Genomic DNA, 57,671 nt, shown 5'->3' on the forward strand with positions numbered 1-57,671 from the left:
GGCTCCGGCTCTTCGACCCCGCCGTCGCGCAACGCCTCAAGCGCACCCCGGACGGCCTCGTGTGCGCGGTGGCCCAGCAGCGCGGCACCGGTGAGGTGCTCATGGTGGCGTGGATGGACGACGAGGCACTGCACCGCACCCTCACCACCCGCCGCGCCACCTACTACTCGCGCAGCCGCCAGCAGCTGTGGGTGAAGGGCGAGACGTCCGGCCACACCCAGTACGTGCACGAGGTGCGGCTCGACTGCGACGGCGACACGCTGCTGCTGACCGTCGACCAGCAGGGCGCGGCCTGCCACACGGGCGACCGCACCTGCTTCGACGCCACGGTGCTGCTCGCCGACGCGTGACGGCCTAGTCCAGGTCGCCCGTCAGGTAGCGCTGCATGTTCGGGGCGATGGCCTTGACCACGGTCTCCAGGTCGGTCGAGGCCAGCGGCTCGAAGTGCACGACGTACCGGACCATGCCGAGGCCGACCATCTGCGTCGCGCACAGGGTGGCCCGCAGTTCGCGCTGCTCGGCGCCGATCTCGGTCAGCAGGTTCTTGAAGATCGCGTTGATGAAGAACGACCGCAGCGCGTTCGCGACCTCCTCGTGCGAGGTGACGCTGCGGATCAGCGCGGCGAACGTGCCGCCGCCGGTCGCGTCCCAGACGGTCACGAACGTGCGGATGATGCGTTCGCCCGCCTCCTCGACCGGGCCGTCGACCAGGCGCTTGAGGATCTCGGACGGGTCGAACGGGAGCTGCAGCACGGCCTGGCCGAACAGGCCCTCCTTGCCGCCGAACCAGTGGTTGACCATCGCGGCGTCCACGCCCGCCTTGGCGGCGATCGCGCGTACGGTGGCACCGTCGTAGCCCTTTTCCACGAAGACCTCGCGGGCCGCAGCGACGAGCGCGGCCCTGGTGTCCTCGCCCGCGGCTCGGCGACCGCGGCGCTTCTGGTTCACTTGCTCCACACGGGCCATAGTTCAACAGATGTTGAATTTATGCAACAATTGGTGCCATGGTGAGCGTCATCGGGGCTGTGGCCGCCGCTGGTCTGGGGGCCGTGAGCCCAACGCGTGAGGAGTTCCGCGAGCTGGCGGTCAACCGCCGGGTCATCCCGGTGGTGCGCAAGCTGCTCGCGGACGCGGAGACGCCGGTCGGCCTGTACCGCAAGCTCGGTGCCAACCAGCCGGGCACGTTCCTCTTCGAGTCGGCGGAGAACGGGCGCTCGTGGTCGCGGTGGTCGTTCATCGGCGTGCGGTCGAGCGCGGCGCTGACCGCGAACGGCGGCGAGGCGTACTGGACCGGCACGCGGCCCGTCGGCCTGCCAGACGGTGGCGACCCGCTGCAGGTGCTGCGCGAGACCGTCGAGGTGCTGCGCACCGACCCGTTGCCCGGCATGCCCCCGCTGACCGGTGGCATGGTCGGCTACATCGGCTACGACGCGGTGCGGCGGCTGGAGCGGCTGCCCGTCATCGCCGAGGACGACCTGAAGATCCCCGAGCTCGTGATGCTGCTCGCGACCGACCTGGCCGCGCTCGACCACCACGAGGGCACGGTCACGCTCATCGCGAACGCGATCAACTGGGACGACTCGCCCGAGCGCGTCGACGCCGCGTACGACGACGCGGTGCGCCGCCTCGACGAGATGACCACGTCGCTGCACACGCCCGCGCCGCCGACGGCCGCCGTGTTCTCCCGCCCCAGGCCCGAGTTCCGGCGCAAGCGGTCGCAGGCGGAGCACTTCGCGGCCGTCGAGAAGGCCAAGGAGGCCATCCGGGCCGGCGAGGCGTTCCAGGTCGTCGTGTCGCAGCGGTTCGAGATCGAGACGGACGCCGACGCGCTCGACATCTACCGGGTGCTGCGCGCGACGAACCCCAGCCCGTACATGTACCTGCTGCGCCTCGACGGGTTCGACATCGTCGGGTCCAGCCCCGAGTCGCTCGTGACGGTGCGCGACGGCAAGGCGACCACGCACCCCATCGCGGGCACCCGCTGGCGCAGCGAGGACCCCGAAGAGGACGCGCTGCTGGAGAAGGACCTCCTCGCGGACCACAAGGAACGCGCCGAGCACCTCATGCTCGTCGACCTCGGCCGCAACGACCTCGGGCGCGTCTGCAAGCCGGGTTCGGTGCACGTCGTCGACTTCTTCAAGGTCGAGCGGTACAGCCACGTCATGCACATCGTGTCGACCGTGACCGGTGAGCTGGCCGAGGGCAAGACGGCCTACGACGCCGTCGCCGCGTGCTTCCCGGCCGGCACGCTCTCGGGGGCGCCCAAGCCGCGCGCGATGGAGCTCATCGAGGAGCTGGAGCCCACCCGTCGCGGCCTCTACGGCGGCGTCGTCGGCTACTTCGACTTCGCCGGGGACGCCGACACCGCCATCGCCATCCGCACCGCTCTGGTGCGCGAGGGCGTGGCGTACGTGCAGGCCGGTGGCGGCATCGTGGCCGACTCGGACCCGCTGGCCGAGGACAACGAGTGCCTGAACAAGGCGGGCGCGGTGCTGGCGGCGATCGCCACCGCCCAGACGATGGCGCCGGCTGTTGAAAGCTAGCCGTCCACTGTGGATCGCCGCGCTCCTGCTGGTGGGCGCGGCGGGTGCCTTCTGGGGTGCGGACTCCGTGCCCGTGGCGCTGCTGTGCCTCGCGTCGGTCGCGGCGGTCCTCGCCCTGAGCGGGGTGGCGCGCAGGGTGCTCGGCGCGTTGTTGATCGTCGTGGGCATCGCGGCGGCGTTCTCCGGCCACTGGCTCGCGATCGCCGGAGGTGTCCTCGTGGCGGCTTCCGGCGCGCTCCAGGTGACCCTGGGCGGCCGGATGCCGAAGATCGGGATGGGCGGTCAGAAGCCCCGCTCGGCCGATCCCGAGACCGACCTGTGGCGCGCCCTGGAGCGCGGGGACGACCCGACCGACGACACGAAGCCCGGCGATCGTTCCTCGAACGAGTGAAGATCATTCAACCGCGTTCCCGCATGTGACACGCGCACAACCTTGGTTAGCTGCGGGGACAGGTGAACCCCGGTGGCTGGGGCGTTACTCCGCCGGGGTTAGCATCCCCGTAGCGGGAAGGGGAGCAAGACTGTGACGGTTCTCGAATCGATCCTCGAAGGTGTGCGTGAGGATCTCGCCGCTCGCGAGGCCCAGTTGCCCTTCGACGTCGTCAAGGAGCGCGCGGCCAGAACCGCCCCTCCGCTCGACGTGCTGTCGGTGCTGCGCGGGCCGAACGTGGGTGTCATCGCCGAGGTCAAGCGCCGCAGCCCCTCCAAGGGCGCGCTGGCGGAGATCCCGGAGCCGGCCGAGCTCGCGTCCGCGTACGAGGCGGGTGGCGCGTCGGTGATCAGCGTGCTGACCGAGCAGCGTCGTTTCGGCGGGTCGCTGGCTGACTTCGACGCGGTGCGCCGGGCGGTGAAGATCCCGCTGCTGCGCAAGGACTTCATCGTGTCGCCGTACCAGGTGCACGAGGCGCGCATGCACGGCGCCGACGTGGTGCTGCTGATCGTCGCCGCGCTGGAGCAGAACGCGCTCGTGTCGCTGCTCGACCGCGTCGAGTCGCTCGGCATGACGGCGCTCGTCGAGGTGCACACGGCCGAGGAGGCCGACCGCGCGCTGGAGGCGGGTTCGTCGGTCATCGGCGTAAACGCGCGCAACCTTCACACGTTGGAGGTCGACAAAGACGTTTTCGGCAGGATCGCTCCGGGACTACCCTTCGAGACGATCAAGATCGCCGAGTCGGGCGTGACCGGGCCCGGTGACCTGATGTCGTACGCCGGCGCGGGTGCTGACGCGGTGCTCGTCGGCGAAAGCCTGGTGACCAGCGGAGACCCCAAGGCCGCCGTGAACAAGCTCGTGACCGCGGGCTCACACCCCGCGTGCCCCCGGCCCAGCCGGTAGGCACGTTCGAAAACAGCTTTAGAGGAGCTACCCGATGGGCCAGTTCACGCCCACACCGCACGATCCCGACGCACGTGGCCACTTCGGCCCGTGGGGCGGCCGGTTCGTCCCGGAGGCCCTGATCGCCGCGGTGGACGAGCTGGCCGCGGAGTACGACAAGGCGCGGCTCGACCCGGAGTTCGTGAACGAGTTCCAGCGGCTGCTGAAGGACTTCGCGGGCCGCCCGTCCCTGCTGACCGAGGCCCCGAAGTTCGCGGAGCACGCCGGCACGCGGGTGTGGCTGAAGCGCGAGGACCTCAACCACACGGGCTCGCACAAGATCAACAACGTGCTCGGGCAGGCGTTGCTGACCAAGCGCATGGGCAAGCAGCGCGTGATCGCCGAGACCGGCGCCGGCCAGCACGGCGTGGCGACGGCGACGGCGTGCGCGCTCCTCGGCCTCGACTGCGTCGTCTACATGGGCGAGGTCGACACCGAGCGCCAGGCGCTCAACGTCGCCCGCATGCGCCTGCTGGGCGCCGAGGTCATCCCGGTGAAGTCCGGGTCGCGCACCCTGAAGGACGCGATCAACGAGGCGTTGCGCGACTGGGTCACCAACGTCGACGAGACGCACTACCTGCTCGGCACGGCCGCGGGCCCGCACCCGTTCCCGCTGCTGGTCCGCGACTTCCACCGCGTGATCGGCATCGAGGCGCGCGAGCAGATCCTCGAGAAGGCCGGCCGGCTGCCCGACGCTGTCGTCGCCTGCGTCGGCGGCGGCTCGAACGCCATCGGCATCTTCCACGGCTTCATCGACGACGAGGACGTCCGCCTGGTCGGCGTCGAACCCGGTGGGTCCGGCCTCGACAGCGGCAGCCACGGCGCCACGCTGACGGCAGGCACGCCCGGCTCGCTGCACGGCGCGATGTCGTACGTCATGCAGGACGAGGACGGCCAGATCACCGAGGCGCACTCGATCTCCGCCGGCCTCGACTACCCCGGCGTGGGTCCCGAGCACTCGCACCTGAAGGACATCGGCCGCGCCGAGTACTTCCCGGTCACCGACGCCGAGGCCATGGAGGCGTTCGCCCTGCTCTCGCGCACCGAGGGCATCATCCCGGCGATCGAGTCCTCGCACGCGCTCGCGGGCGCGTTGAAGCTCGGACCGTCGCTCGGGCCGGACGGACTTCTCGTCGTGAACCTCTCCGGGCGTGGCGACAAGGACATGGACACGGCCGTGAAGTACTTCGGCCTCGCTGACGGGGGACAGGCCTGATGTCGTTGTCTGACGTTTTCGCCACCGCGAAGGCCGAGTCGCGCGCCGCGCTGATCGGCTACCTGCCCGCGGGCTTCCCGACGGTCGATGGTTCCAAGGACTACCTCCGTTCGATGGTCGAGTCCGGGTGTGACCTGGTCGAGGTCGGCCTGCCGTTCTCCGACCCGGTGATGGACGGCCCGACGATCCAGGCCGCCGCCGAGCAGGCGCTGGCCGCGGGCTTCCGCGTGCGCGACCTGTTCGACGTGGTCTCCGCCGTCTCCGAGGCCGGCGGTCGTGCGGTCGTGATGACGTACTGGAACCCGGTCCTGCGCTACGGCGTGGACGCGTTCGCGCGTGACCTCGCCGCCGCCGGTGGGCTCGGCATCATCACGCCCGACCTCGTCCCGGACGAGGCCGAGGACTGGATGGCCGCGTCCGCCGCGCACGGGCTCGACCGGACGTTCCTGGTGGCGCCGTCGTCGACCGAGGAGCGCATCGCGATGACCGCGCGTGCCTCGTCCGGCTTCCTCTACGCCACCGCGGTCATGGGCGTCACGGGCGCCCGTGACGTCGTGTCGTCCGCCGCGCCCGAGCTCGTCGCACGGGTGCGGGAGCACACCACGCTGCCCATCGGCGTCGGGCTGGGTGTGCGGTCCGGCGCGCAGGCCGCCGAGATCGCCGGGTTCGCTGACGGCGTCATCGTGGGGTCCGCGTTCGTGTCGGCCGTGGCCGAGGGCGACGCCGCGGTGCGTGCGTTGGCCGCGGACCTCGCTCAGGGCGTGCGGTCGGCTGCCGCGACCGTCTGAACCTCCTTCCTCGTGGAACCGCTCGGCCCTCGTGGCCGGGCGGTTCTGCTTTGTGGTGCGGGAGTCGAGCCGCCTCTGCAGCGACGGCTTCGGGTGCGGGGTCTTGCCTGCTTTCGGAGTCCTTGCGGTTCCTCCAACAGCATGACACAGATTCGAACACCTGATCGAGTGAACCTCGGTCGGATGGGTCCAAAACCCCACTTCACCGTCGGCCCGAGCTGCGATCGTGGCCCTATGCACAAGCCAGCTATCCGTCGGGCGTGCCACACTGGTACTCGCCGGGCGGTTTTCGGAGGTGATGCCCCGTGGCAGCTCCAGCAGAGACTGCGCCAGACCAGTACCTGTTGCCGAGGCACGTGGGCCCTTGGTCGCTCGACGACGTCCTGTCGTTGCCCGAGGACAACAGTCAGCGCATCGAACTCGTCGACGGGATGCTTCTCGTGAGCCCGCTCGGGTCCGTTCGACACCAGGAAGTGGTGTTCGACACAGCGGCCTCCTTACGCGGGGCCTGCCCGGTTCACTTGAAGACGACGATCGAGCTGAACGTCCTGCTGTCCAACGGCCGGCTGGTGATCCCGGACTTCACCGTCGTGAAGCCGCGGGAAGCGGGCGTCATGTTCCCGGTGTCGGACGTCGTGCTGGTCGGTGAGGTGTTCTCGCCGAGCACGAGGCTGAACGACGAGGGCCTGAAGCGCAGCCTGTACGCCGACGCGCGCATTCCCTACTACCTGATGGTCGACCCGAGTCGGGTGGTCGTCGAGGCCACGCTGCTCGAACTGCAGGGCGACCAGTACGTCGAGATCGCGACCAGCGACGCCGGTGTGCTGGAGACCGAGCGGCCGTTCCCGGTCACCATCAAGTTCTAGCCGTAGAGCCACTCCAGCCGTTCGTGCAGGTCGGCGACGGTCCACGAGGCGAACATCGCGTCACGGGCCAGCGCCGCCTCCCCGGCGGGGTGGTAGATCTCCCGGCCCATCCATCGTGACGCGTGGTGGACGCGTGCGGCCCGCTCCGAGCGGAGCGCTGCGTACCGCGCAAAAGAGCCCAGCACGTCACGAGGGTCGAACACGGAGGAAAGGCACACCGCATCCTCCAACGCCTGGCAGGCACCCTGCGCGGCGTACTGCAACACGGGATGTGCGGCGTCCCCGAGCAGCACGACGCGTTGATCCTGCCAGTTCGTGATCGGCGCACGGTCGCACAACACCCACGCCCGCCACTCGTCGGCGAGCTCCATGACCCGAGCCGCGTCATCGCACAACGGCGCGAAGTGCCGCATCACGTCAGCGTGCCCGACGGGCTTGCCGTTCACGGGCTCACTGGCCCCGTTGTCCGCCGTGGCAACAAGATTCACGTACCGCCCGCCGGCGATCACGTACCAGACGACGTGATAGCGCGGTCCCGCCCACAGCGTGACCACGTTCTCCTTCAACGAGTGCGGCACATTCCGAGCAGGAATGACCGCACGAAAGGTGGTGTGCCCGGAAACCTGCGGGTCCCCGTCCCCGACAAGCTGCCGCCGCACGGCAGACCGCAACCCGTCGGCCCCGATCAACGCCTGGCCGTGCACGAGTTCGCCCGACCGCAGCACAGCCGCGACCCCGTCAGCGTCCTGCGCGTAGGCCGCAACGCCGCTGTCGACCCGAAGGTCGATCCGCTCGTCGCTCCGGCAGGCGTCGAGCAACGGCGCGAGCACGTCGTCGCGGTGCACCACGGCATAGGTCCCGAACCGGGCCCGAAAGCCGTCGTCGACGGGCAGCCCGGCAACCTGCCACCCGGTGACCCCGCACCGCAACCGCAACTCGTCGACGTGTACGGCGCGCGACCGCACCACGGCCCCGACGCCGAGGGCGTCGAGCATCCGGAAGCCGTTGGGGCCGACCTGGATGCCCGCGCCGATCTCCTCGAACGCGGGCGCGGCCTCCAGCACGGTTACCCGCCGCCCGGTCCGGGCGAGACCGAGAGCCGCCGCCAGTCCGCCGATACCGCCGCCGACCACCAGGACCGTCATGTCCGACCTTTCGCGCGCCCGCCGAGACCGCGTCCGAGTATCTCGGGTCGGCGACCACGCACCGCCGAAGGTCGCGGGCCGGTGGGTGGAGGGCTGCGCGGAGTGGCAAGCGGCGGCGGGATGGGTGGTGGAGAGCGGCTGGGCGTGGCCGGGGGTGGGACGACGTGGTGGCGAGGCGGGGCTGCGGGGGAGCGATGGGGCCAGATGGCGTGTCGGAGGGGCTGAGGAGAGAGCTGCGAGGGGCTGGATGGAGAGGGGGCTGAGGAGGGCGGCGAGCGGTGGGATGGCGTGACGGGACGGTTGAGGGAGGGGGAGGGACCTGGGCGGAGGACTGGAGTGGAGGGCCAGGGGTGAGAGTGGCGTGGTGAGAGGGGCTGGGTGAGGGGCTGACTGGGAGGGGCTGACTGGGAGGGGCTGCGTGGAGGGTCGCGATGGGGGCGTGAGGGAGGGGTTATGAGGGCTGCGCCGGGTTAGGAGGGCCCCGGGTTAGGAGGGCGCGTCGGGGCCGGAGGGCAGAGTGGAAGTCTGAGTGGGAGAGGTGGGACCTCGTTGGTCGCCGGGTGGCGGCGCTGGGCGGCGACACCCGATGCGGCGGCGTTGTGCGGTGAGGCCCGTGCCGCTGACCTGTTCCGCGAGGCCTGTGCGGCTTCGCCCGGCGGGCGGGTTCGGGCTGGTGAGGGGTGCGGTGGTCGTCCTGCGGGCGGATCACCGGTGGTGGCGTTGCCCGGTGGGGAAGCCGGGGTGGGCTGCGGGGGTGGGCACGTTGGGTGATCTTTGGGTTAGCCGCGGGTGATCGGTTGGGTTCTGGGTCGGTAACGATCGCGCGTCCCAACGAGGCGCTCACAGCGCGGACGGTACGGTGGTCGCCGTGTTGGACGCCCTTCTGGCCACGATCCCGAGTCCCGACCGCGGTGTTTGGTACCTCGGTCCGCTCCCTCTCCGGGCCTACGCGCTGTGCATCATCGCCGGCATCATCGTCGCCATCTGGTGGGGTGAGCGTCGCTGGGTCGAACGTGGCGGCATCAAGGGCGAGGTCACTGACATCGCTGTTTGGGCCGTGCCGTTCGGGCTGGTCGGCGGGCGGCTCTACCACGTCATCACGGACAACCAGAAGTACTTCGGGCCCGGTAAGAACCCGTTGGCCGCTCTGGAGATCTGGAACGGCGGTCTCGGGATCTGGGGGGCCATCGCCCTCGGTGCCGTGGGTGCCTGGATCGGGTGCCGGCGCAAGGGGATCCCGTTGCCGGCGATGGCGGACGCCTTGGCGCCCGGCATTGTGGTGGCGCAGGCGATAGGGCGCCTCGGCAACTACTTCAACCAGGAACTCTACGGTGGCGACACGACGTTGCCGTGGGGGCTGGAGATCTACCGGCGGGTGACGCCGGAGGGTCGTGAGGACGCGCTGGCGGGTGTGGCGATCGACCACACGCCGATTCAGATCGTGCACCCGACGTTCCTGTACGAGCTCATCTGGAACCTCGGTGTCGCGCTGCTGATCGTGTGGGCCGACCGGAGGTTCCGGCTCGGGCACGGGCGGGTGTTCTGGCTCTACGTGGCCGGGTACACGGCCGGGCGGTTCTGGATCGAGCTCATGCGCACGGACGAGGCGACGCTCATCCTGGGCACTCGGGTGAACGTGTTCGTGTCGGCGCTCGTGTTCTTCGCGGCGGTGGCGATGTTCATCATCGCCAAGTCGCGGGGTGAGCGTGAGGACGTCGCGGCGTTGCGAGGCACCGCGGAACCGGACGCCGAGCAGGACAAGACCGAAGACGCCCCAGCGGAGACCGAAGAAGCCGAGAGCGTCGTCGCGGCCGGTGAGGGCGACGGCGAGAAGAAGAACTCCCCGGAGTCCGTCAAACCGGAGTGATTTGTGCGCGTGCTCGTCGTCGAGGATGACGACCGGGTGGCCAGGGGCCTGCTGACCGCACTGCGGCACGCGGGTTACGAGGTGCATCGGGTGGCCACGGCCGCCGACGCGCTGCGTGCCGCGCCCGCCGACGTGGTGTTGCTGGACCTCGGGCTGCCCGATGGTGACGGCCTGGACGTGCTGCGCGAGCTGCGGCACCGTCCGGGCACCGCCGTCATCACGGTCACGGCGCGCGGCGAGGAACGGGAACGCGTGCTCGGCCTGCGGGCCGGCGCGGACGACTACGTGGTGAAGCCGTTCGGCACGTCGGAGCTGCTGGCCAGGATCGAGGCCGTGCTCCGCAGGACCCGCGCGCACCGGGCGGGACCGGAGAGCGAGGCGCCGGTCGAGGTCGGGGCGTTGCAGATCATCACGTCCACGCGCACGGCCACGCTCGACGGCGAACCGCTCTCGCTCACCCGCAAGGAGTTCGACCTGCTGGCTCTGCTCGCGAGCCGCAAGGGCGAGGTCGTGAGCCGCGACTTCATCGTCGACCAGGTGTGGCAGGCGCACTGGGAGGCGCCGTCCCGGACGTTGGACACGCACATCGCGGCCCTGCGCGGGAAGCTCGGGAACAGCGTGAAGATCGAGACGGTCCGGGGTGTCGGGTACCGCCTCGCCACGTGACGAGTGTCCGAGAGACATCCACAGGCGGTTGCGGAACAATCACGGCTGATGCTCCGCCGACTGCTCGTCATCACCGTTCCGCTGCTCGTCGCCCTGGTCGCGGCGCTCGGCATCCCTTTGGCGTCCGCGGTCGTGCAGCGCGAGACCCAGACGACGTACCTCGACCGCCTCGGTGACGCGAGCCGGTTCGCGAGCCTCGGCGAGAGCGCGTTGCAGTCGGACCGGCTGGAGGCGCTGAGCCAGGAGATCCAGCGCTACGACAACCTCTACGACATCCCCGTCGCGCTCGTCAGCGCGGACAAGCGGATCCTGCTCGCGTCCCGGCTGGGCTTCGACCCGAGCAACGACCCGGACGTCGTCAAGTCCCTCAACACCGCGCTGAACGGCGGCGTCAGGCCCGAACCCGAGTACACGGGCTGGCCGTGGCGCACGGGCCCGATGGTCGTGGTCGAGCCGGTCGGACGGGACAGCGAGGTCGTCGCCGCGGTCGTCACCATCTCCCAGACCCGAGGCCTGCGGGCGGAGGTGCTCAGGCAGTGGGGGCTCATGGCGCTGGCCGGCCTCGCGCCGATGCTCGCCGTGGTCGCCGCCGCCTGGCCCATGTCGCGCTGGGTGCTCAGGCCCGTCGGCCGGCTAGACGAGGCCACCGCCGCCGTCGCGCAGGGCAACCTCGACGTGCGCGCGGACGAGGTCGGCGGGCCGCAGGAGCTCCGCAGGCTCGCCAGGAGCTTCAACACCATGGTCGACGTCGTCGGCAAGGCCCTGAACAGGCAGAAGGCCTTCGTCGCCGACGCCTCCCACCAGCTGCGCAACCCGCTCGCCAGCCTTCGGCTCGCCGTCGACAACCTGGAACCGCACGTCCAGACCGACGAAGCGAGGGAAGCTCACCAGATCGCGGTCGAGGAGGCCGAGGAGATGGGCCGCGTGCTCGACACGCTGCTCGCCGCGACCAGGCTCGACAGCGCCCGCCAGACCGAACCCGTCGAGATCGACCAGCTCCTCACGACGCACCGCCCGGCGTGGCAGGCCCTCGCGAGCAAGACCGGCGTCACCCTCACCATCGACGTGCCGCACGGCCTCACCATGCAGGAACCGCCCGGCGGCCTCGGCAGCGTGCTCGACGAGCTCGTCAGCAACGCCATCCGCCTCGCCAACGCGACCGAGGTCAGGGTCACCGGCACGCAGGGCGAGCTGCACGTCGTCGACAACGGCGACGGCCTCACCCACGAGGAACGCGAGCTCGCGCTGCAACGGTTCTGGCGCGCCATCAAGCACCAGAACATCGCGGGCACCGGCATGGGCCTCGCGATCTGCGCCGAGCTCATCGAGTCGGCCGGCGGCACGCTCACCCTGCACGACGCCGATCCCGGCCTGGACGTGAAGGTCGCCCTCAGCGCTTCACGGAACGGAACCAGCGCATAGCGCCGTCGTGCAGCGGCACGAGCCCGGTCGCGATGCCGGTGCGGACGTTGATCCGCGACGCCTCGGGGTGCCCCTCGACGATCCGCGCGGTCTCGGTGAACACCGTCCGCGTCACGACCTCGACGACGTCCGCGCTCAACGACTCGCGTGCCAGCAGCAGGTTCGGCACCGCGAACGTCTGGTTCGCCGCCACGCCCTGGTAGGTCGTGCTGGGGATCGTTGCCGGGATGTACGGGCCCTTGTACCTCTCGGCGAGCTTGACCGCCTCCTCGGGGATGTTGATCAGCCGCACGTTGCCCTGCAGGTCCGTTATCGCGGGCGTCGGGATGCCGGTCAGCGCCAGCATCGCGTCCAGGGCCCCGGAAGCGACCCGCCGGGACGCCTCCGCGTGCGCCATCCGTTCGTCCATTGCGGACAGCCCGAAGAACCCCAGCATCCGCTCGGCGGTGAACTCGGTGCCGGACCCCGTGGGCCCCAACGAGATCCGCTTGCCCGCGAGGTCGCTGAAAGTGTGTATCGAAGAGGCAGCCGGCACGGCGATCTGCATGAAGCTGTCGTAGAGCCGCCCGACCGCGCGAACGCTCTGCGGGTCGTCGATGGGGTCCAAAGAGGACAGCGCCAGCTGAGCTTCACCTGATCGCAACAACTGCAGGTTCTCCACCGATGCGGCGGTGGGGATCGCGGTGACCTTGGTGCCGGGCAGTTGCTCGGCCAGCGCCGCGGCCAGCGCCCCTCCGACCTCGCGGAACACCGCGCCGTCAGGCCCGGTGGCGAGCACCAGTTCAGCGGGCGCCTCGACCCTGCGCGGGGTGCATCCCGCGAGGGCCAGCCCGGCCCCTAGCAGAAGCGTGCGACGGCTGAACGACACCGATGAAGCCTAGCTGTTACGTCAGGGCTGTCTGAAGTTTCCTCACGTCGGCTTGTCGGTGCTGGTGGCGCGGCTCACTCTCTTCGCAACACGTAGTTCAAGGAGGAACAGTGGCCACCACGACCACAGGGCGCAAACCGATCTACAAGCACCTCTACTTCTGGGTGCTGGTCTCCATCGTTCTGGGCGCTGCCGTCGGCTTCCTGTTCCCCAAACAGGCGTCCGAGATGAAGTGGCTCGCCGACCTGTTCGTGAACCTCGTGAAGGTCGTCATCGCGCCGACCATCTTCGCGACGATCATCGTCGGCATCGCGGGCCTCGGAAACCTCGCCAAGGCCGGTGGCCTCGCCCTCCGCACCATCCTCTACTTCACCGCGATGACCACGGTGGCGCTCGCCATCGGCCTCATCGTCGTGAACATCGTGCAGCCGGGTCACCACGGCGGCGAGATCACGCTGAACGCGAGCCAGGCCGACGCGACGCTGAAGTCCGCCTCGACCGCGGAGACCGGTGTCACCGGCTTCATCCTCAGCCTGGTGCCGAAGTCGTTCGTCAGCGCCTTCACCGACGGTCAGCTGATCCAGGTGCTCGTGGTCGCCATCCTCGTGGCCGTCGCGGTCGCCGGCATGGGTGAGCGCGGCGCCAAGGTCGTCTCCGCCATGGAGACGCTGTCGAAGGTCATGTTCGGCATCATCAAGATCGTCATGTACGTCGCCCCGATCGGCGCCTTCGGCGGCATCGCCTACACCGTCGGCAAGTTCGGCGGCAGCGTCCTCGGCAAGCTGCTCTGGCTGATGGGCTCGTTCTACGCGACCTGCCTGCTGTTCGTGATCGTGGTGCTCGGCCTCGTCGCGAAGTTCGCGGGCTTCAGCCTCTTCAAGTTCCTGCGCTACATCAAGGACGAGATCCTGATCGTCCTCGGCACGTCGTCCTCCGAGTCGGTGCTGCCGCGCATGATGGTCAAGCTGGAGGCGGCGGGCGCTCAGAAGTCGGTCGTCGGCCTCACCATCCCGACCGGCTACTCGTTCAACCTCGACGGCACCTGCATCTACCTGACCATGGGCGCGATCTTCATCGCCCAGGCCACGGGTCACGACGTGTCGATCGGTGTCCAGATCGGTCTGCTGCTCTTCATGCTGATCGCGTCGAAGGGCGCTGCCGGTGTCACCGGCGCCGGCCTCGTCACCCTCGCCGCCTCGCTGCAGGCGTTCGAGGCCCACTCGGCCATCCCCGCGGTCGGCATCGCGCTGATCGTCGGCATCGACCGCTTCATGTCGGAGGCCCGCGCCATCACCAACGTGATCGGCAACGGTGTCGGCTCGCTCGTGGTCGCCGCCTGGCAGAAGGGCCTCGACAAGGAGCGCCTGACGCACGTCCTCAACAACCCGGACACCGTCGACGTCGACGACCTGCTCGCGAAGCAGACCGGCGAGAACGACGACAAGAAGGAGCCCGTCGCGGCTCACTAGGACGTCCGTGGCTGGAGGCGACTCTTCCCGCCTCCAGCCACGCGACCAGCGACCTCCCTGTATGCCGAGGTCCCGCTCTCCCCGCATGCGGCGCGGGGTGAACGGGACCTCGGTCTTCTGTTTGGCGTGGAACGGTCCCGGGTGAACGCGCGTGAGCGTCCGCTAACTGGGACGGCAGGCGGCTGATCAGCCAGGACGGCGCTTTACCCGGCCCATCCACTGATAAATCGGGAGTGTCGCGCAACTCTCACTCGACCGGCACGAGTTGAACAGTCGGTTACGCTAACTCGGCTGTAACGAACGCCGACGTTGGCCGCAATGTCGTTCCCCAGCGGGGAATCGTTACACATCCATGACCTAGATCACCCATTGGCGGGTGTCCCTGGGTTTCGCGGCTGTTAAAGTCGCGTCAACACGCGGGCCATCGTCGTCCCGTGCTCCCACCTGTTGGTTCGAGGTCTGAGCACGAGGACTTTAGTTCTTTACGCGAGGACGACGAAGGAGGTCTGCGCAGTGATCTTCTCCGCCATCCCCGGCCCCCAGGGTCTGTACGACCCGTCTGAGGAGCGCGACGCCTGTGGTGTCGCCATGGTGGCCGACATCCAGGGCAGGCGTTCCCACGGCATCGTGAGCGATGCGCTGACCGCGCTCGCGAACCTGGAGCACCGGGGTGCCGCCGGTGCCGAACCCACGTCGGGTGACGGTGCGGGCATTCTTCTGCAGCTGCCGGACGAGTTCCTGCGGGCCGTGGTCGAGTTCGACCTGCCCGAACGCGGGCAGTACGCGGCGGGAATCGCGTTTCTGCCGTTTGAGACCGAAGAACGCGCCGCCGCGATGCAGGAGATCGAACGCATCGCCGAGCAGGAGAGCCTCGAGGTCCTCGGCTGGCGCGACGTCCCGACCGACCCGGAGAAGGCCAACGTCGGCCCGACCGCGATGTCGGTGGCGCCGCACTTCGCGCAGCTCTTCGTGAAGGGCACGCGCGACGAGGCCGGCATCGCGCTGGACCGCCTCGCCTTCGCCCTGCGCAAGCGGGTCGAGCACGAGGGCAGCGTCTACTTCCCTTCCCTGTCGGCACGAACGATCGTCTACAAGGGAATGCTGACGACCGAGCAGCTGCCGGAGTTCTTCCCGGACCTGCACGACGAGCGCCTCTACACGGCGATCGCGCTGGTGCACAGCCGCTTCTCCACGAACACCTTCCCGTCGTGGCCGCTCGCGCACCCGTTCCGGTTCGTCGCGCACAACGGTGAGATCAACACCGTCCGCGGCAACCGCAACCGCATGCGCGCCCGCGAGGCGTTGCTGGACAGCGAACTGATCGCCGGCGACCTCGCCAGGCTGTTCCCGATCTGCAACCCGGACGGCTCCGACAGTGCCAGCTTCGACGAGGTGCTGGAGCTGCTGCACCTCGGCGGCCGCAGCCTGCCGCACGCGGTGCTGATGATGATCCCCGAGGCGTGGGAGAACCACGCCACGATGGACCCGAAGCGCCGTGCGTTCTACCAGTTCCACGCGTCGCTGATGGAGCCGTGGGACGGCCCGGCCTGCGTCACGTTCACCGACGGCGAGCTCGTCGGCGCGGTCCTCGACCGCAACGGCCTGCGTCCCGCCCGCTGGTGGCAGACCGCCGACGGCCGGGTCGTGCTGGCATCCGAGACGGGTGTGCTCGACGTGCCGTCCGACCAGGTCGTCGCGAAGGGACGGCTGCAGCCCGGCCGCATGTTCCTCGTGGACACCACGCAGGGCCGCATCATCGACGACGAGGAGTTCAAGTCGAACCTCGCGTCGGAGCAGCCCTACGACGAGTGGCTGCACGCCGGCCTGCTCGACCTCGCGGACCTGCAGGACCGCGAGCACGTCGTGCAGAGCCACGAGTCCGTCGTGCGCCGCCAGCTCACCTTCGGCTACACCGAGGAGGAGCTGCGGATCCTGCTCACGCCCATGTCGATCATGGGCATGGAGCCGCTGGCGTCGATGGGCACCGACACGCCGGTCGCGGCGCTGAGCCAGCGCTCCCGGTTGCTCTACGACTACTTCGTGCAGAACTTCGCGCAGGTCACGAACCCGCCGCTGGACGCGATCCGCGAGGAGATCGTCACGTCGGTCAAGCGCGTGATGGGCCCCGAGCAGAACCTGCTCGACCCCGGCCCCGTCTCGTGCCGCCACGTCACGCTCGACTACCCGGTGATCGACAACGACGAGCTCGCGAAGCTCATCCACATCAACGACGACGGCGACCTGCCGGGCTTCGCCTGCACCGTCCTGTCCGGACTGTACGAAGTGGACGGTGGCGGCGAGGCGCTGAACGCCGCGATCGAGCGCGTGCGCCGCGAGGCGTCGGAGGCCATCGCGAACGGCGCCAGGACGCTGGTGCTCAGCGACCGCGACTCGGACCACCGCATGGCGCCGATCCCGTCGCTGCTGCTGGTCTCCTCGGTGCACCACCACCTGGTGCGCACCAAGGAACGCCTGCGCGTCGCGCTCGTCGTCGAGTCCGGTGACTGCCGCGAGGTCCACCACGTCGCCGCCCTGCTGAGCTACGGCGCCGCCGCGGTCAACCCGTACCTCGCGTTCGAGACGATCGAGGACCTGATCAGCCAGGGCGCCATCACCGGCGTCCCGGCGCACAAGGCGATCCGCAACTACGTCAAGGCGCTCGTCAAGGGTGTCCTGAAGATCATGTCGAAGATGGGCATCTCGACGGTCGGCGCCTACACCGCGGCGCAGATCTTCGAGGCCGTCGGCCTGTCGAACGACCTGCTCGACGAGTACTTCACCGGCACGCAGTCGAAGCTCGGTGGCGCCGGTCTGGAGGTGCTCGCCGAGGAGGTGGCGCTGCGCCACCGCCGTGCGCACCCGGACAACCCGACCGCGCGCGAGCACCGCCGCCTCGAGGTCGGTGGCGAGTACTCGTACCGCCGCGAGGGCGAGCTGCACCTGTTCACGCCGGAGACGGTGTTCCTGCTGCAGCACGCGACGAAGACGCGCAAGGAGGACGTCTTCCGCCAGTACACGGCGGAGGTCGAGCGCATCTCCCGGCAGGGCGGCACGTTGCGCGGGCTGTTCAAGTTCCGCAACGAGGGCCGCACGCCGATCCCGATCGACGAGGTCGAGCCGGTGAGCTCGATCGTCAAGCGCTTCAACACCGGCGCCATGTCGTACGGCTCGATCTCGGCGGAGGCGCACGAGACCCTCGCCATCGCGATGAACCGCCTCGGCGGCCGGTCGAACTCCGGTGAGGGCGGCGAGGACCGCGAGCGCCTGTACGACCCGGAACGGCGTTCGGCGGTCAAGCAGGTCGCGAGTGGACGGTTCGGCGTCACGAGCGAGTACCTCGTGAACTCCACGGACATCCAGATCAAGATGGCGCAGGGCGCGAAGCCCGGTGAGGGCGGCCAGCTGCCCGGCTTCAAGGTCTACCCGTGGGTCGCGCGCACCCGGCACTCCACGCCGGGTGTCGGTCTGATCTCGCCGCCGCCGCACCACGACATCTACTCGATCGAGGATCTGGCGCAACTCATCCACGATCTCAAAAACGCGAACGAGCAGGCCCGGGTTCATGTGAAGTTGGTCAGCTCCATCGGCGTCGGCACGGTCGCCGCCGGTGTGGCCAAGGCCCACGCGGACGTCGTGCTGATCTCCGGCTACGACGGCGGCACCGGCGCCTCGCCGATGAACTCGCTCAAGCACGCGGGAACGCCGTGGGAGATCGGTCTCGCCGAGACCCAGCAGACGTTGCTGCTCAACGGGTTGCGCGACCGCATCACCGTCCAGGTCGACGGCGCGATGCGCACCGGCCGTGACGTCGTCGTCGCCGCGCTGCTCGGCGCCGAGGAGTTCGGTTTCGCGACCGCGCCGCTGATCGTCGCGGGCTGCGTCATGATGCGCGTCTGCCACCTGGACACGTGCCCGGTCGGCGTCGCCACGCAGAACCCGGACCTGCGCGCCCGCTACACCGGCCAGGCCGAGCACGTCGTGAACTTCTTCGAGTTCATCGCGCAGGAGGCCCGCGAGATCCTGGCGGAGCTCGGTTTCCGCACGATCGACGAGGCCGTCGGGCACGCGGAGCTGCTCGACAAGGACGAGGCGATCGAGCACTGGAAGACCGAGGGCCTGAACCTCGAGCCGGTCTTCGAGGTGCCGGAGACCCCGTACCCGACGGCGAAGCGCAAGGTCCGCGACCAGGACCACGGCCTCGACAAGGCACTGGACCGCACGCTGATCCAGCTCGCCGAGGCGGCGCTGGAGGACGCGCACCAGGTGAACCTGGAACTGCCCGTCCGCAACGTCAACCGCACGGTCGGCACGCTGCTCGGCGCCGAGGTCACCCGCCGCTTCGGCGGCGAGGGCCTGGAGGACGACACGATCCGGGTCAAGCTGACCGGCTCGGCCGGGCAGTCGCTCGGCGCGTTCCTGCCGCGCGGCATCACGCTGGAAATGGTCGGCGACGCGAACGACTACGTCGGCAAGGGCCTGTCCGGCGGGCGGATCATCGTCCGGCCGCACGACGACGCGCCGTTCCGCGCCGAGCAGCAGGTGATCGCGGGCAACGTGATCGGCTACGGCGCCACGTCCGGTGAGGTCTTCCTGCGCGGACGGGTCGGCGAACGCTTCTGCGTGCGCAACTCCGGCGCGCTGCTCGTGGCGGAGGGCGTGGGCGACCACGCGTTCGAGTACATGACCGGTGGCCGGGCCGTGGTGCTCGGGCCGACCGGGCGCAACGTCGCGGCCGGCATGTCCGGCGGTATCGCGTACGTGCTGGACCTGGATCCCCTGTCGGTGAACCAGGAGATGGTGAATCTGCAGCGCCTCAGCGCCGAGGACCTGCGTTGGCTCAAGGTCGCGGTCACCAAGCACCACGAGGCGACGGGGTCCGCCGTCGCCGCGTCGCTGCTCGGGGACTGGACCCGCAGGGCCGGTGCGTTCACGAAGGTCATGCCCGGCGACTACCAGCGCGTTCTCGAGGCCATGCGCCTCGCCCGCGCCGAGGGCCGGGACGTTGACGCGGCTGTCATGGAGGCGTCTCGTGGCTGATCCACAGGGTTTCATGAAGTTCTCCCGCTCCGACGCGCCGAAGCGTCCGAAGCCGGAGAGGTTGCAGGACTGGAACGAGGTCTACCTCCAGGAAGCCCCGGAGGAGCGCAACGCCGCCGTGCGCACGCAGGCGACGCGGTGCATGGACTGCGGCATTCCCTTCTGCCACAGCGGAACGGCGGGCTGTCCGCTCGGGAACCTGATCCCGGAGTGGAACGACCTGGTGCGCCGCGGCGACTGGGAGCTCGCCTCGGACCGCCTGCACGCCACCAACAACTTCCCGGAGTTCACCGGCAGGTTGTGCCCGGCGCCGTGCGAGGCCGCCTGCGTGCTGGCGATCTCGAACGACGCCGGTGGCGCCGTCGCGATCAAGCGCGTCGAGGAGACGATCGCGGACATGTCGTGGGAGAACGGCTACGTGCAGCCGTCCCAGGCGGCCGTGTCGTCCGGCAAGCGCGTCGCGATCGTCGGCTCCGGTCCTGCCGGACTGGCCGCGGCGCAGCAGCTGACCCGCGCGGGCCACGAAGTCGTCGTCTACGAACGCGATGACCGCCTCGGCGGGCTGCTGCGGTACGGCATCCCCGAGTTCAAGATGGAGAAGAAGGTCCTCGACCGCAGGCTCTCGCAGCTGCGCAAGGAGGGCACGAAGTTCGTCACCGGCTGCGAGGTCGGCGTCGACGTCACGGTCGAGCAGCTGCGGGCCGAGTTCGACTCGGTCGTGCTCGCCGTCGGCGCGCTGCGCGGCCGTGACGACAAGTCGACGCCCGGCCGCGAGCTCGAGGGCGTGCACCTCGCGATGGACCACCTGGTCCCCGCGAACCGCGCCGTCGAGGGCGACGGGCCGTCCGCGTTCTCGGCCGAGGGCAAGCACGTCATCGTCATCGGCGGTGGCGACACGGGCGCCGACTGCTACGGCACCGCGACCCGCGAGGGCGCGCTGTCCGTGACGCAGCTCGACCAGTACCCGATGCCGCCGTCGGTCCGCGACGACGACCGCTCGCCGTGGCCGGTGTGGCCGCACATCCTGCGCACGTACCCCGCGCACGAGGAGGCGGGCGAACGCCGCTTCACCGTGGCGGTCAAGCGTTTCGTGGGCGACGACGAGGGGCACGTGCGGTTCATCGAGCTGCAGCAGGTGCGGGTCGAGAAGGACTCGTCCGGCCGCCGTTCGGTCGTGCCGGTGTCCGACGAGATCGAGGTCCTGCCCGCGGACATGGTGCTGCTGGCGATCGGCTTCGAGGGCGTCGAGCACATGCGGCTGCTGGACGACCTCGGCATCTCGCTGACGCAGCGCGGCACGATCTCGTGCGGCTCCGACTGGCAGACGAGCGCGCCCGGCGTGTTCGTCTGCGGGGACGCCCACCGCGGCGCCTCCCTGGTGGTGTGGGCGATCGCCGAGGGGCGGTCCGTGGCCAACGCCGTGGACAACTTCCTCACGGGTTCCTCGAACCTGCCGTCGCCGGTCATCCCGAACCAGCTTCCGCTCGCTGTGGTCTGACAACGGCGTCCGACCAGCGGAGAGCAGCATGACGCCCCGCGCGACAAAGGAGTCGCGCGGGGCGTTCGCCTTTTCCCAAGAGCCTGTTGGTAGATGGTCATGCCGCGGTTGAGCTGGGTTGTCTGGGCTGGCCCCCAGCGTGCTGGTGGTGGGTCGCCGGAGAGTTCTCGGGTCAGACGGCGGGTCAGCCAGCCGAACGTCCTCTCGACGACCCATCTGCGGGGCAGTACCACGAAGCCCTTGATGTCGTCGGTGCATTTGACAACGGTGAGTGTCAGGCACAGCACGGCTTTGGCCCGCGTGACGAGGCGTCCTGCGTAGCCGCCGTCGGCTGCCACGGTGTCGGCACCGCGCACGGTCTGGGCGTCGATGACCGCTGCGGCAGGCCCCCCGTTCGCTCCACCGTTCGAAGAACGCATACACCGCTTCTCAGGGCGGGAGGTCGGCCGGCAACGCCCGCCACTCGATGCCATAGCGGGTTAGACAGCCGATCGCGTCCACCATCGCGTGCGGGTCGTGCTTCATTGGCGCTCCGGCAGGGCTCTTGCGCAACTCGGCCATGACCGCCCGCGCTTGCGGCTCCGACACCTGCCACTGCTCATCGGTCAGATCAGACGGATACCGACGTGTTCGGTCACAACATGCGCAACCAGACACGCCACAACTCGCCTTCGCGGCCTCGACACGGTAGACAGACGTCCTGGGGCTTTTGGTGATCAAGTTGGTGGTGCATCTCGACTACCAGAAGCCCGACCTTCATGCCCTCACGCTCACGACCGACCCGCACCATTCGCCAACAGACTCCTGGGGAGGAAGTCGTGCGAGTTCTTTTCTCGTCATCGCCGGGGCTTGGCCACCTGTTTCCGATGATCCCGCTCGCCTGGGCGCTGCGGGCCGGGGGTCACGAGGTGCTGGTCGCCAGCACCGGTGACGTCGTCGAGCGCGCCGCGCAAGCCGGGCTGCCCGCGGTGGAGGCCGCGCCGGGGCTGGACATGATGACGTTCTTCGGGACCACTGTGCGGGAGAACGAGCGGTTCGGGGACTTCGCCGCGATCCACGAGCTGTTCGTGGAGGACCCGCGGCGGGCGACGGAGCTCGTCGCGCGGGTGTTCGCCGCGCTCGGCGACCGGCTCACCGAGGGGATGCTCGCCGCCGCCCAGGGGTGGCGGCCGGACCTGGTGGTCTTCGAGCAGATGGACTCCGCGGGCCCGTTCATCGCCGCGAAGCTCGGAATTCCCGCCGTGCAGCACAACTTCGGTTCGGCGCGCGGGACCGACGAGCTCGCGCTGTACGCCAAGTACACCGACGCCTACGACCGGCATGGCGTGACGCGGCCGACCGAGGCCGACGCGATCATCGACATCGCCACCGAGGGGCTCGGCACCCCGCAGATCGGGTGGCCGATGCGCTACGTCGCGTACAACGCGGGCGGGGTGCTGCCGGGGTGGCTGCTCGCCGAGCGGGAACGGCCGAGGGTGTGCGTCACCCTCGGCACCGCGGTCGGCCTGATGTCCGTCGGCGCGCTGGGCCAGATCGTCGAGGCGGCCAAGGAGATCGACGCGGAATTCATCTTCGCGCTCGGCGACTCCGACGTCGCGGAACTGGGCGAACTGCCGGAGAACGTGCGCCTCGTCGAGTGGATCCCGTTGAACGCCCTGTTGGAGCACTGCGACGCGATCGTGCACCACGGCGGCTCCGGCAGCACCTTCACCTCGCTGGCCGCCGGAGTGCCGCAGTTGTTGCTTCCGCACGCCGCCGACCAGTTCGACAACGCGGCACTCGTCCGCGACGCTGGTATCGGCCTGTGGCTCGAAGACACCGCCGTGGACGCTTCGCATCTCACGAAGCTGTTGGAGGACAAGGAGATCAGGGCGGCGTGCGAGCGACTCCGCGCGGAGAACGCCGCACGCCCCCTGCCATCGGAGCTGGTGTCGAAGCTCGTCGCGCTGGTGAGCTGATCCGGCTTGGTGATCCGGGGTGAACACCGAGGGGCGGCGACGGGGGTCTGAGCGGGGGCGGTGGACATTGCCCCGACACGGCACGGACCGAGGAAGACCCAACATGGGTGGTGTGATCATCAGCGAGTCGGAGGAAGGCGCCCCGATCGAGGACCTGCCCTGGGTCATCGTGTTCCAGTCCCTTGACGATTCGTGGGACTCCTTCACCTGCGGGCCATGCGAGCGGGACCCCGCTACTGTCCACTGAGGACGAACAGTGCGCCACCGACCGCCAGCAGCGTTCCGGTCACCGCGACCGCGCACAGCCACGGCCGGTCGCCACGCCGGTAGATCTCGTTGTGCCTGCGGGCGTGCCGACGGTCGGACTCGAAGTCCAGCCGCCGCCGGGGCATCCGCCCGTCGGCGTCCGGCACCTGCGCTGGCGAGGTGACCTGGGGGAACACCGGGACCGCCTGCGGCGACACGTGCGGCTGACCGCGCTCGTCCCACGCCAGTCCCACTCCGAAGCGCTGATTCGGGTAGCGCAGCTCGGTTGGCAGCTTGTCCGCGGGCCGTACCATCGGCCGGTCCTTGGCCTTGAGCTGGTTCGTGCCCCTGGTCAGCTCGCCGAGCAGCACCATTCCGCCGCGTCGATGGAGGCGCCGACCTCGCGCAACCATTCGCCAACACGCTCTAAGGTGTCCGGCGTGGCATGGGCGATCCGGGGAGAGTTCGACAACCGCGGCTGGGACGACGTCGCGCGCTGGTTCGGCGAGCTCGGGCAACACCCGGATTTCGCGTCGCACCAGCACATGCGGGACATCGTCGCCAGCGTGCTCCACCACCGGATGACCCACCGGCCACGACCGCGTGGAGTGCCCGAGGCCGTTCCCGCGTTCTGGGCGATGGCCGGGGACGAGGTCGGCATCACCCCGTAGCGCAGGTGTCGCGATAGGACAGTTCAGGAAGGTGTTGCCGCCACTCCCGTGCGGTGAGCCCGCCTTCCGCCACCTCGCACGCGAGCGCGAGCGGGTCGCCTGCCCGCAGCTGCCCGGCGGCCGCCAGCCGGGCGTTCAGCTCGGAGCGCGTGTCCGCGTTGGGGGAGAACGAATGCGCGGCCAGGCTGAGGCGCAGCGCCAGCCGCGGTGAGTGGTCGCGCGCGACCTGGGCCTGCGCGATCAGCGAGCGTGCGATCGCCCTGTCCCGTTCCCCGCTGGCCACGCTCCACTGGGCCGCCGCGAGACCGGCGGCGCCGACCGCCGTCACGAGGAAGACCGCGAGCCAGCTGATGGTCTGCCTGCGGTCGCGGCGGCGTTGACGGCGCAACACGTCGATCCTGCCGCGGCTCACGTCGAGGAACCGGCGGGCGGCCGGCGAGAGGTCGTCGGCGGCCACCAGCGGCTCCACGGCCGCGAACGTGTCCTCGTTGAGCAGCAGGTGGTCGGCGCGGCCACCCTCGATCCACTGCGAGGCGTCGAGCTCGACGGACTGGGCGGCGCGCAGGCCGATCTGGCGTTCGTCGATCGCGGTGCGCAGCGGGCGCCACTCGGTGAACAACGCCTCGTGCGCCACGCCGATCCAGCGGCCCTGGTGGTCGCCGCTCGCGGTGAGCAGGCGGTGCCGGACGAACACCTCCAGCGCGTCCTGCGTCCGCGAGTCCAGCTGGGCGAGGCTCACGCGCTTGCGGGTCGGCCTGCCGGTCTGGTCGAGCGTGGCGAGGGACGCGAGCCGGGCGAGGAGCTGTTCTCGGCTCGCCCGCGTCTCCGCGACGGCGAAGTCGAGCACCTCGTCGGCGTGCCTCGCCAGCGCGCCGTGGACGCCGCCGAGGTGCTCGTACCGCTCGCTCGACAACGTGCCGCCGCGGGGCACGCCCATCGCCAGGTGCTGCAACGTGAACGCCAGCAACGGCAGCGCCTCGCCGCTCGCCGTGTCCTCGACCAGCCTCGCCACCAGTTCCGGGTGCACCTTGAGCCCGGCCACCCTGGCGGGCCCGGTGATCACGACGTTCAGCACCTCGCGCGCGAGCGGCGCGAGGACGTAGCTGCCGAGGTGCACGCCGCCGAGTTCGGGCAACGTCCGCAGCTGGTCCAGGAACTCCGACCGCAGCGTGGCGACGACCCGCACGTTGCCCGCGATCGCGTCCCTGAGCAGGGTCGCGACCTGCTCGCGGTCCTTCTCGGCGGCACGGGTGAAGAGCTCCTCCGCCTGGTCGACTGTGATCAGCAGCCTGCGGTCGTCGTCCACGAGCTCACGGGCCACGCCGTGCAGCCCGTCGAGCACCAGGCGGTCCTTGGTCTCCTGCGCGGACCAGCGCAGGCCTGCCCGTGCCGCGGTCTTGCGCACCGCGCGGGCGAGGGCGTCGAGCGGGTCGTTACCCGGCAGCCACGGCGGTACGACGAGCCAGCGCGGGTCGTCCGCGAGCTGCGCCAGCAGACCGGCCCTGACGAGCGACGACTTGCCGCAGCCGGACGGACCGACGACGGCGAGCAGGCCGGGCGCGCGGCGGACCTTGCGGGCCAGCGCGCGCGTCTCGGTGTCGCGGCCGAAGAAGACGGCGCTCAACGCGGTGCTGAACGCGTCCAGGCCGGGGAACGGCTCCTGGTCCTTCGCGAGCTTGCGGCCGCCAGCGTCGAAGTGCCGCAACGCCTTGCGCAGGTGCTCGCGCGCGGTGGCGTGCGGGATGTGGTTGAGGTGGTTGATCAACGGGTGGATGACGCCGCCGAGCTGCACGGGCAGCAGCAGGCACCCCAGCGCGTCCGCGATGGCGACCTCGGCGGTGCACCAGCTCGACCTGACCGACGGTTCGCTGACGACGCAGACGACGGCGTCCGCCCGGCGCAGCTCGTGGTGCAGGCGTTCTCGCCACGCCTCTCCTACCTGGATTCCGTCATCGGGGTGAACTTCCAGGAACGTCTCGTGGTCGGGGTCGAGCCAGTCGCGGATCTGTGTCGCGATCGCCACATTCTGTGTTGCGTGGCTGATGAAAACCCTCGCCACGACCGCCTCCTTTGGCATTCGGTCACCGATTGTGCAGAGCCGGAAGGGATCGGTGGCCCGTTGTCCACTAATTGGCACATCTACAACGCGGTGATGCCACTCTGCGTGTACGTACGTTTCCGTGAAAACGGAAACACTTTCGGGTGAAACTTCTGTGTGATCCGGGCGAAGTCGGTCTCGTATATCGCGCGGGTTGTCCACTTCGGGCGAAACTGATAGTCGTAGATCAACTCAGTCGGGGGGTGTCGGCATGCGCAGTGTTCTTCTCGCTGTCATCGTCGCGCTCTGCGCTGTGCTCACCCCGGCCGTGTCGACCGCGTCGATCGGCGCGCCACCACCGAAGTCGAAGACCTCCGCCCCCAAGGAAGAGGCGCCCCGCGAGGAGCGCGACCCGAGCCGGCTGCGCCTGTTGGTCAGCTCGGTGGACCGTTCGTCCAACGTGGCCGCGCCGTCGTTCTTCACCGTGTTCACGCCCCGTGCCGTGCCCGGTGTTCTCGTGCTCGTGTCCAACGCCGAGCCAATAGCGGTCTGGCGCACACCTCCTGCGTTGCAGGTGTTCCGCAACTGATCGGACCACTCTCCCCGATCAAACCGAACACTTAATCCAATCGCAGTGAGGGATTTCCATGGACTTCCATCGCTTTGTTCAGCATGCCCGCGCACACGCCGCTTCGCGTTCCAGTGCGCTCGGCCGCAAGCTCGCCGCAGGTCAGCAACCCACGACGATGTTCATCACGTGCGCGGATTCGCGGATCGTGACGGCCGCCATCACCGGCGCCGAGCCCGGTTCGTTGTTCGAGATGCGCACCGCGGGCAACGTCATCCCGCCCTATTCGCTCACCGCGCCGTCCAGCGAGATGGCCACGATCGAGTTCGCCGTGCTCCAGCTCGGCGTGAGCGAGATCGTCGTCTGCGGCCACTCGCACTGCGGTGCGGTCGGCGCGCTGAACGGCGGCGGCATCGACCACCTGCCCGCGATGCGCGGCTGGCTGCGTCCCGGACAGCCGCGGCAGGCGTCCGGCCCGGCGATGCGTCCCGAGGGCCAGGACCACGTCCGCGCCCAGCTGGAGGTGCTGCTGGCGTACCCGTTCGTGGCGGAGAAGGTCGCCGCCGGGTCGTTGCGCGTCCACGGCTGGTTCTACGACATCGAGACCGGCGAGGTCTCCGCGTGCGCCGAGCACGCCTTCCTTCCGCTGTAGGGGTCTCGACGTGATGAAGAAGTACTGGACCGACCTCGGTGCGTCGGTCGTCGTGTTCCTCGTGGCGCTGCCGCTGTGCGTGGGCGTGGCGGTGGCGTCCGGGGTGCCGGCCGAGCTCGGCATCGTGACCGGCGTGGTCGGCGGCATCGTCGTCGGCCTGCTGCCGGGCAGCTCGATGCAGGTGAGCGGGCCGGCCGCCGGGCTGACGGTGCTGGTGGCGGATGCCGTCAGCCGGCACGGGATCGCGGCGCTGGGCGTGATCGTCCTCGGCGCCGGGCTCCTGCAGGTGGCGCTGGGCTTAGCGAGGTGCGGGCGGTGGTTCCGCGCGATCTCGCCGTCCGTCGTGCAGGGCATGCTGGCGGGCATCGGCCTCGTGCTGATCTTCGGTCAGCTGAAGCACCTCACGGTCTCGCCCGTCGCGCTGGCGCTGGGCCTGCTCACCGTGCTGATCATGCTGCTGTGGCAGCGCACCCCGATGAAGGTGGTGCCGGGCATCCTCGTCGGCGTGGTGGTCTGCACCGCGATCGCGGCGGTGTTCGCGTCACCCGTGGACCGCATCACCGTGGGAACGCTCTCCGCGGACGTGCACCTGCCCGACTTCTCGTTGCTGAGCACGGGGGTCATCGGCACGGCGGTGGTGTTCGCCCTCGTCGCCTCGGCCGAGTCGATGTTCAGCGCGGCCGCCGTCGACCGCATGCACGACGGCCCGCGCACGCGGTACAACAAGGAACTGGTCGCGCAGGGCGTCGGCAACACGATCTGCGGTCTGCTGGGCGCGTTGCCCATGACGGCCGTGATCGTGCGCAGCGCGGCCAACGTCAACGCGGGCGCCCGGACGAAGGCGTCCCGGGTGCTGCACGGCGTGTGGCTGCTGCTGTTCGTGGTGCTGCTGCCGGGGCTGCTCACGCTGATCCCGGTGGCCGTGCTGGCGGCGGTCCTGGTGCACGCGGGCTGGAAACTGCTCGGTCTGCGCGAGGTCGTCTCGTTGTGGCGCACGGACAAGGCGGAGAGCTTCATCTTCGTCCTGACCGCGGGTCTCATCGTGGGGACCGACCTGCTGACCGGCACCGTGGCCGGCCTGCTCGCCGCGGTCATCAAGACCGCCTGGGACGTCTCCAGGCTGCAGGTGACGGTGACGCCGGAGGGGGTGGCGTTGCGCGGCAACGCGACGTTCCTGCGGCTGCCGGTGCTGCTGGACGAGCTCGACCGGGTGGACCGGGAGCACGTCCGGATGGACCTGAGCGGGGTCAGGCACCTCGACCAGGCCTGCGGGCAGGCGATCGACCAGTGGGTGGACCAGTCGCGGCGGGCCGGCAAGACCGTCGACCTGGTCGGCAGATAGCAAGAAAGGCGCCGCGACCGTGGGGGTCGCGGTCGCGGCGCCTTCCTCATTCAGGTGGTCACTAGTGGGTCGTGAACTGGCCGCGCACCGCGCCACCGGGGAACGGTCCGGTGTGGATGTTCGAGTAGAAGTCCTTGGGGGACTTGCGCAACGCGTCCAGCGTGGCCTTGTCGGCGGTGGCGGAACCCGAGACCGCGAAGATGCCGTTCGGGACGGCCGTGCCGAAGAACGTGATCTTCACGGCGCCGTTGACGCCCTTGGCGCCCTGGTGGACGTGGCCGAGCGTCGGCGCGTCGATGTTCACCCAGGCCAGCGAGAAGTCGACACCGGTGGCGGTGGGCTGCACGAACGTGATGGCCTGGCCGTCCGGGTCGCCGACCTTCGGGCCGTCCTGCACCGGGACCTCGTTGCGGCCGTTGGAGAACGCGCGCAGCTTGCCGCCCTTGATGATGTCGAGCGGGTTGACCTGCCTGGACAGCGGCTTGAGCTGGCCGCGGACCGCGCCACCGGGCTTCTCGGTGCTGTGCAGGTTCACGTAGAACCCGGCCGGGTTCCTGCGGATGTCCTCGGCGAGCTGGGCGTCGACCACGGTCTGGCCGGCGGCCGCGTTCAGCGTCTCCGGCATCGGGGTGGTGAACAGGTTGACCTTCACCGCGCCGTTCTGGCCGGCCGCGCCCTGGTGGATGTGGCCGAGGGTGAGCTGCGAGGTCTTCTGCCACTGCACGGCGAACGTCACGCGGTCGCCGCGGACCTCGACCAGGGCCTTCGCGCTGGCGTCGTTGTCACCGACGGCGGGACCACCGGCGGTCGGGACCTCCTGGCGGCCGTCGAGGTCGGCAGAGAAGAACAGCGGTTTGCCGGTCGCGGGCTTGACCGGGGGCTGGTTCTGGACCGGGGTCTGGCCGGTCGCGGGCGGCGGCGTGCCGTGCGCACCGTGGTCCTGACCACCGTGCTCCTGGCCCGCGCCACCGGACTTCGTGGCGGTCGGCTGCTTCGCCGAACCGCCCGCGTCGATGTTCAGGGTGGTGCCGTCGGCGGTGAAGTTCTCGAACGCCGAGCCGCCGTTCTTCACGACCACGCGGACCTCGACCTTGCCGGCGCCGGGCTTCACGGTGAACGTGCGCGACTCGCCCTTCTTCGTGCTGTCGAGGCAACGGCCCTCCAGCTGGTCGGCGGCGCAGAACGACGCCTCGTAGCCGGCCGTGTTGGTGATCTTGACCGTGACCTCGCCCTGGGCGGCGGACGCGGGAGTGACGACGCCGAGGCCGAGTCCGGCTGAAAGAAGGCATGCGGCAGCGACGGTTCTGGTGACAGACATGGGATTGGGCTCCAAGGCTCCACGAGTGGGAGTCGGGGGGTCTGGCGGACCCGACATGACCAACACGGCCGGGGACCGGATTCGGTTCAAGAATTTTCGCTGAACCGATCGGCGTCTCATCACGTGTCATCGTCGGAACAGGACACACCCGCTAGGAGACGAAAATGCGTGCACGTATGGGGATTCTGCTGCTGCCCGCCCTGCTCGCCGGGCTCGCCGCGTGCGGAAGTGAAGCGCCGCAACAGGGTGCGCGGCAGCAGGAGGTTCCCGCGAACGTCCAGGTGAAGATCGTGCAGTCCGAGCTCGGCCCGATCCTGGCCGACCAGACGGGACGCACGCTCTACGCGTTCACCAAGGACGAGAACAAGCCCGCCGAGTGCGACGCCGACTGCATCGCCGTGTGGCCCGCCCTGACCTCGCAGTCCAAAGCGGACGTTGCGGACGGCGCCGACGGCGAGCTCGTCTCGCAGGAGGACGAGAGCTCGCAGGTCGTCTACGGCAAGTGGCCGGTGTACTACTACGTGGGCGACCAGGTCGCGGGCGACGTGAACGGCCAGGGCGTGGACGAGGAGTGGTTCGCCATCGCCGCGGACGGGAAACTCGTCAAGAAGAGCTGATGAACACTGGGCCGTTCGGGTGTATGCGGCTAACGGCCCCGTGCGAGATGTCGACCCTGCAGGTGAACCAGTAGGGGGCGACACATGACCAGCGCAGGGTTTGACCCGAAGTTCCTCGGCACCGAGGCCGGCACTCCCGTCCTGACCGAGTCGGGGGCGGCCGACGCGGTCGAGCTCGACGGCTCGACCACGATCGACTACACGCACTTCTCGCTCGCGATGAGCAAGTCCCGCAAGTTCGCGAGCTGGGTCGCGTGGAACATCGACGGCGGCGAGATGAAGGCCTTGAGCCGCAGCAACATCCCGTTCGTCAAGGACCCGCGCGTGCCGGCGGAGTTCCAGACCGGCGACGAGCTGTACCGCGACAACCGGCTCGACCGCGGGCACCTCGCCCGCCGCGCCGACCTGTGCTGGGGCCCCAAGGCCGAGGCGCAGAAGGCGAACCGGGACTCGTTCTTCTTCACCAACATCACGCCGCAGATGGACGACTTCAACCAGAGCGCCCGCGAAGGCCTCTGGGGCAGGCTCGAGGACGCGGTGCTCGCCGACGTCGACGTCGACAACCTCAAGGTCAGCGTCTACGGCGGCCCCGTCTTCAACGCCGACGACCGGCTGTTCCGCGGCGTCGCGATCCCGCGCGAGTTCTACAAGGCGATCGCGTTCGTGGTGGACGGCGAGCTGCGGTGCAGCGCGTTCCTGCTGACCCAGAACATCGTCCTGGCCGAGGCGCTGGACCTCGACGAGTTCCGGGTGTTCCAGGTGTCGCTGACCGAGCTGGAGAAGCGGCTCAGCCTCACCTTCCCGGCCGAGCTGCACGCGGCGGACACGGTGTCGGTGCAGCTGTTGGATGTCGAGGAGAGGAAGCCGTTGAGCAGCCTGGACGACATCCAGTGGTGAAGTGGGTCCTGACCCTCGGTGGTGACCGGGCTCAGCGTCACGTCGTGACGGTGAGCCCTGGCAGCTGACCGCGCAGCTCTTCCAGCTGTGCCAACGACTCCGGCTGGTGCACCACCAGGTGTTCCAGCCCCGGCAGCACGCGCAGGTCGTCGGCGTCCGGCACGCCGAACACCTCCAGCGTCCTGATGGTCGGCCACCGCTCCAGCCCCGCCAGCGAGTAGGGCGGGCGGTGGTCGATCGCCAGCTCGCGCAGCCTCGGCAGCTCGGGCAGCGCGCCCAGCCCGTGGTCGGTCGCCGAGTCGCGGATCTGCAACCGCCGCAACGCGCCGCCCTCCAGTGACGCGAGCTCGACGCGGCTGAAGTGCAGGTGCAGCTCGTCGAGGTCCTTCACCGGCGCCAGGTCGATCCGGCCTAGCGGGCGGCAGCGGCTCAGGTGCAGTTCCTTCAGCGAGCGCGACACCGCCAGCGGGGCGAGGTTGCGCATGACCTCGTTCTGCCACAGCTCCAGCCTGCGCAGCGACGGCATGGCGCCCAGCGGGTGCAGGGGGTTGATGTTGCCGATGCACCGCACGTACCGGAGCTTCTCCAGGTGCATGATGAACTGGATCCGGTGCCAGCCGCGGACGTCCACCCGCCGTTCACCGAAGTCCACTTTGGACAGCACGGACCGCGCGTACTGCTCGGCGTCCGGGGTGTTGCGCCACGCCCGCAGCAGCTCGTCGATGACCATCGTGTGGTCGACCGCGACGAACTCCGCGATCCGCTCCCACGCGCCCTCGCCGCCGATGTTCGCGAGCGTCCGCACGATGTACGCGGCCTCGTCGGACGCCTCGGGGCCGGGCAGCAGGTCGATCACGAACGACCCCGCCTCGGACAGCGCGTCGGCGTGCGCGAAGCTCTTCGGCGGGATCAGCGAGGCCGCCGCGGCCGTCACCTGGGCGCGGGCGGTCTCCGGTTCGATCACGTCGGCCTGGTCGAGGCATGCCAGCGCGAGCAGCCGCAGCTTGTCGCGGCCGCGTTCGTCCTTGCGCGTGTCGTCGTTGCCCGCCAGCAGGTCCATCAGCACGCGGGCCCGTTCGCGCGGCCGGGCGTGCGCGACGGCCATCACCACGACGTCGTGCCACTCGTCGAGATGTGCCCTGTCCACCAACAGGTTCAGGTCACCGGCGTCCACGACCTCCTTGGCCGCCAGGTAGTCCCGGAACGTCCGGTGCACGAACTGCACCCGTTCGCCGGGCACCTCGCGCAGCAGCCCTGCCCGTTCGAGCAGCCGCTGCATCGCGTCGGACGGGTCGATCTCGTGCGACCGCAGCCCGCGCATCGCGTTGCCGAGCCGGTGCACGGCCTCCTCGCGCGGCACCATCAGCTCCCGGTTGCGCACCAGCGAGTACGCGAACCGTTGCAGCAGAACGAGCTGCTCCTCCTTCGAGAACGACGGCAGCGCGAGCCCGCGGTTCTCGTCCCACCGCACCAGCAGCAGGTCCAGCGCCGCCTCGTAGAGCGACCGCCGGTCGCGCGGCAGGTGCATGTTCCGGTCCTGGTGCAACGCGCACAGCAACCCCGCCAGCAGCGGGCTCGACGTCAGCCTGCGCAGGTCGGGCCGCTGCGCGAGGGTCGCGAGCAGCCGGGCCTCGCAGTCGGTGAGCCACACCCGTGCCTCGCGGGTCAGCCCCGGTTCGTCGCGGGCCGCGGTGTGCCACGCCTCCACGAAGTCCCGCACGCCCTTGTCGCTGAGCGGCAGCAGGTCGAACGCGGCGAACTCGGCGTCCTCCAGCCAGTCCTCCGGCACGGCGGAGGGCCGCGTCGTGATCGCGTACCGGGCGTCCGGGTAGGCCGTGACCAGCTTCTCCAGCCACAGCCGCGCCTCGGCCCTGCGTTCCCAGACCAGCTCGTCCACGCCGTCGACGAGGACCAGCGCGCGCCCCTCCTTGAGCCGTGCGGTGACCCAGCCCGCCGGCTTCTCCTCCTCGATCATCGACGCGGTCGAGGAGATGAACTCCTCCGGCTTCGGCAGCGTGGCGTACTGCCGCAGCGGCACGAAGAACGGCACCAGCCCGAGCCACTCGTTGCCGGACGTGCTGGCCTGGCCCAGCGCGTTCATCGCGAGCCAGCGCAGGAACGTCGTCTTGCCCGCGCCCGCGCCGCCCCTGATCAGCACCCTCGGCGTGTCCGCGAGCGCCGCCGCGACCGGCAGCCCGGCGCCCGTCAGCTCGTCGGTGTCGCCGACCCGCGCGACCGCCAGCGACACGTACGAGGTGTCGAACGAGTGCCGGCGCGGTGCCCGGCCGCGCGACACCCCGAACAGCTCCAGCCCGCCCAGCGCGTGCGCGACCTGGTCGGCGTAGCGGTCCTCGAAGTCGCGGTGAGCCGAGCTCAGCGCGAGTTGTTGCTGGTCAGCGAGCCTTGCCACGGCGTCGGCGGTCGCCCGGCCCATCCGGAACATCTCCACCGCGAGCCGCCGCGCGTACTCCGGCTGCGACCACACCAGCTCCACGACCGCGACGCACACGCGCAGCAGCAACGCGTCGTACACGGCCGTGGCCTGCTCGGACAGGCCCGCCGAACGCCGGATCTTCGCGGACTTCGCCAGCACGTGCGCCCGCAACGACTCGGGCGTCAGCATGATCCGCAGCGCCTCTTCCGGCCGCAGCGGGAGAGAGGCCTCGATCGACTCGCGCACGGCGTCCACGGCGGCCTGCCACTCCGGCTGCTCGACGGCGCTGAGCTCGCCGCGCGCCAGTTCCGAACTGATCCGCTCGACCAGCGGTCCCGGCCTGGTCAGCTCGCGCTGGCGCTTCTTGTCCTTGGCGCCCTTGTGCACGACGTCGAAGAGACCGAGGAGCACCCGCTCCAGCACGGTCTCCAGCACCATCAGCAGTCCGGCGGAAAACGGATCAGCCACGACTCCAGTATCCGCACGTGATCACCCGGTCGCCGGTCGACTTCACCAGCTGTTCACTCGGGCAGCCCCACCTGGCGGACGTGGCCGATCTCGAAGTCCCTGCTCGTGCCGTCCGCGAGGTCGGCGCTGACCACGCCCTCGAGGTGTTTCGTCGGGATGATCACGTGCGTCTCCACGGCGCGCGGCCCGGTGGCGTACTTGATCTCGACGCGGCTCCCGTCGACCAGCGCCGACGACAGCAGCACGACCTCCTCGTCGCGCAGGAAGACGTTCTGGTCGCGCAGCATCCGCGCCGCCGTGCCCCTGGGCGTGCCGCGGCCCGCGCTCGGCCGTTCCTGCTCGACCAGCCGCACCGCGAGCTGCGTCAGCTCCAGGTCGTCCACCTCGGTCCGCCACCGGTCGGGCCTGCGTTCGCCACGGGCGTGCGCCCGCTTGCGCTCGACGGTCTCCACAATGGACTGTTCGCCCGCGTCGAGCCCGGTCGGCGCGTACCCGCTGCGGCGCAACGCGGCCAGCGTCTCCGCCATCGGCTGCGCGGAGGCCAGCACGGTCGGCGCGAGGAACCGCAGCTTCAGCGACGCGAGCCGCTTCGACTTCGCGATCTCCTGCAGCAGCGTCGGATCGGTGGCCCGCACGCAGCTCACCACGTCCGTGACCGTCAGATGCCCGTGCCTGCGGGCCACGTCTTGGACCTGGTACTCGATCACCTGCGGCAGCGCGGCCTCCGACACCGCCGCGAGCCTCTCGAGCACCTCGCCGGCCGACAGTCCCGTGTCGAGCGCGCGCCGCACCGACCCCGCCGACAGCCGCCACACCCGTGCGGCGTCGTTGTCCTCCAGGTCCGCCACCAGGTTCAGCGTCGCGCTGAGCTCCGGCGCCGGCAGGCCGTTCACCACGGCCGTCATGTCCGTCTGGAACGCCGCCTTCTCCGTCGCCGGCGGCATCAGCTCGCTCGCCGCGGCCTCGACGTCACCGCCGTGCAGCACGGCCACTCCTAACGGCGTGAGCGCGCCACCGGCCACCACGCCGAGCGACTCCAGCTCGGTGATCACCGCCGCCGTCGCGCGTTCGTCGTGCACGGCGGGCCGTTCCCACGCCAGGTCCGCGACGAGTTCACTGGTGCGGGTGAACGCCTCGTCGGCTTGGAAGCGCTCCAAGGTGCTGCGCCGCAACAACAGCCCGGCCGCCCCGGTGTAGTCGCGCAACGCGGCCCGCGCCTGGTCCGGTTCCGGCCGCCAGTCCATCCGCTGCCACGCGCGCACCAGCGCCGCGAGCCGCGGCCCCGGCTGCGCGCCGAGCCACTCGTCAGCCTGCTTCGTCGGCAGCAACCGTCCGCGGTCGACCCCGACCAGCTGGGCCTCTGCCGCGAGCTCCAGCCACAGCCGCAGCACGCCGTCCGCGACCCGCAACGCCCGCGCCACCCTGCGGATCTCCACCGTCGCCACGCCGCCGGTGTAGCGGGCGTCGAACGTGTCCTGCTCGCAGTGCGCCAGCAGCCGCGCCACGCCGTCCACAGTGGACATCGCGGGCACGATCGGCGAGACCGCGGACGCCTTGCGCCTCGTCGGTGCCTTGGGGCGCAACGTCAGCTTCCCCTGCGCCGCGCCGCTGGTCCGCACCGAGTTGACCGCCGCCAGCCGCGAGCCCTCCGGCCACGCCAGCGCGCGTCGCCTGAGCTCGCCGAACGCCCGCTCGAAGTCGCCTGTCGAGCACCGCAGCTCCGCGCACACCGTGTCGATCGTCCCGGAGTTGCCCTGCGCCACGATCGCCCCGAGCACGTCGACCGCGCCCTGGTCCAGCGTGTCCTCACCGGCGTGCACCGAGTCCGCGTCGGTCAGCTGCGTCGCGAGGTCCTTGAGCGTGCGGAGGTAGCGGTCGGCGACGTCGCGCCGGTACGTGAGGATCGCGGCCACCTCGTCCGGCTCGAGTTGGAGGAGCCAGGTCGCGAGCGCGTTGATACGGCGTGGCATTCATCGGATTATGGCCTGATTGTGTGCGCTCAAACGAATTTTCACCGGCATGGGCGATCCGCCTAGGCTGACTCGGTGACGTTCGACGGTTTCGGCGAGTACGCCATTGACTTCTACGACGGCCTGGTCCTGGACAACTCGAAGGCGTACTGGGACGACAACAAGGAGACCTACCTGCGCGACGTGCGCGCCCCGATGGAGGCGCTGCTGCTGGCGCTGGAGAAGGAGTTCGGCGAGGGCAAGGTGTTCCGCCCGTACCGCGACGTGCGGTTCGCCAAGGACAAGACGCCGTACAAGGACCACTGCGGCGGCGTGGTCGAGAAGGGCCGCGGCGGCGGCGCGTACTACGTGCAGATCAGTCCCGAAGGGCTCATGGCCGGCGGCGGCTCGTTCCACATGCAGCCAGACCAGCTCGCCCGCTACCGCGCGTCCGTCGACGCGCACGGCGTCCTGCTGCGCAAGATCGTGGACAAGCTCGCGAAGCAGGGGTGGACGGTCGCGGGGGACGTGATGAAGTCGAAGCCGCGGGGGTTCGCGGACGACCACCCGCACCTCGACCTGCTCAAGCACCGGTCGATCTACGTGCGCCAGGTGTGGGGGCCTGATGACGTGCTGCACGAGCCGGAGTGCCTCGACCGGGTGCGCAAGGCTTGGAGGCAGCTCAAGGACTTCAACGCGTGGTGCGAGGACCACGTCGGCGTGTCCGAGCAACCGCGGCGGCGATAGCCCAGCCGAGGCCGACGCCGAGCACGTCCACCAGGGCGTCCAGCACGTCGCCCGAGCGGTGCAACGGCGTGATGACGTGCTGGAGCACCTCCGAGATGCCCGCGTACGCCACCAGCCACCACAGAACGTGAGGGATCCTCGCGTACAGGCCGGTGAACGCGAGCAGGGCGAACAGCAGCGTGTGGACCACCTTGTCCGTACCCGGCGGCGAGCTCGGCACACCTGACTCCGGGGTGAACAACACGACGACGCTCAGCAACGCCGCGGTCACGAACGGAAGGACTCGACCCATTGTCAGAACATTACCGAGGAGTAGTTCGGGATCGGTCCAGGAACGGGGTCTACTCTCTCTAGACGTGAGTCGACGCGCAAAGATCGTCTGTACCCTCGGTCCCGCCACTGGCACGCCGGACAAGGTCCGCGACCTGGTAGCGGCCGGTATGGACGTGGCCAGGATGAACTTCAGCCACGGCAGCCATGCCGACCACAAGCAGGTTTACGACATGGTCCGCGCGGCAGCCGACGAGTCGGGCCGCGCCGTGGGCATCCTCGCCGACCTCCAGGGCCCCAAGATCCGGCTCGGCCGGTTCGCCGCGGGTCCTGTTGACTGGAACACCGGCGACGTCGTCCGCGTGACCGTCGAAGACGTCGAAGGCACGCACGACCGCGTGTCCACGACGTACAAGGAGCTCGCGAAGGACGCCAAGGTCGGCGACCGCCTGCTCGTGGACGACGGCAAGGTCGGCCTCGTGGTGATCGACGTCGAAGGTTCCGACGTCGTCTGCGAGGTCACCGAAGGCGGACCCGTCAGCAACAACAAGGGCCTCTCGCTGCCCGGCATGGACGTCTCCGTGCCGGCGCTGTCGGAGAAGGACATCGAGGACCTCGAGTTCGCGCTCTCGCTGGGCGTGGACTTCATCGCCCTGTCGTTCGTGCGCTCCCCGGCGGACATCGACCTGGTCCACCAGGTCATGGACCGCGCGGGCAGCAAGCGCCTCCCGGTGATCGCGAAGATCGAGAAGCCGGAGGCCGTGGACAACCTCGAGGCCATCGTCCTCGCCTTCGACGGCGTCATGGTCGCCCGCGGTGACCTGGGTGTCGAGCTGCCGCTCGAGCACGTGCCGCTCGTGCAGAAGCGCGCGATCCAGATCGCCCGCGAGAACGCCAAGCCGGTCATCGTCGCGACCCAGATGCTCGACTCGATGATCACGAACTCCCGCCCGACCCGCGCCGAGACGTCCGACGTCGCGAACGCGGTGCTCGACGGCGCGGACGCCCTGATGCTCTCCGGTGAGACCTCGGTCGGCCGGTACGCCATCGAGTCCGTGCAGACCATGGGCCGCATCATCGAGGCCGTCGAGACCGAGTCGGTCGTCGTGCCGCCGCTGACGCACGTCCCGCGCACCAAGCGCGGTGTGATCTCGTACGCGGCCCGCGACATCGGCGAGCGCCTCAACGCCAAGGCCCTGGTCGCGTTCACGCAGTCCGGCGACACGGTCCGCCGCCTGGCGCGCCTGCACACGCACCTGCCGCTGCTGGCGTTCACGCCGGAGCCCGCGGTGCGCTCGCAGCTCGCGCTGACGTGGGGCACCGAGACGTTCCTCGTGCCGCGCGTCGAGTCCACCGACGAGATGGTCCGCCAGGTCGACACCTCCATGCTCGAGATCGGCCGCTACCAGGCCGGTGACCTCATGGTCGTCGTCGCCGGTTCGCCTCCCGGCACCATCGGGTCGACGAACCTCATCCGCGTGCACCGCCTCGGCGAGGACGACCACGCGTAAGTGGCTCGCCTCTCAGCCTGATCCGTCGTGATGCCGGCCCCGCGCCCTCATACTGTTGTGTGAGGACGCGGGGCCGTTGCCGTGTCCGTGCCGCTAGGAGAGTTCTGCCGTGACTGAGGCCGCCCGAGCCGCCGCTACCTCGCCCTCTGGCCTGAGCGGGCAATCCGCAGTGGACGACCTGGTCGCGTTGCTCGACCTGGAACGCATCGAGGAGAACATCTTCCGAGGCGTCTCACCCGCCGAGTCGCCCGTGCGCGTCTTCGGCGGCCAGGTGGCGGGCCAGGCCCTGGTGGCCGCGAGCCGCACCGTCCCTGCCGAACGGCGGGTGCACTCGCTGCACTCGTACTTCATCCGCCCCGGCGACCCGCGCGTGCCGATCGTGTACGAGGTGGACCGCATCCGCGACGGCCGCTCGTTCACCACCCGCCGCGTCGTGGCCGTGCAGCACGGCAAGGCGATCTTCACCCTCTCCGCCTCCTTCCAGCTGGAGGAGCAGGGCAACGAGCACGCCGCCGCGATGCCGTCCGTGCCCGACCCGGAGACCCTGCCGACGTGGCGCGAGGCGACAGCGGACTTCCCGCTGATGAACGCGAAGTTCCCGCGGCCGATCGACGTGCGGTACGTGACCGAGCCGCCGTGGGAGTCCCGTGAGGACGGTCCCGGCGAGGCGGCGTCGCAGGTGTGGATGAAGGCCGACGGCAAGCTGCCGGACGACCCGATGCTGCACCTCTGCATCATGACCTACGCGTCGGACATGACGTTGCTGGACGGGGTGCTGGCGAAGCACGGTGTCTACTGGGGACTGGACAAGGTGCTCGGGGCCTCGCTGGACCACGCGATGTGGTTCCACCGGCCGTTCCGCGCCGACGAGTGGTTGTTGTACGACACCGCTTCGCCTTCCGCCTCGGGGAACCGCGGGCTGGCGACCGGGCAGTTCTTCACGCAGGACGGCGCGCTGGTGGCGACGGTGGTGCAGGAGGGGCTCATCCGCGTGATCAAGCCCTCGGCCGGCGAAGGCGCGCAGGCGTAGCGGCGGGAACTCTCCGCGCGATAGCCGGGTGTGATCATTCGAATCGGAGCGACGGCAGGGCTGCTGGTCGCGGTGACCGGGTGCGGTGGTGCCGGTGGTCCGACGGCGTCTGTGTCCGAAGCACCCGCCGTCACGACCACCAGTGCGGCACCGGACAACACGGCCTTGGAACAGCAGGTGCGCGCCTACTCGACCGCGTTCCTCGCGGGCAACGGCGACGCGGCGTACGACCTCCTGTCACAGCGGTGCAAGGAACGCAACACGCGTCCGAACTTCGTGATGCTCGTGCAGCAAGCAGGGACGCTGTACGGACCGCAGGAGATCCGGTCCCTGAAGGTCGATCAAGCGGCGGGGGACCTCGCTCGCGTTACCTACACGTACGACAAGGCCGAGTTGGACCAGCGTGGTGAGCCGTGGGTGCGTGAGTCCGGCGTGTGGAGGATCGACGACTGCAGCTGACCCGCTAGTCCGTGCGGCGCCGCCGATGCGTGGGCCGCAGGGTCGCCGGCGGCGTCAGCGCGCGGGTCTCGACCCGTTCCAGCACCACGGAGCTGGTGAGGTTGCGGACCTCCGTCCGCACCGCGATCTTGTCCATCAGGAACGCCTGCAGGTGCGTCGAGTCCGCCACCGCGATGTGGATCAGGAAGTCGGCCTGCCCGGAGACGTGGAAGATCGACCGGGTCTCCGGCTGCGCCATCACGAACGCCCGGAAGCCCGCCACCACCGGCCGGGTGTGCGGCCGGACGTTCACCGAGATCACGGCCTCCAGCGGCAGCCCGGTCGTGGCCGGGTCGACCACGGCGTGGCTGCCGGTGATCACGCCGAGGTCGCGCAGCCGCCGCACCCGCTGCAGGCAGGACGACGGCGCGAGGCCGACGATCTCGGCCAGCGCGCGGTTCGGGAGGGTGGCGTCGTTCTGCAACTCCTCCAGGATGTGCCAGTCGACCGAATCCAGTTCGGCTTGTTCGCGCATAACCGAACATCGTACTGAGCTGCTGGAATCCGCACGAACGAACGGCAGACGATCTGCGGCATGCACATCGCGTGGACGTCGTTCCTGCTGGCACTCGTGGTGATCACGGTCGTGCCCGGCCCGGACTTCGTGCTGGTCATGGGGAACGCGGTCCGGAGCTTCCGGAAGGGCGTCGAGGCGGCGCTGGGGGTGCTCACCGGGTTGTTGATCCACGGCACGCTGGCGACGCTCGGGTTGTCGGCGCTCGTAGCGGCCGCGCCGACGGCGTTGTTCGTCGTCAAGGCGGTCGGCGCGGTGTACCTGGCCTACGTCGGGTTCATGACGCTGAGGTCGGCCAGCAAGCCGATCACCGAACAGCCGCAGCAGAAGAACGTGTTCCTGCGCGGCATGTTGTGCGACCTGTTGAACCCCAAGGTGATGCTCACGTTCCTGAGCCTCATCCCACAGGCGATGGACCCGGCCGCCGCGCCGTTGCCCCAGGCGGCGTTGCTCAGCGCGGTGACGGTCGGGGTGTTCGCCGTGTTCTGGGTGATCGTGGTGCCGTCCGCGCGTCAGCTGGGCAGGCTGCTGAGCAAGCCCAAGACCCGCGCGCACTTCGAACGGGTCTGTGGGACCGCTCTCATCGGGTTGGCCGCGTCAGTTCTCGCTACCTGAGTCCCACGTGACGGACAGCTCGTCACGGGTGCCGAACCGGACCAGGTGCCGTTCGACGACATCGCGCAGGCGTGCCACGTCCTCCTCCGACGTGCACGCGACGCGCATGATCAACGCGTCGGACGCGGCCTCGAACTCGGCCAGGCCGAACGAGAACCGCACGAAACCGCGGGTGTCCTCCCAGGACCCTTCCACGTCCTTCGCAGTGAAGTGCTTCACCAGCTGCGATCCGTACCTGGAGGCACGGTCGGTCGCCGAGCGTCCCACGCTCGTGAATTCCGTCATGAAGCCAACTTACGCCTAGCCATACGTACCGGCACGTGACGCGGTTCACCTGCCAAAACGGAGTCTGAGAACACGCTGTGACGTCTCGCGCAAAGCGAGAGAACACGGCAGGCTGTGCGCATGACGGAAGGCAAAGCACGTATCGCGGTCACCGGTCTTGCCACCATGGGCAGCAACCTCGCGCGCAACCTCGCGCGCCACGGCTTCAAAACGGCCGTGCACAACCGGACGCCCGCGAAGATGAAGGCCCTGCTCGAAGAGCACGGCCACGAGGGCGACTTCGTCGGCGCCGAGACGTTGCAGGACCTGGTCGACAGCCTGCAGACGCCGCGCCAGATCATCATCATGGTCAAGGCGGGTGGCCCCACCGACGCCGTCATCGACGAGCTGAGCGGGATCCTCGAACCCGGCGACATGGTCATCGACGGCGGCAACGCCCACTACGCCGACACGCGCCGCCGCGAGGCCGCGCTGAAGGAGAAGGGGCTGCTGTTCGTCGGCGCCGGCATCTCCGGTGGCGAGGAGGGCGCGCTCAACGGCCCCAGCATCATGCCGGGCGGCCCGGCCGAGTCGTACCAGCACGTCGGCCCGGTCTTCGAGGAGATCGCCGCCAAGGTGGACGGTCAGCCGTGCTGCGTGCACGTCGGGCCGGACGGCGCCGGGCACTTCGTGAAGATGGTCCACAACGGCATCGAGTACGCCGACATGCAGCTGATCGCCGAGGCGTACGACCTGCTGAGCCGCATCGGCGGGCAGACGCCGGCGGAGATCTCCGAGGTCTTCACGCAGTGGAACTCGGGCGACCTGGAGTCGTACCTGGTCGAGATCACCGCCGAGGTGCTCAAGCACGTCGACGCGGACGGCACCCCGCTCGTGCAGGTCATCGAGGACGCGGCGGAGCAGAAGGGCACCGGCCGCTGGACCGTGCAGGAGGCGCTGGAGCTCGGCGTCCCGGTCACCGGCATCGCCGAGGCCGTGTTCGCGCGCAGCCTGAGCGGCCACACCGACCAGCGCAAGGCCGTGCGCGACGCGTTCGGCGCCAGCGAGGTCGTCGCGAAGCCGGACGCCGACCTCGTCGACGACGTGCGCCAGGCGCTCTACGCGTCGAAGGTCGTCGCGTACGCGCAGGGCTTCGACATGATGCGCGAGGCGTCCAAGAACTTCGACTGGAACATCGACCTCGGCGCGATGGCGACGATCTGGCGCGGCGGCTGCATCATCCGCGCGCAGTTCCTCAACCGGATCCGCGAGGCGTACGACAAGAACGCGGACATCGCGTCCCTTCTGGTGGACGACTACTTCCGCGACGCGGTCCGCGACGCGGAGGCCGCTTGGCGCAGGGTCGTGGTCCGTGCGGTCGAATCCGGTGTGCCGACGCCCGGTTTCGTGTCCGCTCTGGCCTACTACGACGGGCTTCGTTCCGAAAGGCTCCCAGCGGCACTTGTTCAGGGACAAAGGGACTTCTTCGGGGCGCACACGTACAGGCGCACCGACAAGCCCGGTAGCTTCCACACGTTGTGGTCGGGTGATCGATCAGAGGTGGAAGCGTGAAGTTAAAGGTTCTGGGGGCGGTCGTCGCTGTGGCGGCAGGGTTCTCCCTGACGTCCAGCGGCGGCGCCGTGGCGGTCGGCAACGAGGCCCTCACGGCTGATCTCGACGCGATCCTCGCCGACAACGCGCTCAAGGGCGCGGATGTCGGCCTGGTCGTGCGGGACGCCGGCACAGGCGAAGTGATCTACACCAGGCAGAGCAGCAGGCGTTCCCAGGTGGCGTCGAACATGAAGCTGCTCACGACGACGACGGCGCTCGACCTGCTGGGCCCGGACTTCCGCTGGAAGACCGAGCTCGTGTCGGCCGGGACGAGGTCCGGGACGACGCTGAACGGCGACCTCGCGTTGCGCGGTGGCGGCGACCCGACGATGTCCCGGCTGCGCTACCAGCAGCTCGCGGACACGCTGAAGGCCAGTGGTGTCACCACGGTCGACGGCGCGCTGGTCATCGACGACACCAAGTTCGACGCGCAGCCGTACGGCACGGGCTGGGCGTGGGACGACGAACCGTTCTCCTACAGCGCGGAGACGTCGGCCCTCACGCTCTCGCCGGACGCGAAGTTCAGCGCGGGCACGGTCGTCGTGCGCGTCAAGCCGGGCGCCGCGGCGGGCGCCCCGGCGATCGTGACGACCGAACCGGCGAACGACCACGTGCAGATCGTGTCCACGGCGACGACCGGCAACGCCGGGCTCTTCGTGGAACGCGAGCACGGCACGAACCGGATCGTCGTCAGCGGCTCCACGTCCGTCGAGACCACGAGGCTCACGTCGGTCAAGGACCCGGCCGGGCTCGTGACGTCGGTGTTCCAGAAGGCCTTGCAGGCCAGCGGGATCACCGTCACCGGCGGCGTGAAGCGGCAGAAGGCGGCGGCCGGCGCCGCGGTCCTCGCGACGGACACGTCGATCAAGCTCAGCGAGCTGAACGTGCCGTTGCTCAAGGACAGCAACAACATGCTGGCCGAGGTGCTGGTCAAGACCGCGGGTGGTTCGTTCACCAACGGCATCAACCAGCTCAGCACCAAGTGGTCCGGCCTGGGCGTCGACCCGAACGCGGTCGAGGTCTTCGACGGCTCCGGCATGTCCCGGCTCGACCAGTTCTCGCCGGACGACCTGACGTCGGTGCTGATCAAGGCGAAGACCAAGCCGTGGTTCGCCGGGTGGCAGGCGTCGCTGCCGGTCGCCGGTGTCGACGGCACGCTCGCGAACCGCATGAAGAACACGGCGGCCGCGGGCAACGTGAAGGCCAAGACCGGGTCGCTCTCGGGCGTCTCCGGCCTGTCCGGCTACGTGAAGACGGCCGCGGGCCGCGACCTGGTGTTCTCGGTGGTGCAGAACAACGTTCTGCTGTTCAACAACCCGAAGAACATCGAGGACCGCATCGCCGTGCGGCTGGCCTCGGACGGCGGCACCTCGATCGCGCCGCAGGTCCAGACGGTGCCGCAGCAGCGCAAGGCTCCGGCGCAGGACCGCGCCAAGGTCCCCGCGCAGGAACGGTTCGACGTGGAGTGCTCGTGGATCGGCACCTGCTGATCTGAGAAGTCCACAGTGGAGCCGCCCCGGGGAACGTTTCCGGGGCGGCTCCTCGCTTTCTACGCCGGGGACGGCACGGGTTCGAGCCCGTTGCGGTCCGGGTCGACCAGGTAGACGCGGGCGTTCGAGATGTCGAAGTACATGCCCTTCAACGTCAGCGTGCCCGCCGCGATCGCCTCCCGCACGCTCGGGAACCCGAGCAGGTTGTCGAGCTGCTGCGCGACGTTCGCGACCGCCAGCCGGTCGGCCACCGGCAGCTCCGCGCAGCCCGGCGCGGTCGGCGCGTGGAACCTGATCAACGACGGCTCGGCGTTGCGCAGCCACGAGTGCAGGTGCGAGCCCCTGGAGGCCGACCCCTTCACCAGCGCCTTCATCGCACCGCAGTCGGAGTGTCCACAAACGACGATCGTGCTGACGTTGAGGATCTCCACCGCGTACTCGACGGCGGCACCGACCGAGCTGTCGCCGGTGGACGGCGTCGGCACCAGGTTGCCGATGTTGCGCACGCAGAACAGGTCGCCCGGCCCGGACGTGGTGATCAGGTTCGGCACGACCCGGGAGTCCGCGCACGTGATGAACAGCTGCTGGGGCCGTTGCCCGTGCACCGCCAGCTCGTGCAGGAACGGCCGCACCAACGGCGCCGAGCGGCGTTCGAACTCGTGCATCCCGCGCAGCATCGGGTCGCCTTCGACCGAGGCGCGCTGGGCCGGCAACGTCACGGCCCCCGGCGTGCCCTGCCAGTGCGACCACGGCGCGAACCAGCGGGGCAGCGGACCGGGCAACGTCTTGCGCCGGCCCGGTTTGCCCTGGTTCGCGCGGTCGTACCAGGTGTCGTGCACCTCGTCGACCCGCACCCGGCCGCCGAGCCGTTCGTAGCCCTCGCGCCAGTCGTTGATCGCCTCGTAGGACGCGTGGTCCAGGTAGTCGACGTGCAGCTCCAGCACCACGGTCTCGCCCTGCGGCATCCGGCGCAGCTCCCGCACGAGCCGCCCGACCCCGAGGAACACCAGCGATCCGCGCACGCACACCCGGTTGCCCTCGACCCGCACCGAGCAGTGCGTCAACCGGTACAACGCGCGCAGCAGCGCGACCGCGAGCCCCGCGACCACGCCTTCCAGCAGTCCGAAGAGGACGACACCGAGCGCGGTCGTCGCGTAGACCACGAACTCCCGGTGCTGCAGGAGGTTCCGCATGCGCTGCACCGACACGAGCTTCAGCCCGACGACGAACAGCACGCCCGCCAGCGCCGCCAGCGGGATCAGCTCCAGCGCCGGGGCGAACGCGAGCACCGCCACCGCGATCCAGACGCCCTGGAAGATGGCCGCGTACCGGGTCTTCGCGCCGGCCGCGACGTTCGTGGAGCTCCGCGCGAGGCCGCCGCTGATCGGGAACCCGCCGAGCGCGCCCGCGAGCACGTTGCCGGTGCCCTGCGCGATCAGCTCCTTGTCCAGCCGGGCGCGTGGCCCGTCGTGCAACCGGTCCGTGGCGACGGCCGACAGCAACGACTCCATGCTCGCCACCAGCGCCACGGTCACGACGGCGGTCACCACCGTGCCGGCACTGCCCTGCGGCATCTCGGGGAACGTCAGCGCGTGGCTGTCCGGCAGGTCCACGCGGGCCACGTCGAGCCGCAGCACGAACGCCAGCCCGGTCGCCAGCGCGACGGCCACCAGCGGCGCGGGCACCAGCGACGCACGCGGAACCCGGTGCCACAGCAGGAGAACCGCGATCGCGACGGCACCGGCCACAACGGACCCGAGCTGCGCCGAGACCACTTCTCCCGGCAGCAGCGCGAGGTTCGCCGGCACGGTCGACGCCGCCGTGCCGCCCAGCAGCACGACGAGCTGCCCCACGGCGATGGAGATGCCGATGCCCGCCAGCATCCCGTGCACCACGGCGGGGGACAGCGACATCACCAGGCGGCTGATCCCGGTGAGCCCCAGCGCGAGCTGCAGCACGCCCGCGGCCAGCGTGATCGCCGCCGTGGCCGCCCACCCGAACTGCGCGACGAGCCCGGCCACGATCACCACGAGCCCGGTGCCGGGACCGCTGATCTGCAACGGAGCCCCGCTGATCGCGCCGACGACCACGCCGCCGATGATCGCGGAGATGATCCCGGCCATCAGCGGCGCGCCCGTGGCGTGCGCGATGCCGAGCGAGAGCGGGATCGAGATGAGGAACAGCACGAAGCTCGCGGGCAGGTCGTGCTTCAGGAGCACCGGAGGGCCGTGCGGGGTGTGGTCGCCTGCGTTGGACCTGGGCTGATGGTTCACGAGAAGTCCCTTTGCTGAATAGCGGCATAGCCCTGTGCGACGGATGCACAGGGCGGGGAGGGGGAGTGAGCCGGAAAGCTCTAGATGCGCTCTAAGGGCAGCATTCGGCGCGGCCGGACGGCATCGAGCTCGTCGGCGCGGTCATGCGGGGTCGGCACGGGAACACCTCCGTGTCGGCACAGGCATCGTGGGTCGGATCAGGCCGCGTCGTCACCAATGATGAGGCCGGAAACGGTGCTGTGACAGACCTTTCAGCCAACCGTGTTGATCTTGGCTCGGGTCGTCACGCCTGGTGATGACGTAGAAGGGCCGGCTCCGGTCGGGGGGTGCGGAGCCGGCCCAGGTCGTGAGGGAACCGAAGAACTATCGAGTTCGGAGAAATCAGCCTACCGAGCGCAGGTGCTTGCCGTGCGAAGTCTCCTGGCCGACGACGGTCAGGATCAGCTGCGCCGACAGGTAGGCACGGCACGGTGCGGGCATCCGCCTGGAGAACCAGCCGCGCTTGCAGGTCGCGCACCGGCCGTGCTCGTCGGGCTGGTGCTCGTCGAGCAACGCCTTCACCACCGCGACCACCCTCGGCAACTCAACCCTGGCGAGTACGAGAGCGGTCTGGTCGTCGCCGCGGGCGGCGAGGTCGGTGAGTGTGGCCAGGTGGGAGTGCAGCGACTTGTCCAGTTGGCTGAACACCGTGACGGCCATCAGGCTCAGAGCTCCAGTCCGTGCGTAAGCAACCCATGCAGCCTGGCGCGCCCAACCTGCGATCTGCAAGTTGCAGTACACGAATGGATGACGTCTCTTTGCGGCGGGCTGGTTTGCTCTCAAACTGGGAACGACCAGGAGGAGCGGATGCCACTCAGGAGGCGTCATGCGGGGTAGCAGCCCGACCCTGCGCAAGCGTCGGCTCGTGAGCGAGCTCCGGCGTCTGCGTGAAGTGGCCGAGCTGACGATCGAGGAGGTCGGGGAGCGCCTGGAGTGCTCCGCCTCCAAGATCAGCCGCATCGAGACGGGCAGGGTGGGGGTGAGCCCGCGCGACGTGCGGGACATGCTCACCGCCTACGGTGCGGACGCCGCCGCCCTCGAGGAACTGGTCCAGCTCGCCAGGGAAGCCCGCCGCAAGGCGTGGTGGGACGAGTTCGGCGACATCGTGCCCGGTCGTTACGTGGGGTACGAGGCCGACGCGGACTCGATCAGGAGCTATCAGGGCCTGATGATCCCCGGCCTGCTGCAGTGCGAGGCGTACACGAGAGCGTTGATCTGCCAGGGCTTGCCGAACGCGAGCACCGCCGAGATCGACCGCCGCGTCCGGTTGCGCAAGGCCAGGCAGGCCCTGCTGCGCGAGGACGACCCGTTGCGCCTGCACGCCGTGATCGACGAGGCCGCCCTGCGCAGACTCGTCGGCGGCCCAGGGGTGATGCGCGTGCAGTTGGCGCGTCTTCTTGAGATCGGCGCGCTGCAGAACGTCGTGATGCAGGTCGTGCCGTTCGACGCCGGTGGTCATGCCGCCATGGACGGCCCGTTCGTGATCCTCAGCTTTCCCGAGCGGCTCGACCCCGACGTCGTGTACATCGAAAGCACCAGAAGCGGCGTCTACCTGGAACAGCAGTCGGACGTCCTTTCCTACGCCGAGATGTTCGAGCGGCTGGTGAGCGCCTCGCTTCCGCAGCGGGAGTCCTTCGCCTTGATCACCGAAGTCGCTCGCACTCTCGCGTGACCGCGACCGGGAGTGAACAGACTGTGGAAAGCTTGAGTTGGCGCAAGAGCAGCCGGTCCTCGGCCGCTGGAGCCGACTGCGTGGAGATCGCGCTCGTCTCGGCGGGCGCGGCGGTTCGTGACAGCAAGAACGCGGACGGCGCGCGGCTGAGGTTCGGCGACGCGGGGTGGGACACGTTCCTCGCCGCCGCGAAGAACGGCTCTTTTGTCAGCTGATCGACAGACACGCGAGAAGGCCCCGGCCGGGATCATCCCGGCCGGGGCCTTCTTCGTCGTGAGGGGACGTGGGCCGGCCGGCGTTCCGCCGCCGCGGGCTGGATGCCCCTTGCACGCCGGCCGACCCACGTCGATCATGGGGAGCAGCGGGTGTTCCGCTGTCCGGTCCAACCTGGTCGGACTCGCTGATCTCCGGTTTCCGTTGATCTCGCGGTCTGTGGTTGGTTGGACACGCTAAGCGTAAGAATGCCTTCTACAGCACGACTGGAGCCCGACTGAAGTGATCTTCAAGCTCCAGGTGGCCCACAGGCGAGGGACAGAGCGGTGACGCACGGCGAGGAACCCCTTCGGTTCGAGGTTCTCGGCCTTCTCCGGGTCGTTCGCGCAGGTCAAGAGGTTGATCTCGGTGCGGCGAAGCAACGCGCGGTCCTCGCGGTCCTGCTGCTCGCGCGCAACACCCCCGTGTCCCGCGGGCAGATCATCGAGGCCGTCTGGGGCGACAACGTGCCCTCCAGCGCCGTCAACCTGGTCCAGACCTACGTCGCAGGACTCCGCCGGGCGCTCGAACCGACCCGTGCCCGCCGTGCGCCCGCCGAGCTGCTGACCTCGGTCGGCGACGGCTACCTGATGCGCATCGAGCCGGGCGCGCTCGACCTCGACGTGTTCGAACGTCAAGTGCTGCTCGCGAACCGCATGCGCGCCGCCGGTGACCTCGCCGGAGCCGCGGTCGAGCTGGACGACGCGCTGGCGTTGTTCCGCGCCGAACCCCTGGGCGGGGTGTCCGGGCTGCACGCGGACGTCGAACGCGGCCGGCTCGTCGAACGCCGCCTCGCGGTGCTGGAGGAACGCGCCGAGCTCGGCCTCGCGATCGGGCAGGGTCCGGAACTGGTGTCGCAGCTGGGGTCGATGGTCGTCGAGCACCCGTTGCGCGAACGCGGCCACGGGCTGCTGATGCGCGCGTTGGTGCAGGCCGGGCGGCAGGCCGAGGCGCTCGCCGCGTACCGCGAGGCACGGGCCGTGCTGATCGAGGAGCTCGGCGTCGAACCGGGACCGGAACTGCGGCGCGTGCACCAGGCCGTGCTGGCGGGGGACAGTCCCGAACCGGAACGTGCGCCCGTGCGCGTGCCGCAGCAGCAGCCGGCGCCCGAACCCGCTGCGGTGACGGTCCCGGCGCAGCTGCCGCGCGCGCCCGTCGCGTTGATCGGCCGCGATCCCGAACTGGCCGCGATGGACGCGTTGCTGCGCGGCCACGACGGCCCGGTGCTGCTGGTGACCGGTCCGGCCGGTGTCGGCAAGACCGCGCTCGCGTTGCACTGGTCGCACCGGGTGCGCGAGGAGTTCCCGGACGGCCAGCTCTACGTCGACGTGCACGGGTACGACCCGAACCGCGAGCCGCTGGAGATCGGCGAGGTGCTCAACCGGTTCCTGCGCGCGCTCGGCGTGCCGGCCGGGGACACGCCGGTGTCGGTCGACGAACGCTCGGCGCTGCTGCGGACGTTGCTGGCCGACCGCCGCATGCTCGTGATGCTCGACAACGTCCGCAGCTCCGCCGATCTGCTGCCACTGCTGCCGGGCGCGCCGTCGTGCGTGGTCGTGACGTCGCGGCGGCGGCTCGTCGGGCTGGTCGCGCAGGTCGAGGCGAAGCTGATCGAGCTGGACATGCTCGACCCCGACGCGGCGGTCGACGTGCTGGAGCGCATCGCCGGGCGGTCCGACATCGAGGCCGGTGCGTTGCGGACGCTGGCCGAGCTCTGCGACGGACTGCCGCTGGCGTTGCGGATCGCGGCGGCACGTCTCGCCGTGTCACCCCGTCTGCGCGTGGCCGAGCTGGTTCTTGAGTTGCAGGACGAGCAGGGCCGGCTGGCCGCGTTGGGACTGGAGGACGGCGAGGGGACCGTCCGGGCGGCTCTGGACGCGTCCCGCCGGGCATTACCGGCCGAGCCGTCGCGGCTGCTGGCGATCGTCGGCCTGCACCCCGGCGCCGACCTGACCCCGCACGTGGTCGCGGCGATGGGTGACGTCGCGTTGGTCGAGGCGCAACGCGCCTTGGACGCGTTGACCGCCGCGAACCTGCTGTCCGTCAGCGAACCGGGCCGCCACTTCGCGCACGACATCGTCCGCGTCTACACCAAGACCCTCGCCCGCGAGCTGTCCGAACCGGAACGCCGCGCCGCCACCGGCCGCATGCTCGACTACTACCTGCACTGCGCCGACCTCGCCGACGGCCTGCTGCCGATCAACCGCGGCAGCGTCCTCGTCGCCCCCGAACACAGGCCTCCGCACGTGCCCGCGATCTCCGGGCCCGCCGACGCGACGGCCTGGTTCGACGCCGAACGCGCGAACCTCATCGCCGCCGCGGAGCTCGCCTCGGGTTCGGGATGGCACGTCCACGCCTGGCAGCTGCCGTACACGCTGTCGCGCTACCTCTGGCTCCGCACCGAACGCGAGACCTCGTTGCGCCTCACCGAAGCCGCGTTGCAGGCGGCGATCGCGCTGAACGACGACGACGCGCGGTTCGTCATGCAGTTCAACCTCGGCGTGGCGCTGCTCCAGTTCGAACGCTTCGAGGAAGCGTTGCAGGCCCAGCAAGGCGCTTTGGAAACCGCGCGCCGCAAGGAGGACGTGCACCAGCAGGCCCGCGCGCTGACCACCGTCGCGGGCACGTTGCAGGACCTCGGCCGGCACGCGGAGGCCGAGGCGCACTACCGCGAGGCGATGGAGATCTCGCGGATCGCGGGCTCGCGGTGGGCCGAGGCCAACGCCCACCACCACCTGGGCCTGCTGTACCTGAGCACGCAGCGGTTCGACGACGCGATGCCATGGCTGCGGGTCGCCCTGCGGATGTACCACGAGGTGGGCGAGCAGTGCGGTGAGGCGGCCTGCCACACCGACATCTCGACGGCGTTGCTGGAGACCGGCGACACCGACGGCGCGCTGTCGGCGGCGCGGACGGCGCTGGCGGTGGCGTGCGACGCGGTGTCGCCGTACCACCAGGCGCTGGCGCACGACCGGCTCGCGGCGGTGTTCGAGCGGCTGAACGCGGCGGGGGCGGCGGCGCACTGGCAGCGGGCGCTGGCGTTGTTCACGGAGCTGGGGGCGCCGGAGGCCGATGGGGTGCGGGCGCGGCTGGCTCGGGCGCGCGCGGTGACGGTGAGCGGCGCGGCCGGGTAGGGCTCGTGCGCTCGCGGTGAGTGGCGGGGCTGAGGGCTCGGCAGGGTCGGCGCGGCTGGGGTGCAGGAGCCGTTGAAGGGTGCGGGCCGCTCGGGGTGCTGGGGCTGGTGGCGCGGGGAAGGCCGGCGTGCGCGGCGGGGCTGGGGTGAGGCGGTTGGCGTGCGCGGGGCAGGCGGCGGGTGCCGCACGGGGCTGCTGGGTACGGGACTCGCTGAGGTGCGAGGTTGTTGGCGTGCGACGGCTGCTGGTGTGCGGCGAGCCGCAGTGCGAGGCGGGCCCAGCGACGCGGGCTGGGCGAGGCGGCTGGCGTGCGCGGCGGGTTGGGCGAGGCGGGCTGGGCGAGGCGGGCTGGGCGAGGCGGGCTGGGCGAGGCGGGCTGGTGCGAGACGGTTGGCGTGTGCGGCGAGCTGCGGTGCGAGGGGCCGCCGTGTGCGGCGGGCTGGGGCGAGGCTGTTGGCGTGTGCGGCGAGCTGCGGTGCGAGGCGGCTGGCGTGTGCGGCTGGCTGCGGCGGGGCGGCCGGCGTGCGGTGGCTGAGGCGTGCGGCTGGCTCGGTTGCCGGGGTGAGGCTTTGGCCGTCTGGCGGCGGGTAAGGGTGCCGGCGCGGCCTCGCGGGTAAGGGGTCTGCCGCGGCGGACTGCGTGATCACCCGATGCCGCGCCCGGCCCCTCAGCAGCACTCTGTCCACCATGACCGAGTGGACCCCTGAGGCGATCAAGGCGGAAATCGACTACCGACGTGGCAACGCGCGGTGCAACTGGCAGCGCTCGAACGGCTCCGCGCCGTCGTGGCTGCACCGCGTGATCCACCGCACCTCTGGAAAACCCCGCAGCACCCGGTGATGACATGTGAAAACATGCCACTCGTGGCGCGACTTGGTTCTGGCATCCCGTTGGTCGCGCGCGACCGCGAGCTGGACCGGTTGCGTGCCGCGCTGGCACAGGCGGGGGAGGGCACCGCGGGGGCGGTGCTCCTCGCCGGTGACGCGGGGGTCGGCAAGACGCGGCTGATCGACGAGCTGGCCGCGAGTGCCGGGGACACGATCGTCCTCATGGGACGGTGCCTCGACGCCGGCGAGACCGGGTTGCCGTACCTGCCGTTCGCGGAGGCGCTCGGCAAGCTCCAGGACGTGTCGAACCGGCCCGCGCTCGCGATGTTGCTGCCGCAGCTCGCGTTGCCGGCCGAACGCGAGCCCGGCACCGAGGGCATGATCGCGCCGAGTCTGATTCCCGGCCGCCGTCCGGAGCAGGACGTCGGGCAGCTCCAGCTGTTCGACGCGGTGCTCGGGTTGCTGACCGATCTCTCCGAACGGCAGCGGGTGCTGCTCGTCGTCGAGGACCTGCACTGGGCCGACGCGTCGACGCGGTACCTGTTGTCGTTCCTGTTGTCCCGCCTGCGTTCCCAGCGGCTGCTGGTCGTCGGCACCTACCGCGCGGACGACCTGCACCGCAGCCATCCGTTGCGCCCCTTGCTGTCCGAGCTGGTCCGGCTGCCCGCCGTCGACCGCCTGGACCTCACGCCGTTCAACGCGGCGGACGCCCGCCGGTTCGTCGAGGCGCTGTCCGACGACCTGCCGGAGGACGTCGTCCAGCAGGTCGCGGAACGGTCGGAGGGCAACGCCTTCTTCGCCGAGGAGCTGATCGCGGTCGCCACGTGCGACGACCCGAGGTCGTTGCCGTCCGCGCTGGCCGACGTGCTGCTCAGCCGGGTCGAACGGCTGAGTCCCGAGGCGCAGCACGCCGTTCGCGTCGCGTCGGCGTGGGGGCGCCGGGTCCGGCACTACCGGCTGCACGAGGTGTCCAGCATGGCCGACCTCGCGTTCGACACGGCACTGCGCGAGCTCGTCCAGCACCACCTGCTCGTCGTGAGCGACGACGAGGTCTACACGTTCCGGCACGCGCTCGTCCGCGAGGCCGTCTACCGCGACCTGCTGCCCGGCGAACGGGTCCGGCTGCACGCCGCGTACGCCCGGCACCTGACCCAGCGGCTCGACGAACGCGGGTCGGCGGCGGCGCTCTCGCACCACGCGTTCGAGAGCCACGACCTGGCGCTCGCGCTGCAGGCCTCGATCGAGGCGGCCAAGGAGGCCGAACGCGCGGGTGCGCCCGCGGAGTCGTTGCGGTACCTGGAAAAGGCGCTCAACCTCTGGAACGCGGTACCGGAAACGGATCGTCCGTCCGATGTGGACGAGTCGGTGCTGCTGCGCAGGGCGTCCTGGGTCGCCGGCACGGCGGGGCAGCCCGAACGGGCCGTCGCGTTCGCCCGCAGCGCCACCAAGGCCATCAGCGCGGAGCAGACGCCGGAGGAGGCCGCCGAGATCTGGCTGCGGCTGTCCCAGGCGCTGTCGATCCTCGACGGCAACGAGGAGGAGCACTTCCTCGTGCTGGGCAAGGCACTCGACCTCGTGCGCGACCGCGAACCCAGCCCGACGCGCGCCAGGGTGTTCGCCGGCAAGGCCTCTTCCCTGCGGCAGCAACGCAAGGACGCACAAGCACGTGAACACGCCGAGCTCGCGATCGCGGACGGCCAGACGGCGAACGCGCCCGGTGCCGTCGCGGACGGCCTCGGCACCCTCGCGATCCTCGACGACCACGCGAGCCAGCCGGAGCAGGCGCGGGACAGCTTCGAGCGGGCGATCGACTGCGCGCGCGAGGTCGGGGCGTTCAACAACGAGCTGAGGGCTTGGTACTACTACGGCCTGATGCACTACGACCGCGGCGATCTGGCCGAGGCCGCGCGGGTCTACAACCTCGCCGGGAACCGGGCCAAGGAGACCGGCCTGACCTGGAGCATGTACGGGCTGGAGATCCGCATCCTGCAGGTCCTGGTGCACTACTACATCGGCGACTGGGAGTACGCGGCCTGGGCGAGCGAACCGCCGGGCATGGCCGTGTCCTCGACGGTGCTGGCGCGGCTGGCGTCCGCGAGCACCCACCTCACGGTCTCGCGCGGCGACCTCGCCGAGTCGGAGCGGGTGATCACCAAGCTGCGCAGCGACTGGCACCGCGACATCCAGATCGCGCTGATCAACGGCGGCACCGGCGCCGAGCTCGCGTTGTGGCGCGGCAGGCCGGAGCTCGCGGTCGAACGGGTCACCGACGCCCTGGAGTGGGCGCGCAAGCTCGGCGGGCCGTGGATGCTCGCGGGTATCAGGATCGGCGCGGTCGGCGTCGCGGCGCACGCCGAGATCGCCGCGAAGGCCCGCCGCAAACGCGACGCCGAAGCCGAGGCGCAGGCCGTCGCGGCAGGTCACGAACTCGCCGAGCACGTGCGGCTGACCGCGCGCAACGGCAAGCCGCGCTCCAGCACGCTCGGTCCGGAGGGCAGGGCGTGGCTCGCCCGCGCGCTCGCCGAGGAGTCCAGGCTGACCGGTGCGGGCGACCCCGGGCTGTGGCAGGCCGCGATCGACGAGTTCGCGTACGGCGTCCCGTACGAGCAGGCGCTCTGCCGGTGGCGGCTCGGGGAGGCGTTGCTCGGCGCCGACCGCCGCGACGAGGCCGCCGAGCAGCTCAGACTCGCCGACGAGGTGGCGACGCGGCTGGGGGCCAAGCCGCTCGGCGAGGCCGTGGCGGCCGCCGCCAAGCGGGCCCGCATCACCCTGCGGGCGGACGAACCGGTGCGCGACCAGGTCGACCTCTTCACCCCGCGCGAACGCGACGTGCTCGGCCTGGTGGCCGCCGGACGGACGAACCGCGAGGTCGGCGAGGAGCTCTACATCAGCGAGAAGACCGTTTCCGTGCACCTTTCCCGGATCATGGCGAAGCTCGGGGCGTCGCGGCGCGCGGAGGCCGTGGCGATCGCGTACGACCGGGGTCTGCTGGAGTAGCCCCGGTTGTCATACCTCAGGCTGATGCGCAACGCGTCGCGGAGTTGATGTCCGCGCACAGAACACCGAAATAGCTTCTTCCTCATCAAGGAACGTCCCCTGTGAGGAAGGCGCACGACATGTCTGCACTGGTGTCCGAGGTCGGCACCCGGACCGCCGCGGCGGCCCACAACCTGGTGAAGGTCTACGGCAAGGGTGACACCGCCGTGCGGGCGCTCGACGGCGTCAGCGTCGCGTTCCAGGCGGGCAAGTTCACCGCGATCATGGGCCCGTCCGGCTCCGGCAAGTCCACGCTGATGCACTGCCTCGCGGGACTGGACACGGTGGACGGTGGCGCGATCCACATCGGACAGACCGAGATCACCAAGCTGAACGACAAGGACCTCACGAAGCTGCGCCGCGACCGCGTCGGGTTCGTGTTCCAGGCCTTCAACCTGCTGCCGACGCTGACCGCCGAGCAGAACATCCTGCTGGGCCTGGAGCTCGCCGGCCGCAAGCCCGACAAGCAGTGGTTCGACACGATCGTCAACGTGCTGGGCCTGCGCGACCGCCTGACGCACCGCCCGACGGAGCTCTCTGGTGGCCAGCAGCAGCGCGTGGCCTGTGCCCGTGCGCTCGTCGCCCGTCCCGAGGTCATCTTCGCGGACGAGCCGACCGGCAACCTGGACTCCCGCAGCGGTGCCGAGGTGCTGGACTTCCTGCGCATGTCGGTGCGCAAGCTGGGCCAGACCGTGATCATGGTGACGCACGACCCGGTGGCCGCGAGCTACGCGGACCGCGTGGTGCTGCTCGCCGACGGCAGGCTCGCGGGCGAGATCCACCAGCCCACCACCGAGTCCGTCGTCAACGCCCTCGCGCACCTGGGGGCCTGACCCACATGTGGAAGACGATCCTCGCGGGCCTGCGGGCCCGCACGGCGCGGCTGGTGCTGTCCAGCATCGCCATCGCGCTCGGCGTCGCGTTCGTCACCGGCACGCTCGTGCTCGGTGACGCCGTCGAGGCCCAGACCAGGGACAACTTCGCCCGCAGCGCCCGCAACGTCGACGCGGCCGTGCACACGACGGAGAACAGCCCGAACGTCGAGAAGGGCATCCCGGCGGACTTCCTGCAGAAGATCCGCACGGCGCCCGGCGTCGAGGGCGCCGACTCGCGCGAGTACGGCAGCGCCGCGTTGCTGAGCGGCGAGGGCAAGGCCCGCAACGCGCTGGTGCAGCCGCTGCCGACCACGGAGAAGCTGCGCGACCTCGACGTCAAGGACGGCAGGTTCCCCACCAAGGCCGACGAGGCCGCGATCGACGTCAAGACCGCGCAGGTCGCCAAGCTCAAGGTCGGCGACAAGCTCAAGATGCTCGACAAGGACAACGCCGAGCACGCGTTCACCATCGTCGGCACCTACCAGCAGGGCGCGAGCAGCATCTCGATGTCCGGCAGCGACCACGTCGTGGTGTCACCGGACGGCCTGCGCACGTTGATCCCCGACCAGCGGATCTACGAGATCGTCGCGGTCGCCAAGTCCGGCGTGACGCAGCAGCAGCTCGTCGACAACATCACCAAGGCCATCGGCCCCGGTTACGAGGTGCAGACCGGTGAGCAGCTGACCCAGGCCACGCTGGCCCAGGTCGGCGACGCGGCGGGGGAGATCAAGACCTTTCTGCTCGCGTTCGCCGCGATCTCGCTCGTCGTCGCCGGCATGGTCATCTACAACACCTTCACGATCCTCGTCGCCCAGCGCACGAAGGAGCTGGCGCTGCTGCGCTGCGTCGGAGCGGAACGCGGGCAGGTGTTCCGGTCCGTGCTCGCCGAAGCGGTCTTCATGGGCTTCGCGGCATCGGTGCTCGGCATCCTGGGAGGCCTCGGCGTCTCGGCGGGCCTGCAGGCCGTCATCGGCAGCTTCGGCGGCCCGACCGGCGGCGAGACCGAGATCCGCCTGCCGATCACGTGGGTGACGATCGTGGCCGGGTTCGGCGTCGGCGTGGTCGTGACCGTCCTGTCGGCCGTGCTCCCGGCCCGCA

General features: G+C 70.1%; 48 protein-coding genes and 1 pseudogene (1 of these 49 running past the window's edge). 34 read left to right on the forward strand and 15 right to left on the reverse strand.

The window, feature by feature from the left end; translation table 11 throughout:
- A partial coding sequence (hisI, locus tag ACQEU1_RS35920) for a phosphoribosyl-AMP cyclohydrolase (protein ID WP_433212086.1) occupies positions 1-350 on the forward strand: 350 nt, incomplete at its 5' end.
- Positions 351-354: 4 nt separating this feature from the next.
- On the opposite strand, the gene ACQEU1_RS35925 is transcribed toward hisI, so the two are convergent.
- Positions 355-966, reverse strand: coding sequence for a TetR family transcriptional regulator (locus tag ACQEU1_RS35925; RefSeq protein WP_433212089.1), 612 nt, complete (start codon positions 964-966; stop codon positions 355-357).
- 38 nt (positions 967-1,004) lie between these two features.
- Here ACQEU1_RS35925 and ACQEU1_RS35930 point away from each other — a divergent pair, with 38 nt between their 5' ends.
- From ACQEU1_RS35930 to ACQEU1_RS35955, 6 genes are all read left to right on the forward strand, one after another.
- Positions 1,005-2,543 (forward strand): anthranilate synthase component I, encoded by a 1,539-nt coding sequence (locus ACQEU1_RS35930; RefSeq protein ID WP_433212092.1) that lies wholly within the window; start codon positions 1,005-1,007, stop codon positions 2,541-2,543.
- On the forward strand, positions 2,533-2,934 hold the full coding sequence (locus tag ACQEU1_RS35935; protein ID WP_433212095.1) for a Trp biosynthesis-associated membrane protein: 402 nt from the start codon (positions 2,533-2,535) through the stop codon (positions 2,932-2,934). Before ACQEU1_RS35930 ends, ACQEU1_RS35935 begins: the two co-directional genes overlap by 11 nt.
- Positions 2,935-3,066: 132 nt before the next feature.
- Positions 3,067-3,876, forward strand: a complete 810-nt coding sequence (gene trpC / locus ACQEU1_RS35940) for an indole-3-glycerol phosphate synthase TrpC (RefSeq protein WP_433212098.1) — start codon at positions 3,067-3,069, stop codon at positions 3,874-3,876.
- Between the two features lie 34 nt (positions 3,877-3,910).
- On the forward strand, positions 3,911-5,131 hold the full coding sequence (gene trpB, locus ACQEU1_RS35945; RefSeq protein WP_433212101.1) for a tryptophan synthase subunit beta: 1,221 nt from the start codon (positions 3,911-3,913) through the stop codon (positions 5,129-5,131).
- The gene (gene trpA / locus ACQEU1_RS35950) at positions 5,131-5,919 is read left to right on the forward strand and encodes a tryptophan synthase subunit alpha (protein WP_433212104.1); all 789 of its coding nucleotides are present in this window, start codon (positions 5,131-5,133) and stop codon (positions 5,917-5,919) included. Before trpB ends, trpA begins: the two co-directional genes overlap by 1 nt.
- A 305-nt stretch (positions 5,920-6,224) precedes the next feature.
- A complete protein-coding gene (locus tag ACQEU1_RS35955) occupies positions 6,225-6,785 on the forward strand; it encodes a Uma2 family endonuclease (protein WP_433212107.1) in 561 nt (186 codons plus the stop codon).
- On the opposite strand, the gene ACQEU1_RS35960 is transcribed toward ACQEU1_RS35955, so the two are convergent.
- On the reverse strand, positions 6,782-7,930 hold the full coding sequence (locus ACQEU1_RS35960; protein WP_433212110.1) for an FAD-dependent monooxygenase: 1,149 nt from the start codon (positions 7,928-7,930) through the stop codon (positions 6,782-6,784). The genes ACQEU1_RS35955 and ACQEU1_RS35960 overlap by 4 nt on opposite strands.
- An 871-nt stretch (positions 7,931-8,801) precedes the next feature.
- On the opposite strand from ACQEU1_RS35960, the gene lgt reads away from it, so the two are divergent.
- From lgt to ACQEU1_RS35975, 3 genes are read left to right on the forward strand one after another with little or no spacing between them, the layout of a single operon-like run.
- Complete coding sequence (lgt, locus tag ACQEU1_RS35965; protein ID WP_433216944.1) at positions 8,802-9,797, forward strand: prolipoprotein diacylglyceryl transferase; 996 nt, start codon at positions 8,802-8,804, stop codon at positions 9,795-9,797.
- 3 nt (positions 9,798-9,800) lie between these two features.
- Entirely contained in the window at positions 9,801-10,463 is a 663-nt protein-coding gene (locus ACQEU1_RS35970) for a response regulator transcription factor (protein ID WP_433212113.1), read from the forward strand.
- Between the two features lie 48 nt (positions 10,464-10,511).
- Complete coding sequence (locus ACQEU1_RS35975) at positions 10,512-11,885, forward strand: HAMP domain-containing sensor histidine kinase (protein ID WP_433212116.1); 1,374 nt, start codon at positions 10,512-10,514, stop codon at positions 11,883-11,885.
- Here the strand turns inward: ACQEU1_RS35975 and ACQEU1_RS35980 are convergent.
- A complete protein-coding gene (locus ACQEU1_RS35980; RefSeq protein WP_433212119.1) occupies positions 11,854-12,753 on the reverse strand; it encodes a TAXI family TRAP transporter solute-binding subunit in 900 nt (299 codons plus the stop codon). The genes ACQEU1_RS35975 and ACQEU1_RS35980 overlap by 32 nt on opposite strands.
- Before the next feature lie 110 nt (positions 12,754-12,863).
- Between ACQEU1_RS35980 and dctA the strand changes: the two genes are divergently transcribed.
- From dctA to ACQEU1_RS35995, 3 genes are all read left to right on the forward strand, one after another.
- Positions 12,864-14,222, forward strand: a complete 1,359-nt coding sequence (gene dctA / locus ACQEU1_RS35985) for a C4-dicarboxylate transporter DctA (protein WP_433212121.1) — start codon at positions 12,864-12,866, stop codon at positions 14,220-14,222.
- A 513-nt stretch (positions 14,223-14,735) separates the two neighbouring features.
- On the forward strand, positions 14,736-19,259 hold the full coding sequence (gene gltB, locus ACQEU1_RS35990; RefSeq protein WP_433212124.1) for a glutamate synthase large subunit: 4,524 nt from the start codon (positions 14,736-14,738) through the stop codon (positions 19,257-19,259).
- Positions 19,252-20,757, forward strand: coding sequence for a glutamate synthase subunit beta (locus tag ACQEU1_RS35995; protein WP_433212127.1), 1,506 nt, complete (start codon positions 19,252-19,254; stop codon positions 20,755-20,757). The genes gltB and ACQEU1_RS35995 overlap by 8 nt, the downstream gene beginning before the upstream one ends.
- 164 nt (positions 20,758-20,921) lie before the next feature.
- On the opposite strand, the pseudogene ACQEU1_RS36000 reads toward ACQEU1_RS35995, so the two are convergent.
- Positions 20,922-21,005 (reverse strand): annotated as a pseudogene (locus ACQEU1_RS36000) (IS5/IS1182 family transposase); the annotation flags it as partial.
- 181 nt (positions 21,006-21,186) lie between these two features.
- The gene (locus ACQEU1_RS36005; protein ID WP_433216947.1) at positions 21,187-21,414 is read right to left on the reverse strand and encodes a transposase; all 228 of its coding nucleotides are present in this window, start codon (positions 21,412-21,414) and stop codon (positions 21,187-21,189) included.
- Positions 21,415-21,623: 209 nt separating this feature from the next.
- On the opposite strand from ACQEU1_RS36005, the gene ACQEU1_RS36010 reads away from it, so the two are divergent.
- A complete protein-coding gene (locus ACQEU1_RS36010) occupies positions 21,624-22,715 on the forward strand; it encodes a nucleotide disphospho-sugar-binding domain-containing protein (RefSeq protein ID WP_433212129.1) in 1,092 nt (363 codons plus the stop codon).
- A gap of 233 nt (positions 22,716-22,948) precedes the next feature.
- Here the strand turns inward: ACQEU1_RS36010 and ACQEU1_RS36015 are convergent, their stop codons facing one another.
- Positions 22,949-23,335, reverse strand: coding sequence for a hypothetical protein (locus tag ACQEU1_RS36015; protein ID WP_433212132.1), 387 nt, complete (start codon positions 23,333-23,335; stop codon positions 22,949-22,951).
- Between the two features lie 66 nt (positions 23,336-23,401).
- On the opposite strand from ACQEU1_RS36015, the gene ACQEU1_RS36020 reads away from it, so the two are divergent.
- A complete protein-coding gene (locus tag ACQEU1_RS36020; protein WP_433212135.1) occupies positions 23,402-23,632 on the forward strand; it encodes a hypothetical protein in 231 nt (76 codons plus the stop codon).
- Here ACQEU1_RS36020 and ACQEU1_RS36025 read toward each other — a convergent pair.
- Positions 23,622-25,709, reverse strand: a complete 2,088-nt coding sequence (locus ACQEU1_RS36025; RefSeq protein WP_433212137.1) for a TIR domain-containing protein — start codon at positions 25,707-25,709, stop codon at positions 23,622-23,624. The genes ACQEU1_RS36020 and ACQEU1_RS36025 overlap by 11 nt on opposite strands.
- Before the next feature lie 232 nt (positions 25,710-25,941).
- Between ACQEU1_RS36025 and ACQEU1_RS36030 the strand changes: the two genes are divergently transcribed.
- Genes ACQEU1_RS36030 through ACQEU1_RS36040 form a run of 3 tightly spaced genes read left to right on the forward strand, consistent with a single transcriptional unit; the run spans position 25,942 to position 28,232 of the window.
- The gene (locus tag ACQEU1_RS36030) at positions 25,942-26,259 is read left to right on the forward strand and encodes a hypothetical protein (protein WP_433212140.1); all 318 of its coding nucleotides are present in this window, start codon (positions 25,942-25,944) and stop codon (positions 26,257-26,259) included.
- A gap of 58 nt (positions 26,260-26,317) precedes the next feature.
- Complete coding sequence (locus ACQEU1_RS36035; protein ID WP_433212143.1) at positions 26,318-26,890, forward strand: carbonic anhydrase; 573 nt, start codon at positions 26,318-26,320, stop codon at positions 26,888-26,890.
- Between the two features lie 13 nt (positions 26,891-26,903).
- Entirely contained in the window at positions 26,904-28,232 is a 1,329-nt protein-coding gene (locus ACQEU1_RS36040) for a SulP family inorganic anion transporter (RefSeq protein ID WP_433212146.1), read from the forward strand.
- Between the two features lie 61 nt (positions 28,233-28,293).
- Here the strand turns inward: ACQEU1_RS36040 and ACQEU1_RS36045 are convergent, their stop codons facing one another.
- Positions 28,294-29,550, reverse strand: coding sequence for a CHRD domain-containing protein (locus ACQEU1_RS36045; RefSeq protein WP_433212149.1), 1,257 nt, complete (start codon positions 29,548-29,550; stop codon positions 28,294-28,296).
- A gap of 164 nt (positions 29,551-29,714) precedes the next feature.
- Between ACQEU1_RS36045 and ACQEU1_RS36050 the strand changes: the two genes are divergently transcribed.
- Positions 29,715-30,167 carry a COG4315 family predicted lipoprotein gene (locus ACQEU1_RS36050; protein ID WP_433212152.1) on the forward strand — a complete coding sequence of 151 codons (453 nt, stop codon included), beginning with the start codon at positions 29,715-29,717 and terminating at the stop codon, positions 30,165-30,167.
- 84 nt (positions 30,168-30,251) lie between these two features.
- Complete coding sequence (locus tag ACQEU1_RS36055) at positions 30,252-31,064, forward strand: DNA/RNA non-specific endonuclease (protein ID WP_433212155.1); 813 nt, start codon at positions 30,252-30,254, stop codon at positions 31,062-31,064.
- 37 nt (positions 31,065-31,101) lie between these two features.
- On the opposite strand, the gene ACQEU1_RS36060 is transcribed toward ACQEU1_RS36055, so the two are convergent.
- Both ACQEU1_RS36060 and ACQEU1_RS36065 read right to left on the reverse strand, forming a co-directional pair.
- Positions 31,102-33,966 (reverse strand): NACHT domain-containing protein, encoded by a 2,865-nt coding sequence (locus ACQEU1_RS36060; protein ID WP_433212158.1) that lies wholly within the window; start codon positions 33,964-33,966, stop codon positions 31,102-31,104.
- A 53-nt stretch (positions 33,967-34,019) separates the two neighbouring features.
- Positions 34,020-35,936, reverse strand: a complete 1,917-nt coding sequence (locus ACQEU1_RS36065; RefSeq protein WP_433212161.1) for a helicase-associated domain-containing protein — start codon at positions 35,934-35,936, stop codon at positions 34,020-34,022.
- Positions 35,937-36,011: 75 nt separating this feature from the next.
- On the opposite strand from ACQEU1_RS36065, the gene ACQEU1_RS36070 reads away from it, so the two are divergent.
- The gene (locus ACQEU1_RS36070; RefSeq protein WP_433212164.1) at positions 36,012-36,662 is read left to right on the forward strand and encodes a DUF2461 domain-containing protein; all 651 of its coding nucleotides are present in this window, start codon (positions 36,012-36,014) and stop codon (positions 36,660-36,662) included.
- On the opposite strand, the gene ACQEU1_RS36075 is transcribed toward ACQEU1_RS36070, so the two are convergent.
- Positions 36,607-36,954 (reverse strand): VanZ family protein, encoded by a 348-nt coding sequence (locus ACQEU1_RS36075; protein ID WP_433212167.1) that lies wholly within the window; start codon positions 36,952-36,954, stop codon positions 36,607-36,609. The two genes, ACQEU1_RS36070 and ACQEU1_RS36075, sit on opposite strands and share 56 nt — an antisense overlap.
- Positions 36,955-37,018: 64 nt before the next feature.
- On the opposite strand from ACQEU1_RS36075, the gene pyk reads away from it, so the two are divergent.
- The 3 genes from pyk to ACQEU1_RS36090 all read left to right on the forward strand — a co-directional run bounded on the left by pyk (position 37,019) and on the right by ACQEU1_RS36090 (position 39,932).
- The gene (gene pyk / locus ACQEU1_RS36080) at positions 37,019-38,443 is read left to right on the forward strand and encodes a pyruvate kinase (protein WP_433212170.1); all 1,425 of its coding nucleotides are present in this window, start codon (positions 37,019-37,021) and stop codon (positions 38,441-38,443) included.
- Between the two features lie 109 nt (positions 38,444-38,552).
- Positions 38,553-39,473, forward strand: coding sequence for an acyl-CoA thioesterase II (gene tesB / locus ACQEU1_RS36085; RefSeq protein ID WP_433212173.1), 921 nt, complete (start codon positions 38,553-38,555; stop codon positions 39,471-39,473).
- 30 nt (positions 39,474-39,503) lie between these two features.
- Complete coding sequence (locus tag ACQEU1_RS36090; protein ID WP_433212176.1) at positions 39,504-39,932, forward strand: nuclear transport factor 2 family protein; 429 nt, start codon at positions 39,504-39,506, stop codon at positions 39,930-39,932.
- Between the two features lie 4 nt (positions 39,933-39,936).
- Here the strand turns inward: ACQEU1_RS36090 and ACQEU1_RS36095 are convergent, their stop codons facing one another.
- A complete protein-coding gene (locus ACQEU1_RS36095) occupies positions 39,937-40,446 on the reverse strand; it encodes an Lrp/AsnC family transcriptional regulator (protein WP_433212179.1) in 510 nt (169 codons plus the stop codon).
- Positions 40,447-40,506: 60 nt separating this feature from the next.
- Between ACQEU1_RS36095 and ACQEU1_RS36100 the strand changes: the two genes are divergently transcribed.
- Positions 40,507-41,100, forward strand: coding sequence for a LysE family translocator (locus ACQEU1_RS36100; RefSeq protein WP_433212182.1), 594 nt, complete (start codon positions 40,507-40,509; stop codon positions 41,098-41,100).
- Here ACQEU1_RS36100 and ACQEU1_RS36105 read toward each other — a convergent pair.
- A complete protein-coding gene (locus ACQEU1_RS36105; protein ID WP_433212185.1) occupies positions 41,083-41,385 on the reverse strand; it encodes a DUF2218 domain-containing protein in 303 nt (100 codons plus the stop codon). The genes ACQEU1_RS36100 and ACQEU1_RS36105 overlap by 18 nt on opposite strands.
- Before the next feature lie 120 nt (positions 41,386-41,505).
- Here ACQEU1_RS36105 and gndA point away from each other — a divergent pair, with 120 nt between their 5' ends.
- Both gndA and dacB read left to right on the forward strand, forming a co-directional pair.
- Entirely contained in the window at positions 41,506-42,936 is a 1,431-nt protein-coding gene (gene gndA / locus ACQEU1_RS36110; protein ID WP_433212188.1) for an NADP-dependent phosphogluconate dehydrogenase, read from the forward strand.
- A complete protein-coding gene (gene dacB, locus ACQEU1_RS36115) occupies positions 42,933-44,465 on the forward strand; it encodes a D-alanyl-D-alanine carboxypeptidase/D-alanyl-D-alanine endopeptidase (RefSeq protein WP_433212191.1) in 1,533 nt (510 codons plus the stop codon). The genes gndA and dacB overlap by 4 nt, the downstream gene beginning before the upstream one ends.
- Before the next feature lie 59 nt (positions 44,466-44,524).
- Here the strand turns inward: dacB and ACQEU1_RS36120 are convergent, their stop codons facing one another.
- Together ACQEU1_RS36120 and ACQEU1_RS36125 are read right to left on the reverse strand one after the other, a co-directional pair.
- Positions 44,525-46,738 carry a SulP family inorganic anion transporter gene (locus ACQEU1_RS36120; protein WP_433212194.1) on the reverse strand — a complete coding sequence of 738 codons (2,214 nt, stop codon included), beginning with the start codon at positions 46,736-46,738 and terminating at the stop codon, positions 44,525-44,527.
- Between the two features lie 381 nt (positions 46,739-47,119).
- Positions 47,120-47,437 carry a hypothetical protein gene (locus ACQEU1_RS36125; RefSeq protein ID WP_285639035.1) on the reverse strand — a complete coding sequence of 106 codons (318 nt, stop codon included), beginning with the start codon at positions 47,435-47,437 and terminating at the stop codon, positions 47,120-47,122.
- Between the two features lie 166 nt (positions 47,438-47,603).
- On the opposite strand from ACQEU1_RS36125, the gene ACQEU1_RS36130 reads away from it, so the two are divergent.
- From ACQEU1_RS36130 to ACQEU1_RS36160, 7 genes are all read left to right on the forward strand, one after another.
- A complete protein-coding gene (locus tag ACQEU1_RS36130) occupies positions 47,604-48,449 on the forward strand; it encodes a helix-turn-helix domain-containing protein (RefSeq protein ID WP_433212197.1) in 846 nt (281 codons plus the stop codon).
- Between the two features lie 23 nt (positions 48,450-48,472).
- Positions 48,473-48,664, forward strand: coding sequence for a DUF397 domain-containing protein (locus tag ACQEU1_RS36135; protein ID WP_433212200.1), 192 nt, complete (start codon positions 48,473-48,475; stop codon positions 48,662-48,664).
- 324 nt (positions 48,665-48,988) lie between these two features.
- On the forward strand, positions 48,989-51,835 hold the full coding sequence (locus tag ACQEU1_RS36140) for an AfsR/SARP family transcriptional regulator (RefSeq protein WP_433212203.1): 2,847 nt from the start codon (positions 48,989-48,991) through the stop codon (positions 51,833-51,835).
- A gap of 687 nt (positions 51,836-52,522) precedes the next feature.
- Entirely contained in the window at positions 52,523-52,675 is a 153-nt protein-coding gene (locus ACQEU1_RS36145) for a hypothetical protein (RefSeq protein WP_382439927.1), read from the forward strand.
- 14 nt (positions 52,676-52,689) lie between these two features.
- On the forward strand, positions 52,690-55,659 hold the full coding sequence (locus ACQEU1_RS36150) for a helix-turn-helix transcriptional regulator (protein ID WP_433212207.1): 2,970 nt from the start codon (positions 52,690-52,692) through the stop codon (positions 55,657-55,659).
- Positions 55,660-55,778: 119 nt separating this feature from the next.
- A complete protein-coding gene (locus ACQEU1_RS36155; RefSeq protein ID WP_433212210.1) occupies positions 55,779-56,531 on the forward strand; it encodes an ABC transporter ATP-binding protein in 753 nt (250 codons plus the stop codon).
- 5 nt (positions 56,532-56,536) lie between these two features.
- Positions 56,537-57,671, forward strand: the 5' portion of a protein-coding gene (locus ACQEU1_RS36160; protein WP_433212213.1) for an ABC transporter permease. It continues 1,382 nt past the right edge of the window; 1,135 of the gene's 2,517 nt are visible here — the first part of the coding sequence; its start codon is at positions 56,537-56,539; its stop codon lies beyond the right edge, outside the window.

This window comes from Lentzea sp. CA-135723 (assembly GCF_050936595.1).
Lineage (GTDB): Bacteria > Actinomycetota > Actinomycetes > Mycobacteriales > Pseudonocardiaceae > Lentzea.

Coding starts and splice junctions, on each gene's coding strand:
- ACQEU1_RS35925 (WP_433212089.1), bottom strand. CDS start 966: ATGGCCCGTGTGGAGCAAGTGAACCAGAAGCGCCGCGGTCGCCGAGCC.
- ACQEU1_RS36045 (WP_433212149.1), bottom strand. CDS start 29,550: ATGTCTGTCACCAGAACCGTCGCTGCCGCATGCCTTCTTTCAGCCGGA.
- ACQEU1_RS36130 (WP_433212197.1), top strand. CDS start 47,604: ATGCGGGGTAGCAGCCCGACCCTGCGCAAGCGTCGGCTCGTGAGCGAG.
- trpA (WP_433212104.1), top strand. CDS start 5,131: ATGTCGTTGTCTGACGTTTTCGCCACCGCGAAGGCCGAGTCGCGCGCC.
- ACQEU1_RS36055 (WP_433212155.1), top strand. CDS start 30,252: ATGACCAGCGCAGGGTTTGACCCGAAGTTCCTCGGCACCGAGGCCGGC.
- ACQEU1_RS36095 (WP_433212179.1), bottom strand. CDS start 40,446: ATGCGCGAACAAGCCGAACTGGATTCGGTCGACTGGCACATCCTGGAG.
- ACQEU1_RS36125 (WP_285639035.1), bottom strand. CDS start 47,437: ATGGCCGTCACGGTGTTCAGCCAACTGGACAAGTCGCTGCACTCCCAC.
- ACQEU1_RS36155 (WP_433212210.1), top strand. CDS start 55,779: ATGTCTGCACTGGTGTCCGAGGTCGGCACCCGGACCGCCGCGGCGGCC.
- ACQEU1_RS36150 (WP_433212207.1), top strand. CDS start 52,690: ATGCCACTCGTGGCGCGACTTGGTTCTGGCATCCCGTTGGTCGCGCGC.
- ACQEU1_RS36015 (WP_433212132.1), bottom strand. CDS start 23,335: ATGGTGCTGCTCGGCGAGCTGACCAGGGGCACGAACCAGCTCAAGGCC.
- ACQEU1_RS36100 (WP_433212182.1), top strand. CDS start 40,507: ATGCACATCGCGTGGACGTCGTTCCTGCTGGCACTCGTGGTGATCACG.
- ACQEU1_RS36050 (WP_433212152.1), top strand. CDS start 29,715: ATGCGTGCACGTATGGGGATTCTGCTGCTGCCCGCCCTGCTCGCCGGG.
- ACQEU1_RS36040 (WP_433212146.1), top strand. CDS start 26,904: ATGAAGAAGTACTGGACCGACCTCGGTGCGTCGGTCGTCGTGTTCCTC.
- ACQEU1_RS36010 (WP_433212129.1), top strand. CDS start 21,624: ATGATCCCGCTCGCCTGGGCGCTGCGGGCCGGGGGTCACGAGGTGCTG.
- ACQEU1_RS35960 (WP_433212110.1), bottom strand. CDS start 7,930: ATGACGGTCCTGGTGGTCGGCGGCGGTATCGGCGGACTGGCGGCGGCT.
- ACQEU1_RS36065 (WP_433212161.1), bottom strand. CDS start 35,936: ATGCCACGCCGTATCAACGCGCTCGCGACCTGGCTCCTCCAACTCGAG.
- ACQEU1_RS36035 (WP_433212143.1), top strand. CDS start 26,318: ATGGACTTCCATCGCTTTGTTCAGCATGCCCGCGCACACGCCGCTTCG.
- trpB (WP_433212101.1), top strand. CDS start 3,911: ATGGGCCAGTTCACGCCCACACCGCACGATCCCGACGCACGTGGCCAC.
- ACQEU1_RS36105 (WP_433212185.1), bottom strand. CDS start 41,385: ATGACGGAATTCACGAGCGTGGGACGCTCGGCGACCGACCGTGCCTCC.
- ACQEU1_RS36025 (WP_433212137.1), bottom strand. CDS start 25,709: ATGCCAAAGGAGGCGGTCGTGGCGAGGGTTTTCATCAGCCACGCAACA.
- ACQEU1_RS36145 (WP_382439927.1), top strand. CDS start 52,523: ATGACCGAGTGGACCCCTGAGGCGATCAAGGCGGAAATCGACTACCGA.
- ACQEU1_RS36030 (WP_433212140.1), top strand. CDS start 25,942: ATGCGCAGTGTTCTTCTCGCTGTCATCGTCGCGCTCTGCGCTGTGCTC.
- ACQEU1_RS36075 (WP_433212167.1), bottom strand. CDS start 36,954: ATGGGTCGAGTCCTTCCGTTCGTGACCGCGGCGTTGCTGAGCGTCGTC.
- ACQEU1_RS35930 (WP_433212092.1), top strand. CDS start 1,005: ATGGTGAGCGTCATCGGGGCTGTGGCCGCCGCTGGTCTGGGGGCCGTG.
- ACQEU1_RS35975 (WP_433212116.1), top strand. CDS start 10,512: ATGCTCCGCCGACTGCTCGTCATCACCGTTCCGCTGCTCGTCGCCCTG.
- gndA (WP_433212188.1), top strand. CDS start 41,506: ATGACGGAAGGCAAAGCACGTATCGCGGTCACCGGTCTTGCCACCATG.